The 54,645-nt window shown below is 74.5% G+C and carries 56 protein-coding genes, 1 tRNA gene and 1 pseudogene (2 of these 58 running past the window's edge); 31 read left to right on the forward strand and 27 right to left on the reverse strand.

Translation table 11 applies throughout. From position 1 onward, the window contains the following. From IEY75_RS14745 to IEY75_RS14755, 3 genes are all read left to right on the forward strand, one after another. Window positions 1-951, forward strand: partial view of a hemolysin family protein gene (locus IEY75_RS14745; protein WP_189114921.1) — the 3' portion only. It extends 81 nt beyond the left edge of the window; the window shows 951 of its 1,032 coding nt (coding positions 82-1,032); the start codon falls outside the window, past its left edge; the stop codon is at window positions 949-951. Then, window positions 948-1,745 (forward strand): LamG-like jellyroll fold domain-containing protein, encoded by a 798-nt coding sequence (locus tag IEY75_RS14750; protein ID WP_189114922.1) that lies wholly within the window; start codon window positions 948-950, stop codon window positions 1,743-1,745. The genes IEY75_RS14745 and IEY75_RS14750 overlap by 4 nt, the downstream gene beginning before the upstream one ends. A gap of 269 nt (window positions 1,746-2,014) precedes the next feature. Then, complete coding sequence (locus IEY75_RS14755) at window positions 2,015-3,031, forward strand: C40 family peptidase (protein WP_229789723.1); 1,017 nt, start codon at window positions 2,015-2,017, stop codon at window positions 3,029-3,031. A 28-nt stretch (window positions 3,032-3,059) separates the two neighbouring features. Here IEY75_RS14755 and dcd read toward each other — a convergent pair whose 3' ends face one another. After that, window positions 3,060-3,671: a dCTP deaminase gene (dcd, locus tag IEY75_RS14760; RefSeq protein WP_189114923.1), complete on the reverse strand. Its 612-nt coding sequence runs from the start codon at window positions 3,669-3,671 to the stop codon at window positions 3,060-3,062. 32 nt (window positions 3,672-3,703) lie between these two features. Beyond that, window positions 3,704-4,696: a zinc metalloprotease gene (locus IEY75_RS14765; RefSeq protein WP_189114924.1), complete on the reverse strand. Its 993-nt coding sequence runs from the start codon at window positions 4,694-4,696 to the stop codon at window positions 3,704-3,706. Between the two features lie 256 nt (window positions 4,697-4,952). On the opposite strand from IEY75_RS14765, the gene IEY75_RS14770 reads away from it, so the two are divergent. Continuing rightward, window positions 4,953-5,023: transfer RNA gene (locus tag IEY75_RS14770), tRNA-Gly, on the forward strand. Window positions 5,024-5,164: 141 nt separating this feature from the next. Here the strand turns inward: IEY75_RS14770 and IEY75_RS14775 are convergent. From IEY75_RS14775 to IEY75_RS14785, 3 genes are all read right to left on the reverse strand, one after another. Continuing rightward, window positions 5,165-5,947 (reverse strand): tyrosinase family protein, encoded by a 783-nt coding sequence (locus IEY75_RS14775; RefSeq protein ID WP_189114925.1) that lies wholly within the window; start codon window positions 5,945-5,947, stop codon window positions 5,165-5,167. A 40-nt stretch (window positions 5,948-5,987) separates the two neighbouring features. Beyond that, window positions 5,988-6,446: a hypothetical protein gene (locus IEY75_RS14780; RefSeq protein ID WP_189114926.1), complete on the reverse strand. Its 459-nt coding sequence runs from the start codon at window positions 6,444-6,446 to the stop codon at window positions 5,988-5,990. Window positions 6,447-6,923: 477 nt separating this feature from the next. Next, window positions 6,924-7,265, reverse strand: coding sequence for a VOC family protein (locus IEY75_RS14785; RefSeq protein ID WP_189114927.1), 342 nt, complete (start codon window positions 7,263-7,265; stop codon window positions 6,924-6,926). Window positions 7,266-7,380: 115 nt separating this feature from the next. Between IEY75_RS14785 and IEY75_RS14790 the strand changes: the two genes are divergently transcribed. From IEY75_RS14790 to IEY75_RS14810, 5 genes are all read left to right on the forward strand, one after another. Beyond that, complete coding sequence (locus tag IEY75_RS14790) at window positions 7,381-7,776, forward strand: DUF2752 domain-containing protein (RefSeq protein WP_189114928.1); 396 nt, start codon at window positions 7,381-7,383, stop codon at window positions 7,774-7,776. A 22-nt stretch (window positions 7,777-7,798) separates the two neighbouring features. Continuing rightward, complete coding sequence (locus IEY75_RS14795) at window positions 7,799-8,215, forward strand: RDD family protein (RefSeq protein ID WP_189114929.1); 417 nt, start codon at window positions 7,799-7,801, stop codon at window positions 8,213-8,215. A 201-nt stretch (window positions 8,216-8,416) separates the two neighbouring features. Then, window positions 8,417-8,890, forward strand: coding sequence for a DUF1842 domain-containing protein (locus IEY75_RS14800; protein ID WP_189114930.1), 474 nt, complete (start codon window positions 8,417-8,419; stop codon window positions 8,888-8,890). A gap of 11 nt (window positions 8,891-8,901) precedes the next feature. Next, a complete protein-coding gene (locus IEY75_RS14805) occupies window positions 8,902-9,198 on the forward strand; it encodes a hypothetical protein (protein WP_189114931.1) in 297 nt (98 codons plus the stop codon). A gap of 78 nt (window positions 9,199-9,276) precedes the next feature. After that, a complete protein-coding gene (locus IEY75_RS14810; RefSeq protein WP_189114932.1) occupies window positions 9,277-9,621 on the forward strand; it encodes an MmcQ/YjbR family DNA-binding protein in 345 nt (114 codons plus the stop codon). A gap of 52 nt (window positions 9,622-9,673) precedes the next feature. On the opposite strand, the gene IEY75_RS14815 is transcribed toward IEY75_RS14810, so the two are convergent. After that, a complete protein-coding gene (locus tag IEY75_RS14815) occupies window positions 9,674-10,801 on the reverse strand; it encodes a right-handed parallel beta-helix repeat-containing protein (RefSeq protein ID WP_229789724.1) in 1,128 nt (375 codons plus the stop codon). A 334-nt stretch (window positions 10,802-11,135) separates the two neighbouring features. On the opposite strand from IEY75_RS14815, the gene IEY75_RS14820 reads away from it, so the two are divergent. The 3 genes from IEY75_RS14820 to IEY75_RS14830 all read left to right on the forward strand — a co-directional run bounded on the left by IEY75_RS14820 (window position 11,136) and on the right by IEY75_RS14830 (window position 14,820). Then, a complete protein-coding gene (locus IEY75_RS14820; protein WP_189114934.1) occupies window positions 11,136-12,269 on the forward strand; it encodes a PP2C family protein-serine/threonine phosphatase in 1,134 nt (377 codons plus the stop codon). 271 nt (window positions 12,270-12,540) lie between these two features. Further along, on the forward strand, window positions 12,541-14,394 hold the full coding sequence (locus IEY75_RS14825) for an acyl-CoA dehydrogenase (protein ID WP_189114935.1): 1,854 nt from the start codon (window positions 12,541-12,543) through the stop codon (window positions 14,392-14,394). 141 nt (window positions 14,395-14,535) lie between these two features. After that, window positions 14,536-14,820, forward strand: a complete 285-nt coding sequence (locus IEY75_RS14830) for a DUF6458 family protein (protein ID WP_189114936.1) — start codon at window positions 14,536-14,538, stop codon at window positions 14,818-14,820. A 45-nt stretch (window positions 14,821-14,865) separates the two neighbouring features. On the opposite strand, the gene IEY75_RS14835 is transcribed toward IEY75_RS14830, so the two are convergent. Further along, the gene (locus IEY75_RS14835) at window positions 14,866-15,360 is read right to left on the reverse strand and encodes a SixA phosphatase family protein (protein ID WP_189114937.1); all 495 of its coding nucleotides are present in this window, start codon (window positions 15,358-15,360) and stop codon (window positions 14,866-14,868) included. Window positions 15,361-15,483: 123 nt separating this feature from the next. On the opposite strand from IEY75_RS14835, the gene IEY75_RS14840 reads away from it, so the two are divergent. Next, complete coding sequence (locus tag IEY75_RS14840) at window positions 15,484-15,717, forward strand: DUF6458 family protein (RefSeq protein ID WP_189114938.1); 234 nt, start codon at window positions 15,484-15,486, stop codon at window positions 15,715-15,717. Window positions 15,718-15,740: 23 nt separating this feature from the next. On the opposite strand, the gene IEY75_RS14845 is transcribed toward IEY75_RS14840, so the two are convergent. The 6 genes from IEY75_RS14845 to pdhA form a co-directional block, all read right to left on the reverse strand. Then, window positions 15,741-17,585 (reverse strand): NHL domain-containing thioredoxin family protein, encoded by a 1,845-nt coding sequence (locus IEY75_RS14845; protein ID WP_189114939.1) that lies wholly within the window; start codon window positions 17,583-17,585, stop codon window positions 15,741-15,743. A 2-nt stretch (window positions 17,586-17,587) separates the two neighbouring features. Next, window positions 17,588-19,645, reverse strand: a complete 2,058-nt coding sequence (locus IEY75_RS14850; protein ID WP_189114940.1) for a hypothetical protein — start codon at window positions 19,643-19,645, stop codon at window positions 17,588-17,590. A 333-nt stretch (window positions 19,646-19,978) separates the two neighbouring features. Beyond that, window positions 19,979-20,116 carry a hypothetical protein gene (locus IEY75_RS14855; RefSeq protein WP_189114941.1) on the reverse strand — a complete coding sequence of 46 codons (138 nt, stop codon included), beginning with the start codon at window positions 20,114-20,116 and terminating at the stop codon, window positions 19,979-19,981. A gap of 322 nt (window positions 20,117-20,438) precedes the next feature. Next, window positions 20,439-21,938, reverse strand: coding sequence for a dihydrolipoamide acetyltransferase family protein (locus IEY75_RS14860; RefSeq protein ID WP_189114942.1), 1,500 nt, complete (start codon window positions 21,936-21,938; stop codon window positions 20,439-20,441). Between the two features lie 4 nt (window positions 21,939-21,942). After that, complete coding sequence (locus IEY75_RS14865; protein WP_189114943.1) at window positions 21,943-22,932, reverse strand: alpha-ketoacid dehydrogenase subunit beta; 990 nt, start codon at window positions 22,930-22,932, stop codon at window positions 21,943-21,945. After that, window positions 22,932-24,101: a pyruvate dehydrogenase (acetyl-transferring) E1 component subunit alpha gene (pdhA, locus tag IEY75_RS14870; RefSeq protein ID WP_189114944.1), complete on the reverse strand. Its 1,170-nt coding sequence runs from the start codon at window positions 24,099-24,101 to the stop codon at window positions 22,932-22,934. The genes IEY75_RS14865 and pdhA overlap by 1 nt, the downstream gene beginning before the upstream one ends. Before the next feature lie 478 nt (window positions 24,102-24,579). Here pdhA and IEY75_RS14875 point away from each other — a divergent pair, with 478 nt between their 5' ends. Beyond that, a complete protein-coding gene (locus IEY75_RS14875) occupies window positions 24,580-24,909 on the forward strand; it encodes a hypothetical protein (RefSeq protein WP_189114945.1) in 330 nt (109 codons plus the stop codon). A gap of 31 nt (window positions 24,910-24,940) precedes the next feature. On the opposite strand, the gene IEY75_RS14880 is transcribed toward IEY75_RS14875, so the two are convergent. The 3 genes from IEY75_RS14880 to IEY75_RS14890 form a co-directional block, all read right to left on the reverse strand. Next, window positions 24,941-26,191 (reverse strand): hypothetical protein, encoded by a 1,251-nt coding sequence (locus tag IEY75_RS14880; protein ID WP_189114946.1) that lies wholly within the window; start codon window positions 26,189-26,191, stop codon window positions 24,941-24,943. Window positions 26,192-26,299: 108 nt separating this feature from the next. Next, window positions 26,300-27,952: a GTPase gene (locus tag IEY75_RS14885; protein WP_189114947.1), complete on the reverse strand. Its 1,653-nt coding sequence runs from the start codon at window positions 27,950-27,952 to the stop codon at window positions 26,300-26,302. Continuing rightward, window positions 27,949-29,973, reverse strand: a complete 2,025-nt coding sequence (locus tag IEY75_RS14890; protein WP_229789725.1) for a GTPase domain-containing protein — start codon at window positions 29,971-29,973, stop codon at window positions 27,949-27,951. The genes IEY75_RS14885 and IEY75_RS14890 overlap by 4 nt, the downstream gene beginning before the upstream one ends. A 218-nt stretch (window positions 29,974-30,191) precedes the next feature. On the opposite strand from IEY75_RS14890, the gene dnaK reads away from it, so the two are divergent. The 4 genes from dnaK (at window position 30,192) to IEY75_RS14910 (ending at window position 34,389) form a co-directional block, all read left to right on the forward strand. After that, the gene (gene dnaK / locus IEY75_RS14895; RefSeq protein ID WP_189114948.1) at window positions 30,192-32,063 is read left to right on the forward strand and encodes a molecular chaperone DnaK; all 1,872 of its coding nucleotides are present in this window, start codon (window positions 30,192-30,194) and stop codon (window positions 32,061-32,063) included. 31 nt (window positions 32,064-32,094) lie between these two features. Next, entirely contained in the window at window positions 32,095-32,682 is a 588-nt protein-coding gene (gene grpE, locus IEY75_RS14900; RefSeq protein ID WP_229789726.1) for a nucleotide exchange factor GrpE, read from the forward strand. A gap of 92 nt (window positions 32,683-32,774) precedes the next feature. Beyond that, a complete protein-coding gene (gene dnaJ, locus IEY75_RS14905; RefSeq protein WP_189114950.1) occupies window positions 32,775-33,962 on the forward strand; it encodes a molecular chaperone DnaJ in 1,188 nt (395 codons plus the stop codon). After that, window positions 33,955-34,389, forward strand: a complete 435-nt coding sequence (locus IEY75_RS14910) for a heat shock protein transcriptional repressor HspR (protein ID WP_189114951.1) — start codon at window positions 33,955-33,957, stop codon at window positions 34,387-34,389. The genes dnaJ and IEY75_RS14910 overlap by 8 nt, the downstream gene beginning before the upstream one ends. Window positions 34,390-34,410: 21 nt before the next feature. Here IEY75_RS14910 and IEY75_RS14915 read toward each other — a convergent pair whose 3' ends face one another. The 4 genes from IEY75_RS14915 to IEY75_RS14930 all read right to left on the reverse strand — a co-directional run bounded on the left by IEY75_RS14915 (window position 34,411) and on the right by IEY75_RS14930 (window position 37,189). Continuing rightward, entirely contained in the window at window positions 34,411-34,839 is a 429-nt protein-coding gene (locus IEY75_RS14915; RefSeq protein ID WP_189114952.1) for a hypothetical protein, read from the reverse strand. Between the two features lie 121 nt (window positions 34,840-34,960). Further along, on the reverse strand, window positions 34,961-36,157 hold the full coding sequence (locus IEY75_RS14920) for a cation:proton antiporter (protein WP_189114953.1): 1,197 nt from the start codon (window positions 36,155-36,157) through the stop codon (window positions 34,961-34,963). 2 nt (window positions 36,158-36,159) lie between these two features. Then, window positions 36,160-36,660, reverse strand: a complete 501-nt coding sequence (locus IEY75_RS14925; RefSeq protein WP_189114954.1) for a cation:proton antiporter regulatory subunit — start codon at window positions 36,658-36,660, stop codon at window positions 36,160-36,162. Window positions 36,661-36,751: 91 nt separating this feature from the next. Beyond that, complete coding sequence (locus IEY75_RS14930) at window positions 36,752-37,189, reverse strand: hypothetical protein (RefSeq protein ID WP_189114955.1); 438 nt, start codon at window positions 37,187-37,189, stop codon at window positions 36,752-36,754. Window positions 37,190-37,490: 301 nt separating this feature from the next. On the opposite strand from IEY75_RS14930, the gene clpB reads away from it, so the two are divergent. The 7 genes and pseudogenes from clpB (at window position 37,491) to IEY75_RS14965 (ending at window position 43,736) form a co-directional block, all read left to right on the forward strand. After that, the gene (clpB, locus tag IEY75_RS14935) at window positions 37,491-40,076 is read left to right on the forward strand and encodes an ATP-dependent chaperone ClpB (protein ID WP_189114956.1); all 2,586 of its coding nucleotides are present in this window, start codon (window positions 37,491-37,493) and stop codon (window positions 40,074-40,076) included. 97 nt (window positions 40,077-40,173) lie between these two features. Next, on the forward strand, window positions 40,174-40,506 hold the full coding sequence (locus IEY75_RS14940; protein WP_189114957.1) for a hypothetical protein: 333 nt from the start codon (window positions 40,174-40,176) through the stop codon (window positions 40,504-40,506). Beyond that, window positions 40,503-40,892, forward strand: coding sequence for a hypothetical protein (locus tag IEY75_RS14945; RefSeq protein WP_189114958.1), 390 nt, complete (start codon window positions 40,503-40,505; stop codon window positions 40,890-40,892). Before IEY75_RS14940 ends, IEY75_RS14945 begins: the two co-directional genes overlap by 4 nt. Window positions 40,893-40,922: 30 nt before the next feature. Beyond that, the gene (locus IEY75_RS21300) at window positions 40,923-41,867 is read left to right on the forward strand and encodes a hypothetical protein (protein ID WP_189114959.1); all 945 of its coding nucleotides are present in this window, start codon (window positions 40,923-40,925) and stop codon (window positions 41,865-41,867) included. Window positions 41,868-41,884: 17 nt separating this feature from the next. Further along, window positions 41,885-42,658, forward strand: a pseudogene (locus IEY75_RS14955) (SDR family NAD(P)-dependent oxidoreductase); the annotation flags it as partial. Between the two features lie 100 nt (window positions 42,659-42,758). Beyond that, window positions 42,759-43,301 carry an orotate phosphoribosyltransferase gene (gene pyrE / locus IEY75_RS14960; protein ID WP_189114960.1) on the forward strand — a complete coding sequence of 181 codons (543 nt, stop codon included), beginning with the start codon at window positions 42,759-42,761 and terminating at the stop codon, window positions 43,299-43,301. Between the two features lie 57 nt (window positions 43,302-43,358). Next, window positions 43,359-43,736: an ArsR/SmtB family transcription factor gene (locus IEY75_RS14965; RefSeq protein WP_189114961.1), complete on the forward strand. Its 378-nt coding sequence runs from the start codon at window positions 43,359-43,361 to the stop codon at window positions 43,734-43,736. A 134-nt stretch (window positions 43,737-43,870) separates the two neighbouring features. On the opposite strand, the gene IEY75_RS14970 is transcribed toward IEY75_RS14965, so the two are convergent. Beyond that, window positions 43,871-44,575: a DedA family protein gene (locus tag IEY75_RS14970; protein ID WP_229789727.1), complete on the reverse strand. Its 705-nt coding sequence runs from the start codon at window positions 44,573-44,575 to the stop codon at window positions 43,871-43,873. 129 nt (window positions 44,576-44,704) lie between these two features. Here IEY75_RS14970 and IEY75_RS14975 point away from each other — a divergent pair, with 129 nt between their 5' ends. Next, the gene (locus IEY75_RS14975) at window positions 44,705-45,475 is read left to right on the forward strand and encodes a CoA transferase subunit A (protein ID WP_189114962.1); all 771 of its coding nucleotides are present in this window, start codon (window positions 44,705-44,707) and stop codon (window positions 45,473-45,475) included. Between the two features lie 29 nt (window positions 45,476-45,504). Continuing rightward, entirely contained in the window at window positions 45,505-46,164 is a 660-nt protein-coding gene (locus tag IEY75_RS14980) for a CoA transferase subunit B (RefSeq protein ID WP_189114963.1), read from the forward strand. Window positions 46,165-46,206: 42 nt separating this feature from the next. Here IEY75_RS14980 and IEY75_RS14985 read toward each other — a convergent pair whose 3' ends face one another. Beyond that, window positions 46,207-46,422 (reverse strand): hypothetical protein, encoded by a 216-nt coding sequence (locus tag IEY75_RS14985; protein WP_189114964.1) that lies wholly within the window; start codon window positions 46,420-46,422, stop codon window positions 46,207-46,209. A 191-nt stretch (window positions 46,423-46,613) separates the two neighbouring features. Here IEY75_RS14985 and fbaA point away from each other — a divergent pair, with 191 nt between their 5' ends. From fbaA to IEY75_RS15005, 4 genes are all read left to right on the forward strand, one after another. Beyond that, window positions 46,614-47,639, forward strand: a complete 1,026-nt coding sequence (fbaA, locus tag IEY75_RS14990) for a class II fructose-bisphosphate aldolase (RefSeq protein WP_189114965.1) — start codon at window positions 46,614-46,616, stop codon at window positions 47,637-47,639. A 115-nt stretch (window positions 47,640-47,754) separates the two neighbouring features. After that, the gene (locus IEY75_RS14995) at window positions 47,755-48,624 is read left to right on the forward strand and encodes a hypothetical protein (RefSeq protein ID WP_189114966.1); all 870 of its coding nucleotides are present in this window, start codon (window positions 47,755-47,757) and stop codon (window positions 48,622-48,624) included. Between the two features lie 11 nt (window positions 48,625-48,635). After that, entirely contained in the window at window positions 48,636-49,376 is a 741-nt protein-coding gene (locus IEY75_RS15000; protein ID WP_189114967.1) for a hypothetical protein, read from the forward strand. Window positions 49,377-49,508: 132 nt separating this feature from the next. Then, window positions 49,509-50,192, forward strand: coding sequence for a lipoprotein (locus tag IEY75_RS15005; protein WP_189114968.1), 684 nt, complete (start codon window positions 49,509-49,511; stop codon window positions 50,190-50,192). A gap of 12 nt (window positions 50,193-50,204) precedes the next feature. Here the strand turns inward: IEY75_RS15005 and IEY75_RS15010 are convergent, their stop codons facing one another. The 5 genes from IEY75_RS15010 to IEY75_RS15030 all read right to left on the reverse strand — a co-directional run. Further along, a complete protein-coding gene (locus tag IEY75_RS15010) occupies window positions 50,205-50,960 on the reverse strand; it encodes an ABC transporter permease (RefSeq protein WP_189114969.1) in 756 nt (251 codons plus the stop codon). An 11-nt stretch (window positions 50,961-50,971) separates the two neighbouring features. Beyond that, the gene (locus IEY75_RS15015) at window positions 50,972-51,940 is read right to left on the reverse strand and encodes an ATP-binding cassette domain-containing protein (protein ID WP_189114970.1); all 969 of its coding nucleotides are present in this window, start codon (window positions 51,938-51,940) and stop codon (window positions 50,972-50,974) included. A gap of 151 nt (window positions 51,941-52,091) precedes the next feature. After that, window positions 52,092-52,733: a PadR family transcriptional regulator gene (locus tag IEY75_RS15020; protein ID WP_189114971.1), complete on the reverse strand. Its 642-nt coding sequence runs from the start codon at window positions 52,731-52,733 to the stop codon at window positions 52,092-52,094. Window positions 52,734-52,833: 100 nt separating this feature from the next. Continuing rightward, window positions 52,834-53,760: a sulfotransferase domain-containing protein gene (locus IEY75_RS15025; RefSeq protein WP_189114972.1), complete on the reverse strand. Its 927-nt coding sequence runs from the start codon at window positions 53,758-53,760 to the stop codon at window positions 52,834-52,836. A gap of 9 nt (window positions 53,761-53,769) precedes the next feature. Then, on the reverse strand, window positions 53,770-54,645 hold the 3' portion of the coding sequence (locus IEY75_RS15030) for an LOG family protein (RefSeq protein ID WP_189114973.1). It continues 336 nt past the right edge of the window; the window shows 876 of its 1,212 coding nt (coding positions 337-1,212); its start codon lies off the right edge, out of view; the stop codon is at window positions 53,770-53,772.

The raw sequence follows: 54,645 nt of genomic DNA on the forward strand, positions 1-54,645 counted from the left end.
CGGCACAGCGCCATCGAGCCGCTGGCCGCCACCTCGCGCAGCGCCCGGTGGGCACTGCGCGCGATGAACGACATCCCGCTGATGATCGCCGGTGCGCAGCTCGGCATCACCATCTGCTCGCTCGGCCTCGGCGCCATCGCGGAGCCGGCCTTCGCGCACCTGCTGGAGTCGCCGTTCCAGGCGCTGGGGGTACCGGAGCGGGCCGTCCACCCGGTCGCGTTCGTCATCGCCCTGGGCGTCATCGTCTTCCTGCACACCGTCGTCGGCGAGATGGTCCCCAAGAACATCTCGCTCGCGGGGCCCGAGCGCGCCGTCCGGTACCTCGGCCCGCCGATGCTTGCGTTCTGCCTGCTCACCAAGCCCCTGCTCGCCGCCATGCGGTGGGCGGCCCGCCAGGTGCTGCGGGTCTGGAGCATCGAGGTCAGCGACGCCGTCAAGACCGTCTTCACCGCCGAGGAGCTGGCCGGCCTGGTGACCCAGGCGCGGACCGAGGGCCTGCTCGACCCGCGGGAGCACGCGCGGCTCGCCGGGGCCCTGGCGCTGCGCCAGCGGACCGCCGGGGACGTCGGCCGGCCGTGGCCGGACGTCACCACCGTCGCCGACGACGTGTCCCCGGCCTCGCTGGAGGACCTGGTCAGCCGCACCGGCCGCTCGCGCTTCCCGGTCGTCCACCGCGACACCCGGCGGGTGCTCGGCTTCGTGCACGTCAAGGACATCCTCGGCTACGCCGGCCCCGCCCGCACCGCACCGATCCCGGCGGACGTGGTCCGCCCGCTGCCCGTCGTACCGCCGGACCGCACGCTCGCCGACGTCCTGCTCGGTATGCGCCGCGACCGCCGGCACATGGTCCTGATCAGCGATGGGCGCAGCCCGTTGGGGGTGGTCACGTTGGACGACGTTCTGACCGCGGTCGTCGGGGTCGGCCACGGCGCGCGGGAGGTGCCGGCGTGAACCGCGCCGTACCGGCCGGCCTGGCGGTGCTGCTGTGCGCGGCGCTCGCGGCCTGCCACGCCGACCCGCCCGCGCCGGTACCGCTGGAGGAGCGGGTCGCCGCGCTGACCGACGCCGAGCGCGCGCTGCTGCCGGCCGGGCAGCCGACCACCGCCCGGTTCGGGCTGGACGACCCGGTGTCGCTCACGCCCGAGTCCGCGGGCGCGGCGGCGGACGCGGTGCGCCGGCTCGTCCTGCGGCCGAAGGCGGAGGCCGGCGGCGAGGTGCGCTTCGTGGAGTCCCCGCGCGGGCGGGCGGCGCGGTTCCCGGCCCGGTGCCCGGGCGACGGCCCCGCGTGTCCGCGGGCGATCCTGGAGGCCGACGACGCCTCGCAGCTCAACCCGGACGCCCGGCCGGTCCGGTACGGCGCGCGGCTGCGGATGGCGCCGACCGACGTCGCGGACGGCGCGAACGTCCTGCAGAAGGGCTTCTCGACCGGGCCGGGCGCGCAGTACAAGGTGCAGGTCGACGGCGCGCAGGGCCGGCCGAGCTGCGTCGTCGCCGTGGACGGGAAGATCCACAAGCTGGAGTCGCCGGTCGCGGTCGTCGACGCCAACTGGCACACCGTCGCCTGTACCGCCGCCGACGGCCACCTGCTCATCAACGTCGACGGCCTGGTCACCGAGAAGACCGTCCCGCGCGACCTGCTCCTGCGCAGCGACCAGCCGCTGCGGGTCGGCGGCAAGCACGCGGCGGCGGGCAACGACCAGTTCGCCGGGGAGATCGACGAGGTGTTCGTCAGTATCTACGGATAGTGATGCGTCCATCACGGTCGCGGTGGAATCGGCCGTTCCGACCACATTGCTCGGCGTGCTCCGGTATCGGTATGTGACCGTTGGCGGCACGAGGCTTGCGACCGTGCGGCGCGCTCCCTAACCTGGACCCACGTCGGACCGGACGTCGGTGCCCGCCCCTCGGGTGCGCCGGTCCGCCACCGCCAGCCGCGGCGGCCTCGACCCCTCACGCCGAGCCGCCGCCTCCCCCGGCGGCGGTGCCCGGGTCCCCCGAAGGAGTGCTGCCCTCCGTGGCCAGCGATCACCAGCGGCTCACCGCGCGTTCTGCACCCCGCACGCTGCTCGCCGCCGCCGTCGGCGCGGGCCTCGCCGCCGCCCTCGGCCTACCGGCCGGTCCGGCCGCGGCCGACCCGACAGTCGGCGAGATCGAGAAGCAGATCGACACCGCGTGGAACAAGCTCGAACCGGTCATCGAACAGCACAACGCCGTCCGCACCCAGCTCGCCGACAAGCGCAGGGCCGCGGGCGCGTTCGAGGAGAAGATCAAGCCACTGGCCGGCAAGGTCGACGCGGCGATGGCGCGGGTCGGCCAGTTCGCCAGCGTCCGGTACCGCGGCGGCAACGTCAACGCCATGAACGCGGTCCTGACCAGCGGCTCCCCGACCAGCCTGGTCCGCCAGCTCGGCATCATCGACCAGTTCGCGCGGCGCCAGTCCGCCCAGGTCGCCGACGCGGCCCGGCTGCGCGCGCAGTACCAGGAGAAGAAGGCGCCGCTGGACGCGCTGATCGCCGACCTGGCCAAGTCCGAGGCGGCGCTCAAGCTCAGGGAAGACCAGATCAACGCCGAGGTCAAGAACCTGGAGAAGATGCGCCTGAAGGCGTACGGCAACAGCGGCGGCACCGGCAGCCTGCGCCCCGCCCCCTGCCCGGCCACCTACCCCGGCGGCCCGGTCGGCAAGGTGATCCGCTTCGCCTGCTCCCAGATCGGCAAGCCGTACGTGTGGGCGGCCGAGGGCCCCGGCTCGTACGACTGCTCGGGCCTCACCCTGGCCGCCTGGCGGCAGGCGGGCGTCGGCCTGCCGCACAACGCCGCCGCCCAGCGCCGCGCGATGCGTTCGGTCAGCAAGTCGGAGCTGCGCGCCGGCGACCTGGTCTTCTACTACGGCGACCTGCACCACGTGGCGATCTACGCCGGCAAGTCCGGCGGCGTCCACTGGATGGTCCACGCCCCGTCCTCGGGCGACGTGGTCCGCATGGCGCACATCGACGAGCAGCCGATCCACAGCTTCGGCCGCCCCAAGTTCTGACCGCCGCCCGACGGCGCCCGGGGTTCAGCTACCGGGCGTCGTCGGTGGTGAGCTGCTCGCCGTCGGTCGTCGGCCAGACCCGCCAGTTGCGGTGCGACCGGCTCGGCGTCGGGCCGCGCTGGCCCTGGTAGCGGGACCCGTAGACCGCCGAGCCGTACGGGTGATCGGCGGGCGAGGACAGCCGGAAGATGCAGAGCTGCCCGATCTTCATGCCCGGCCACAGCTTGATCGGCAGGTTGGCGACGTTCGACAGTTCGAGCGTCACGTGCCCGGAGAAGCCCGGGTCGATGAACCCGGCCGTCGAGTGCGTCAGCAGCCCGAGCCGGCCGAGGCTCGACTTGCCCTCCAGCCGCCCGGCGAGCTGGTCGCCCAGCGTGATCACCTCAAGCGTGGAGGCCAGCACGAACTCGCCCGGGTGCAGCACGAACGGCTGCCCGCCGGGCACCTCCACCTCGCTCGTGAGGTCGTCCTGCTGCACCGACGGGTCGATGTGCGTGTACAGGTGGTTGTGGAAGACCCGGAACAGCCGGTCCAGCCGCACGTCGATGCTGGAGGGCTGGATGAGTGCCGGCTCGAACGGCGCGAGGCCGAGCGCGCCGGCCTTCAGCTCCGACACCAGGTCGCGGTCCGAGAGCAGCATGACGTGCACGATAGCCGGACCGCCGGGGCGGGTCAGCCGCGGTACACCGCCCACGCCTGCCGCATCCGCCGGACCTGGCCGGGGGTGAACTCCACCATGCAGCCGTCGTGCCCGTAGTCGAGGTAGTTGCGCACCGGGTCGCGCCCGGCGGCCGCGCAGGTGTCCCGCCCGACGGGGCAGCCGGCCGCCGGCTCCGCCTCGGCCGGGGTGTCCGCCACGTGGTCGCCCTCGCCCGCGCACCCCTGTTCGAAGGTGTGGTACAGGTTCAGCCAGTGCCCGACCTCGTGCACCGCGGTGTCGCCCTCGTTGTACCCGCGCACCTCGCCGCCGGGCAGCGTCTCGGCGTGCAGCACCACCCCGTCGCCCGGGTCCACCGACCGGCTCGGGAACGTGGCCCAGCCGGCCGCCGGGGTGCCGAGCCGGCTGACGTACAGGTTCAGGGTCCGCGCGTCACCCCGGCGCAGCGCGTACTTCATCTGCCGCTCGGCGCGCGAACCGTAGGTGATGTACGCCCACTCCGGCCGCACCACGCGGTTGACGTCGCGCAGCACGAACCGGAACGGCGACGCGGCGCTGCCGGACCCGCCCCGGTACGCGCGGTTCAGCACGTCCATCTGCTTGTCGATCATCTCGTCGGAGACGGCGCCGGTCGCGCGGCGGCCGTCCGCCGAGACGACGTGCACCACGACGGGGACGGTCACCGCCCGGGGCAGCAGGTCGTCGGTGAGGCCCCGGACCAGGCGGGCGAACTCGCGCTCCCGCAGGATCCGCTGGACGCGGGTCAGGCCGGCGCGCAGCGGGTGCCGGATCTGCGGGATGAGGCCGCCGACCAGGTCGAGTTCCCCGGGGTACGGGCGGGCGTCGGCGGCGGACGGGACGCAGTCCGGCGGCGGTGCCGCCGCGGTGGCGGGCGGTACCGCCGACGGCGCGGACGGGGGGGCTGACGTGGGTGCTGACGCGGGAGGGGCGGCGGCGAGGAGGGCGGCGGCGCAGGTGGCGGCGAACAGAGCTGGCAGCGCGGGCACGGGGGTCCCTTCGATGACGGCGCGCGGCGGGCGGGACCGCGGGGACCAAGGGGTCCGTAGCCGTCAACGATTCAAGGCGGCTCGGGGCGCTTCCGTCTGTGCGTCTGGCCGGGCGCGCGGGGATGGAGGGGCGGCTGGCCCGGGCCGGCGGGTGCCGGCGGGGGCGTCCGAAGGGGAGCGTCGCGGTGTGGCGGTCACCCAGCCGGGGAGGGTGGCTCGGCGGGGGTTCACAGCGTCGGGTAGAGTGCATTCACCTGCGGGTGTAGTTCAATGGTAGAACATCAGCTTCCCAAGCTGACAGCGCGGGTTCGATTCCCGTCACCCGCTCAGCGACGAAGGCCCTGAGTCAGAAGCGACTTCTGACTCAGGGCCTTCGATCTTTCAGCTACCCAGAATGGTCGGCGGCCACCCACGGGCCATTAGCGGGTCATGGGCACTGCATGTAGCAGCCCGTGCGCCCTGCGAGTGCTACAGCTTGGCGGCGTACGCGACGGAGGCGTCGTCGGGTTGGGACAGCGTCAGGTGCCTGATGTCGAAGACCGAAGACACCTCCACGTCGAACGGCTTCATGATGTCGCCGGGGCCGAGGTTGTCGCCATCCCGTTCGGGGTAGTTGTCGATGCCGTTCATGACCTGCCACTCCGCCCACAGTTTGTCGAGTTGCGCGTGGTGCAGCCAGAACGTCGGGTCGTTGGGCGATGCGGCGGTCATCATCTGGCCTTTGAAGGCCATATGAATCTCGTCGTGGGGGTTGATCTCCAACGCTTCCCGGTAGCGGGTGTAGTTCGCACCAGAGCGCTTCATGAGTTCGGGCATCTTGTTCAGGCGGCGAGTAAGTCTCCTGCCTGAGACGACGCCCACATTGATCGGCCAGACGTTCTCGTCGAAGAAGCCCTTCCCGTTCTCCTCGGGCTCGACGGCAGGGCCGAACGAATCCACTGTGAAAAGCTCGGCGCCCATCGGATCCACGTACCAGTCCCAGTAGGGGATACTCACCTCTACCGACTTGTCCGGGTTGTGCGTACGTAGATCGGCCTCGAACTCCATCAGAAACCGACGGTGCCACGGCAGGAACGAGTTGGCGCCGTGCGCGTGTGTGTTCCACGCGAAATAGGAATGCCGCTGAACATACCAGTCATAGAGGTTGCCGACGTCTCCGGGACCGGGCGCGGTCTTCAGGGCAAACAGGGCTTTGATGAAAGAGGGGAAATTAGCCCGAGGATCGTCGTACCGGTAACGGGTGATAGCCATGGCAGGGGACCTTCCAGGAAGTCAGGGGATTTCAAGCTGGCTAGTGATGCCGTTGGCCGTACGTTGACCAGTCCGAGTACCGATCGGGAAGGAGTTGACGCCCGATCTCGCGCAGCCGGTCAGCGGCGAGGGTGGTGGCCGCCTCGACAGTCGGCTTCGGTTCGTAGTGGGCGACGGTGCTCCGGTAGCCATTCGAATGGTTCATCATGAACAGGTAGACGCCGTAGATGAGCCCGTACTCGCGGCGCACGCCCGACCGGTCCTCGTACGTCTCGATCAGGACGCGGTCCTTCAGGCCGCCCTGCGGAAGCCCACCCGGCTCCTCCGGGGCACGGACGCTGACCAGCCTGAGGCCCGCGGGGAGTCCGGGTGGGCCCGCCGAACCCGCAGACCTGGCCGCGGTGGCTACGTCGGGCAGAAAGCGATCACCGACGAGGCCCGCCGTACCAGCTACCACGACGCCGGCGAGACCGAGACGCAGTACACGGCGTCGATCCATAGCTCCCATGACGGGCTCCAATCAGGTGTGGCGCGTGCCCCGCCTTTGTGGGTGAGGCGATCGGGTGTCCGGCGGCACCGCTGCGCTGCGTGGTGTCAGACACAGAGACGCTCCACCGTGAGCCGCCAAGCCTCAAGGCCGGCGATGTCCCCCGGACGCCTGGGACGGAACAAGATGCTCTGACCTGCATGAATGGAGTTCGATAGGAACGCCGCCCAAACGCGGGGCCGCAAGTAAACCTCCAGGTGTGCTCAGCCGGGCGCTGGCGGTGCTGGTGGTTGAGGACGTGTACATCGCCGTCGATCGGTTCGTCGGGGCGACGCGGTGGGCGAGGGCAGCCATAGCCGGAGCCGGGTGCGGGGTCATGCCGACGGGTGCGTGATCTGTGTCCAGGAGTTCGGGCCGTTGAATCTGCAACTCCGCCCCGACCGCCGCTGGCGCATGTCCACGCCGGCGGCTCCGGTACTGGGACGAAAGTCAGGCGGGGGCGCCGCCGATGCCGATCTCGTTGCCGTCGGGATCCCGGAACACCGCCTTGCGGACGCCGTTCTCGTAGGTCTCCCGCGTGTCCGGCAGTACGCCCCGGGCCGCCAGCGCGGCGAGCCGCTCGTCGAAGTCGCCGACGAAGACGGTGTGCATCGCGTGCCCTGCCCGGGCCGGCCGCACCTCGATGTACAGGTACCGGTGGGTGTCCAGCTCCCATACCGCTTCGGTGTCGTTGGGCAGGAACGACGGCGGCCCGCCGAGGAGCCGGGCGTACCAGTCGACCGCCGCGGCGTAGTCCCGGACGGGGATGCCCGCGAACAGGTCCAGCGTCATGCGCCCATGCTACGGCCGGCGGCGGTGTGCGAAGTGAACAGCCGCCGTGGACTTCGTGCGCCTGGGCGCAACGGGCTTGCGCCGCGGCGGCGTCGCGCGGAGGATCCTCCGCGCGATGCGAGAGTTCTCGGTTCCTGAGCGCCTCGGGGCGGCCGGCGCCGCGGCGGCGCTGGCGGCGTTGCTCACCCCCCGCGTGCGCGCGGCGACGGGGTGGGGTGTGCCCTGCCCGCTGCGCACCGTGACAGGTGTGCCGTGTCCGGCGTGTGGCCTGACGACGGCGGCGGAGGCGCTGGTGGGCGGCGACGCGGCCGGCGCCGCGGCGGCCAACCCCGCGGTCTTCGGGCTCGCGGCGCTGACGGTCGTCGGGCTGGCGGCGCTGGCCCGCCGGGGCCTGCGGGGCGGGGCGCCGGTGCCGTGGTCCGCGGCGGCGCGGCGCCGGGTGGGCTGGGTGGTCGCGGTCGTCGCGGTGGGCAGTTGGGCGTTCCAACTGCGTCGTTTCGGAGTCATGTAGACAGTCGGGAGCAGGGAGAGTCATGAACTATGCCAGTTGGGTCCGGCGCGTCGGGGCGAGCCTCGTGGACGGGGCCGCGGTGTCGGTGCCCGTCATCGCGGGGGCCTCGGTCCAGGGCGCGACGATGCAGGGGGCGTCCCCGTCCGGGGCGGGGGCGGTGGCGTACTGGATCGGGCTGCTGATCTCGCTGGGGCTGTGGGTGTTCAACCGGCTGATCCGGCAGGGCGGCACCGGGCAGAGCTGGGGCAAGAGCGTGCTCGGGCTGCGGCTCGTGGGCGAGGAGACGGGGCGGCCGGTGGGGGCGGGGATGGCGTTCGTCCGCGAACTGGCGCACGTCATCGACCAGGTCCTGTGCATGGTCGGCTACCTGTTCCCGCTGTGGGACACCAGGCGCCAGACGATCGCCGACAAGCTGCTGAAGACCGTCGTCGTGCGCTGACGCGGGCGTCCCGACCGGCCCGGTGGGTCCGTCCCGGCGCCGGGAACCGGCGGCGGACCCCTGAGGTCGGTGGTGCCCTTGGGGCGCAGTCGCCTGCCGGGTCAAGGGTTCTGGAGCGATTCTCGCGTTCGGGTGACACGGTTCCGGGCCGGTCTGAGACTGGGTGTCGTCCCACACCCATACCGAACGGGAGCGAATCGTATGAGCGCACCGACCGCCAAAGCCGCGAAGGGGGCCGCCGCCACACAGGGCGGCCTGTTCATCGGCAGTTGGCAGATCGGCACCCGGCAGGCCGGCGCCCCGACGCTGTCGATCCACTGTACGTTCGACGCCGCGAGCGGCTCGGTCCACGGACTCGGCCAGCTCCAGCAGAGCACCGACCCGCCGCTGGACATGTCCTGCCGGCTGGACGGCGACTACGCGTACCTGACGGTCATGCCGGACGCGAGCCACATCATGCTGACGCTGACCGGGCACCCCGCGCTGCACTGGCCGACGCCCGGCGGTCCGGGTCCGATGGTTCAGCCGGTCCTCAACCTGCGGATGGTGCTCGCCGCCGACTGGCAGACGGGTACCGCGACCTTCCAGTACCGCCGGCCGGACGGCCGCTGGGAGCGGGTCGAGTCCGCGCCCTGCCAGACGATCACCGACGCCCCGCTCGCTGGCATGCCGTGAGGAGAGAGCACATGCAGACCGTGATCCTGACCCCCGAGGACGTCAGCGCCACCTACCGGGCCGGAACGCTGACCATCGAGGCTTCCGGCCACGAGGACGGGGTGACCGACATCGCGATCGTCAGCGCCGACGCCGAGCCGGTGACCCCGCCGCCGTTCCGGGTGCAGGGCCAGCAGTCCCCGGCCGTCGGCCACTTCCCGTACCAGGTCGAGGCCACCTTCCCGGTGGACGGCGACCCGCAGGAGATCGCGATCGAGAGCCCGAACGGCACCCTGATGGTGTCGGTGCGCTCGCTGACGTCGCGCTGAACCGGACGCACACCCCCGCCGCCGCCCCCGGACCCGCCAGCCGGGGGCGGCGGCATCCCCTTTCGCCGAGGAGGACCCGTGGACGCCGCCGCGCTGCTGCGGTACTGCCTGGCCAAGCCGGGCGCCTGGCAGGACGAGCCCTGGGAGGGCGACCTGGTCGCCAAGGTCGGTGACAGGATCTTCGCTTTCCTGGGGTCCGGGGCGCCGACGGTCGGGGTCAAGTGCGGGCCGGACCGCGCGGTCGCCGACGAGTGGCTGCTGCGGTACCCGGAGGCGGCGCGGCCGATGCCGTACCTGGCCCGGTACGGCTGGAACAGCCTCCAGCTCGACGGGCCGATCCCGGCGGCCGAGCTGCGCGAGGCGGTCGACGCCTCGTACGAGGCGGTGGTGGCCAGGTTGCCCCGCGCCCGTCGCCCCGCCTGACCCGTCGCCCCGCCTGACCCGCCGGCCGCGCCGCGGCGGCCGGCGCCGGTGGTCAGGCCGGCTGACAGGTGACGTTGGACAGGCCCTTGCGCGCGCCGGTCGAGGCGTTGTCGCACAGCACGTGGTTGTCCAGGCCGGGCGCCACGTGGAAGCCCCACCCCGGCCCGTCGACCTGGGCGGTGTTGCCGGCGAACACGTTGCCCCGCCCCCAGCCCCCGACGACCTGGCCAGCCCGGAAGCCGTCGCCGTGGGAGAGCTGCCCGCGGTTGCCGCGGACCTCCCAGCCGTTGCCGCGGACCGTCACCCACGCGTCGGCGTACGCGCCGGTGAGCCGCGAGCCGTCGAAGGTGTTGCCGGCGATCCGGCCGCCCGACGTACCCTCGCGGGCCACGACCGCCTCGGTGGTGGTGGCCGAGATCCGGTTGTCCCGGATCACGTTGCGGTCGCAGGCGTCGGGCAGGCAGGCCGACACGGCGCACCAGTGGCCGGCGGCCGAGCCGACGGTGACGCCCGCGCCGCCGGCCGGCCGGCGCAGGCCGGTGGCCCGCAGGGTGTTGCCCGCGACCAGGTTGTCGGTGGCGCCGTGGCGCAGGTGGACGGCGGTCTCGCCGACCTGCTCGACGGTCAGCCCCTGGACGACGACGCGGCGGCCGCGGTCCACCAGCAGGCCGGTCCCGCCGTTGCGGACGGTGAAGCCGACCAGCCGGACGAAGGAGGCGCCGGCCAGGTGCAGGACCCGGCCGTGCGGGCGCCCGCCGCCGTCGAGGACGGCCCCGGGGCCGCCGCAGACGAACAGCGGCGCCGCGGGCGTACCCGAGGCGCGCAGCAGGAACCGGCCGCGGTACACGCCGTCGGCCAGCCGGATCGCGGTGCCGGGCCCGGCCGCGGCGAGCGCGGCGGCGAGCTGGCCGGGGCCGGCGACGCGCACGGTGGCCGCCGGGCAGGCCGCCGCCCGGCGGGGCGCGGGCGAATCGGCGGCCGGGGCGGCGGCGGGCGCGGCCAGGAACGGCGCCGGGGCCGGCGCGGGGGGCCGGACCACCGCCAGCAGCGCGACGGCGACGGCGGCCGCGGCGATGACGCTGATGGCGGCGACCGCGGGCAGGGGCATGCGGGTGGCGAGTACCCGCTCGGTGCGCGCGGGCGGGGGCGTTGCGGACACACCGGTCCAACGACCGGCCATGGACGTCGGTCACCACTGTGGAGGTGGCCGTATGCTGTCCGGCCGGTTGCCGGCACAGTGACGGCAGCCGATGGCGCGGCCGCGCGGCGGCCGGTCGGGGCGACTCCCGGCGCGCGCGGGAGGCCGGCGGGAGGGGGCGGGGCGGGGTGCGCTGGGGGGTGGGCCGCGCAGCGGCCGGAGCTGGCCGGTCGGCCGACGGCAGACGGCCGCGCGGTGGACGGCCGGCGACCGACAGGCCGTACCCGCTCATCCTTGCCACGACCCGGCGAAACCGGGCAGGCAAATCGCGGCGGTCGGGGAGCCAACCTCATTCTGTGCGGAGCGTCGATCAGGCATGCTGAACGCGATAACCATGCGAATCCCACGCCCGGGCCGTCGCCCGCTCAGTTCTGGTTCCCGCGCCGGCCTCGGCGCGGCCTTCGTGCTGGTCGCGCTGGTCTGCGTGGTCGAGCTGGCCGACGGCACGGACGCCAACTACGTCGGGTTGCTGGCCGCGGCGCCGTTCCTCGCGGCGGCGTTCGCGGCCTGGCCGGTGGTGCTGTCGGTGGGCGTGCTGGCCAGCGTCCTGGGCATCGTGTTCGCGATGGGGACCGGCGTGTTCGCGTCGCAGACCGCGGTGATCAACGTACTGGGGATCATCGCGTCGACGGGCGTCGCGGCGGGGGTGGCCACGATCCGCGAGCGGCAGACGGTCCGCATCGCGGAGCTGACCCGGCTCGCGTCGGTCGCGCAGCAGGCGGTCCTGCGCCCGCTGGGCCCGCAGATCGGGATGCTGCCGGTGGCCGGGCGGTACATCTCGGCGACGGCGGCGGCCGACATCGGCGGCGACCTGTACGAGGCGCTGGACACGCCGTACGGGGCGCGGATCATCATCGGCGACGTGCGCGGCAAGGGCCTGGACGCGGTCCGGCTGGCGAGCATCGTGCTGGGCTCGTACCGGCACGTCGCCTACGAGCGGGCCGACCTGCGCGCGATCGTCTCGGACCTGGACCGCGCGGTGGCCCGCTCGGTGGGCGACGAGGACTTCGTGACCGCGGCGCTGGTCGAGGAGCGCGGCGGCACCCTGACGATCGTGAACTGCGGGCACCCGCCGCCGCTGCTCCTGCGCCGCGGTCAGGTGATCACCCTGGATCCGCCGTCGCCCGCGCCGCCGCTGGGCTTCATGCCGGTGGTGAAGCCGCGGGTGGAGCGGCTGGAGCCGGGTGACCGGCTGCTGCTGTTCACCGACGGGCTCGGCGAGGCCCGCCGCGACGGCGAGTTCTTCCCCACCGCCGAACGGGCGTGGCGGCTGCTCGGCCACGGGACGGTCGGCGACGGGCTGGCGTCGCTGGAGTCGGCGCTGGTGGAGTGGGTCCGCGGACAGCTCGACGACGACATCGCCCTGGTGCTCCTGGAGTACGTCGGGCCGCAGTCGACGACGCCGGTGCCGCAGGTGCCGAGCTGGGAGGTCGAGGCCCCCGCCCTCTGACCGCACCGCGGCCGCGGTGCGGCGCCCGGGGCTCGGCGGCCGGGGCTCGGCGGCGACGGTCGAGTGCGACCGCGGTGGGCCTTTTCGGCCGACGACTGCCCTTGTCGCGCCCGGCAACAGGTGTGACCTTTACCGGAGGCATGGCGTCGCCGTCCGGCTGGCCGATATGACGAGGCGCGGTCCGCCGACAGACCGTTGTGGGAGTTACCGGACAGTAGGTACAGTGTAGTTACTGGCCAGTAACCGCGCGCGCCCGACCGGAGGTGTCAAGGTGAGTCACTACCGCAGCAACCTGCGTGACCTTCAGTTCAACCTGTTCGAGGTCCTGGGTGACGCCGCCTACGGCACCGGGCCCTACGCCGACATCGACGCCGGTACCGCCCGCGACGTGCTCGCCGAGGTCGACCGGCTGGCCCGGGAGGACCTGGCCCCCAGCTTCGCCGAGGCCGACCGGCACCCGCCGGTCTTCGACCCGGCCACGCACACCGCCCCCCTCCCCGCGGCGTTCAAGTCCGCGTACCACGCCTACATGGACGCCGAGTTCTGGCGCCTGCACCTGTCCCCGGAGCTGGGCGGCACCCTGGCCCCCCGCACGCTCCAGTGGGCCGTCGCCGAACTGGTGCTCGGCGCCAACCCGGCGGTGTGGATGTACGCGTCCGGCCCGTCGTTCGCCCAGGTCCTGCACGAGGAGGGCACGGACGAGCAGCGGCGCTGGGCCCGCCTGTTCCTCGACCGCGGGTGGGGCTCCACCATGGTGCTGACCGAGCCCGACGCCGGCTCCGACGTCGGCGCCGGCCGCACCCGGGCCGTCCCGCAGGCCGACGGGTCGTGGCACCTGGAGGGCGTGAAGCGCTTCATCACCTCCGGCGAGCACGACCTCACCGACAACATCGTCCACTATGTCCTGGCCCGGCCGGTCGGCGTCGAGGGCGCGGGCGGGCCCGGTACCAAGGGGCTATCGCTGTTCGTGGTGCCGAAGTACCACTTCGACCCGGAGACCGGCGCGCTCGGCGCGCGCAACGGGGTGTACGCCACCAACGTCGAGCACAAGATGGGGATCAAGGTCTCCAACACCTGCGAGCTGACGTTCGGCGAGCAGGGGGTCCCGGCGGTCGGCTGGCTGCTCGGCGACGTGCACGACGGCATCCGGCAGATGTTCCGCATCATCGAGAACGCGCGAATGCTGGTCGGTACGAAGGCCATGGCGACGCTGTCCACCGGCTACCTCAACGCCCTCGACTACGCCCGCGCGCGGGTCCAGGGCGCCGACCTCACCCGGGCCGCCGACAAGACCGCGCCGCGGGTGCCGATCATCCGGCACCCGGACGTCCGGCGCTCGCTGCTGCTCCAGAAGTCGTACGCCGAGGGCCTGCGCGCGCTCGTGCTCTACACGGCGCAGTGGCAGGACGCCGTCGCGCTGGCCGAGGCGGCCGGCGACGCCCGCGCCGCCCGCCGCGCGGCGCGGGTGAACGACCTGCTGCTGCCGCTGGTCAAGGGCTGCGGCTCGGAGCGGGCGTACGAGCTGCTCGGGCACGAGTCGCTCCAGACGTTCGGCGGGTCGGGCTTCCTCCAGGACTACCCGATCGAGCAGTACGTGCGGGACGCGAAGATCGACACGCTGTACGAGGGCACCACGGCCATCCAGAGCCTCGACTTCCTGTTCCGCAAGATCGTCAAGGACGGCGGCAGGGCGCTGCTCACCGTGGCCGGGGAGATCCAGGCGTTCCTGGCCGCCGAGGCCGGCAACGGCCGCCTCAAGGACGTCCGGCTGCGCCTCGGCGACGCGCTCGCCGCCCTCCAGGGCATGGCCGAGACGCTGACCGGCTGGCTCGGCGAGGCCGAGGAGGGGGACGCCGCCGCTCTCTACCTTGTCGGTCTGCACAGCCGGCGGTTCCTGCTGGCCGCGGGCGACGTGGTGGTCGGCTGGCTGCTCGCGCGGCAGGCTGAGGTGGCGCTGGCCGCGCTGTCGGCCGGGTGCGCGCCCGCGGACGTGGCGTTCTACGAGGGGAAGGTGGCCGCCGCCCGGTTCTTCGCCGGGGAGGTGCTGCCCCGCCTGGCGGCCGACTCCCGGGTCATGGAGCTGGCCGTGGCCGACCCCATGGAGCTGTCCGACGACGCCTTCTGACGGTGGGGGAATCGGTGTCCGAGGGCGGCCTTGGGCGCCGATTCTCCGTTTGCGTGTGGCGCACGCCGCACATTCTCGCTTTGCCCGACGCCCGGTAGGCCAGGCCGAGTTATCCTGGTTTATCAGGTGAAGGAGTGCGATATGGGAATCGGTGGAGGTATTTTCCTCATCGCGGTGGGCGCGATTCTCGCGTACGCCATCAAGGTCGACGTGGACTTCATCGACCTGCGGGTCACCGGCTGGGTGTTCATCCTGACCGGCCTCACCACGGTGCTGCTGACCGTCTGGTACCTCATGTCGCGGCGGCGCCGGCCGGCCACCGGAGCCGACAAGTCCGTGCTCCAGGAGACCCGGATCGCCCACGGCCACGCCGTGGTCGACCCGGAGCCGATCGCCAGCCACCTGCGCCCGCCCCTGGAGCCGTAGCCGGCGGCGCGCTGGTGGCGTACCGGGCGCAGGTCGCCGGGCCGGTCAGCCGCGGGCGGTGTACAGCTCCGCCAGGGCGGCGTCGCCCGGGCCGAGCCGGGACCACGGGACGCGCGGCCGGTGGACCGCGATCCCGGCCGTCCGCAGGGCCGGCGTCGCCGACGACGGCGCCAGCAGGGCCGACAGGCCGGTGACGGTCGGGTTGTGGCCGATCAGCAGTACCGTGCCCGCGTCGTCCGGCAGCTCCTGGAGCAGGGACAGCAGCGTGCCCGGCGTCGAGTCGTAGATCTCCGCGCGGTAGGCCGCCGCCGGCTGGGCCGCCTCGGCGAGCGCCACCGCGACCGCGTGCCAGGTCTGCCGCGTCCGCCGGGCCGGCGAGCACAGCACGTGGGCGGGGACCAGCCCCCGGCGCAGCAGCCAGGCACCGGCCGCGGCGGCGTCGCCGTGGCCCCGGGTCGTCAGCGGGCGGTCGATATCTTCGCCTTCGTCCGTCTGTGCGGCCTTGGCGTGGCGGAGCAGTACGAGCGTCGTCTCGGTCACCCGCACAGCTTGCCTGATTGGGCCGCGCGCCGTCGGGTAAGAGATCGGTGGACCTGGCCGCGGACCGGCGGCAGGTCGCGCCCGCCACCCTCGCGGGCGCCGCACCCCGGAGGTAGAGGAATCATGGGCATCGGCGGAAGTATCTTTCTGATCGCGGTCGGCGCGATCCTCAGTTTCGCGGTCGACTTCCGGCTCGGCTGGGTCGACATCAACACCGTCGGGTGGGTCCTCATGCTCGCCGGCATCGCCGGCCTCGTGCTCACCCTGGTCTACAGCCGGCGCAGCCGCACCACCGTCGCCACCGGCGGCCGGGGTCGGGTCGTGCAGCAGACCGAGGTCCAGGAGCCGCCGCTCTAGTCGGTCGGTCGCCGCTTTGGTCGTCAGCCGCCGCCCGGGTCGTCGATGCCGCGCAGGATCAGCGCGACCTCGCGCTCGCCGTCGCCGTCGACGCGCACCGGGACCCCCCAGTCCTGGCGGACCAGGTGGCAGGCCGCGTGCGCGGCGTCGGCGTCGCAGGTGGCCGCTTGCGCGACGACCTGGAGCACGCCGCCCGGCACGTCGGGGTTGAGCGTGAGCTGGCGGTGCAGGTCGGTGCCGACGCCGGCACCGTCCAGCAGCAGCGCGGCCGGGGAGGCGGTGATCTCCAGGCGGGTCGGCGGGCCGTACGCGTCGTCGAGCTTCTGGCCGGGCGCCGGGGTGAACACCACGCGCAGCGTGACGGTACCGGCGGCGACCGGCGTGGCCGGCCGCTCCGTGCGGTGCCGGGTGTCGTGGGCCGCCCCGGGCGCCGGGGTCGCGGCGAGGCGGGTCAGCCGGTGGGCGGCGGACTCCACCACGACGACCGCGCCGTCGGCGGCGACGAGCACGTCGCTGGGCTCGGCGAGTCCGGTGTCGACGGTGTCGACCGTGTCGGTCGCCGGATCGTACCGGCGGACCGCGCCGTTGTAGGTGTCGGCGACCAGGACCGTCCCGTCCGGCATCGGGCACAGCCCGAGCGGGTGCTGCAGCAGCGCCTGGCCGGCCGGGCCGTCGGCGTGCCCGAAGTCGAACAGCCCCTGGCCGACGACCGTGTGCAGCGCGCCGTCGGCGACGTACCGCAGCGCGCTCGTCTCGCTGTCCACCAGCCACAGCCGCGTCCCGTCGGGCGACGGGGCGAGCCCGGAGGGCTGGGCCAGCCACACGTCCGGCAGCGGTCCGTCGCGCAGCGCCTCGACCGTGGTGCCGGCGTACACCCCCGCGCGCCCCGAGTCGGGGTCGTACCACCAGAGCTGGTGGATGCCGGCCATCGCGACGATGATCCGGTCCTGGTACCAGGCGACGTCCCACGGGGACGAGAGGTCCAGCGTGGACGCCTCCGCGCCGGCGTCGGGCGGGGCGGCCGTGCCGGCCCGCCACTGCCGGCCCGTACCGGCGAGCGTCCACACCGCGCCGTCGGCGAGGCGCACCGCGCGCAGGCGGTGGTTCACCGTGTCGGCGACCACCAGGTCGTAGCCGAGGGCCGCCGCGCGGTCGGCGGGCAGCGCGCACAGGCCCTGCGGCTCCCGGAACCGGGCAGCGTCCGCGGGGCCGTCCGCGTGGCCGGCGGTGCCGTCGCCGATCACCCGGGTGACCGTCTCGCCGTCGGCGGCCAGCCCGACGATCCGGTGCCGGGCGGTGTCGCTGACCAGGAACCCGCCGTCGGGCGTGGCCACCGCCTTGCCGGGGAAGCGCAGTGTCGTCGCGGCCGGCGGGGGCGGGACGTACGGGCCGTCGCCGCGGCGCAGGGTGCCCTGCGCCCCGTGTACCGCCACCAGCTCGTCGACCAGCCGCGCCAGCCCCTCGGCGTGCCCCTCGCCGGCCATGGTCGCCACGAGGCGGCCGGCCGGGTCCACCACGGCCAGCGTCGGCCACGCCTTCGCCGCGTACCGCCCCCAGGTGATCAGGTCCGGGTCGTCGAGCACGGGGTGCGTCACGCCGTACCGCTCCACCGCCGCGGCCACCGCCGCCGGGTCGCGCTCGTGGGCGAACTTGGGCGAGTGCACCCCGACGACCACGAGGACGTCGGCGTAGCGCTCCTCCAGCGGACGCAGTTCGTCGAGGACGTGCAGGCAGTTCACGCAGCAGAACGTCCAGAAGTCGAGGACGACGATCCTGCCGCGCAGCGCGGCCAGGCTCAGGTCGCGGCCGCCGGTGTTCAGCCAGGCGCGGCCGCGCAGTTCGGGGGCCCGGACGGACGGCGCGCCCACGGCTACGCCGCCGGGGACCTGAGGCAGAGGACCAGCGCCGGCCGCCGCTTCTCCAGGACCGCGGCCGGCTGCGCCTTGTCGACGCACTGGGCCCGCTCGTTGACCCGCTGGCTGATCTGGAACGCGCCGGGCTCGGTGCACAGGACGGGCGAGGCCAGCTCACCGGACTGCTTGACGCAGCGCCCGACGGCGTACTCGTCCTCGGGGGTCAGGGCCCAGATCGCGACGAACGGCACCACGAGCAGCAGGACCGCGGCCCCGAGCACGGCGAGCAGGACCCGGCCGTTGCGTACCTGGGGCGCGGGTGCCTCGTCGGCCGGCGCGTGGTCCGCGGGGTCCTCGACCGGCGCCGGTACGCCGACCGGGCCGGTCGGGGCGGAGGCGGGCGCCTGGGCGGGCGCGGCCGGGTGCGCCGGTACCGTCGGCGTGACCGCCTGGCCCGGCATCGCCCTCGTGGTGGCCCTGGCCGTCGGGGCCGGCATCGTCGCGGTGGTGGCCGCGGCCGCGGAACGCCCGCCGTCGGACTCCGCCGGACCGGCCAGGCCCGCGTAGGCGGTGGCCCCGCCGTACGCCGACATGGCCTGCGGCGCGGCGTCGGCGTGGGCGGCCGCCTCCGGGGTGGTGGCGTGCGGGGCGGCGGCGTGCGGGGTCGCCGGGTGCGGGGGGCCCGGGTGCGGGGCGGCCGCGGGTGGCTGGTGGGAGGCGCCGCCGTACGTGGTGGTCGTACCCACGGTGCGCTGCCCCTGCGGGTGGCGCGCGCCCATCGGCGGCACGGTCGGGTACGCCTGGGTGTCGAGGCGCGCGTGCGCGGCGAAGTCGTCGGGGTCGTCGGTGGCCGCGCGGGCGGGGGTGGCCGGGGCCGGTCCGGGCTGCGTGCGCCAAGCGGCACCGGTGTCCCCGCGCCGGGCGGGCACCGGTGCGCCGGGGTCGGCCGCGGGTCGGCCTGGACCGGCGGCTGCGCCCGGGTGCCCGGCTTCACCCTGGTGCGCCGCCGTGCCCTGGTGCGCCGCCGTGCCCTGGTGCGCCGCCGTGCCCTGGGGCGCTGCCGTGCCCGGGTGGGCGGGTGCGTCGGGGCGGGCCGGTGTACCGGGGTGGGCCGGGGCGTCGCGCCAGCCGTCCAGCCCGCCGGGCCAGCCCGCCGGGGAAGTGGTCTCGCCGGCCGCGGCCGGCGCGCCGGCACCGTACAGCCGGCTCTGCCCCTGCGGGACGGGCGAGCCGTGCGGATGCGGGGTGCCCTGCGGCCGGCCCGGGTCCTGCGGCGGGGTGGCCGGGGCGTGGGGCTGGCGCGTGGGTGCCGGCGGTGCCGCGGCGGTCCGCGCGGGCGGCGCCCACGGGTTCGCCGGGGCGTTCTCGGCTGAAGCGGTCTCGCCTGGGGCGCGGTCGGCTCTGGCGCGGTCGGCCGGGACGCGGTCGGCCAACGCGTGGTCGGCCGGGGTGTGGGTGGCCGGGGTGTGGTCGGGCACGGGGGCGGGGGTGCGGCCGTAGACCCGGCCCGGCGTCTCCCGTCGGGCCGGCGGCTCGGGCTCGTCGCCGTGGAACCACCCGGTCCCGGCGTGGCGCTGGGCGGGGACGGGCGCCGGCAGGTCCCGCTGGGCGGTCACCGGGGTGAAGCCGGAGAAGCTGCCGGTGATCTCGCCGTCGGGCCGGGTACCGGCAGCGCGGGCCGGCGCGTACGGGTCGGTCGGGGCACCGTAGGCGGGCTGCCGGGTGGGCAGGGGGTCGCCGCCGGCCGGGTACGGGCCGGCGGGCGCGCGGAACTCGGGGGCGGACGGCGCGGCAGGCGCCGGGCGGTCGTCGGGCGCCGCCGCGGCGCGGTCCGCGGGACCGGCGTGGTGCGACAGTGGCGGGAGGACGCCGGTGTCCTCGGCCGGGAAGGGCACCGTGGTCGGCGGCGGGCCGATCGGCTCGAAGCTGGACGTACGCGTCACGGAGGGTGACGGGGAGGTGAACGCGGCGAAGGCGGCCGGCTCCCCCGGCCGCGCGTCGGCCTCCGCGACGGCGCCGCCGTGCTCGACCCGGGTCCGACCCGTGGTCGGATCGTGCGGACTCTCGGACGCCATCGGACCTCCTCCATCGCTGACGGCCGCGATCCACTGGCGGGGATGCCGGGGATTCGAGGGCGACGGTACCCCCGAATCGTGCGGAATGGGGGTTCGCCGATAGGCCCATTTCGGCCGTCCGCGCCGCGTCGGGCGGACGGGTTCCGCACCGCGCCGCGCCGTAGGGCGGTACATCACACCGTACCGGGCGTCACCGGTTCGGGGAATTCAGGTGTCACCGGGTCGGGAAACGAGACGACCCGGCCGGGGAATCCCCGACCGGGTCTGGTCGTGCTGTGTACTGCGGAGAATCGGCCGCCGCGGGCGGCGCGGGATCCGACGGTCCCACGGGTGTCACCGCAGGTGACGGGCGACCAGCGTCTGGATCTCGTGCTTCAGGGCGGGGGTCTTGGCGTTCTCCAGCGCCCGCTCGATGGCGCGGCCGCGCCGGTGCGCCTGCCGACGGTCCCGGAGTCGAGTGATCATGCTCATGGCGGTGGATTCCCTTCCGTGGCGGTGTGGGGCTCGGTGCTGCCCCTGTATTCAACCGCAAACAGTCGGCCCGCCGCCATCGATTCTTAGGTGAGCCCCGCCACTGGCCTACATATCGAAGGTGAACGACGGGGTTCACCAATGTTTCCTGAGTCACAGCCAATCCGCGGACCCCGTCTTTCTCGGACCGTTTTGTTCTGTTTGGTCCGATCGGCCGCGCTGGCGGACAGGGAGGTGCCCGGCGTACGGGGAGCCGGTCCTGACGCGCGTGGGGGCGGGGTGACCTCAGTCACCCCGCCCCCACGCTCCGTGCGGTGTCGGCTCAGCCCCAGGCCAGGAGCGCGGCCTCCGGGTCGGCCAGGAACTCGCCGATGTCCCGCAGGAACATCGAGCCCAGCTCGCCGTCGATGATCCGGTGGTCGAACGAGAGGCCGAGCGTCGTGACCTTGCGGATCGCGATCTCGCCCTCGTGCACCCACGGCATGTCCCGGATCGCGCCCAGGCACAGGATCGCCGACTCGCCCGGGGGCAGGATCGGGGTACCGGTGTCGACGCCGAACACCCCGACGTTGGTGATCGTCATGGTGCCGCCGGACATGTCGGCCGGGGCAGTCTTGCCGTCCTTGGCAGTCCTGACCAGGTCGTTGAGGGCGTCCGCCAGCTCCCGCAGGGAGAGCCGGCCGGCGTCCTTGACGTTGGGCACCATCAGGCCCCGCGGCGTCGCCGCCGCGATGCCGAGGTTCACGTACTCCTTGACGATGATCTCGGAGTCGGTGAACGTGGCGTTGACCATCGGGTTGCGCGCCGCCGCCATGAGCATGGCCTTCGCCACCAGCAGCAGCGGCGAGACCCGGACGTCCCGCCAGTCGCGGCGGGCCTTGAGCCGGTCCAGCGCGGCCATCGCGCGGGTCACGTCGACCGTGAGGAACTCGGTGACGTGCGGCGCGGTGAACGCCGAGGAGACCATGTTCTCCGCGGTCAGCTTCCGCACGCCCTTGACCGGGATCCGCTGCTCGCGGTCCGGCCCGAAGGACGGCGCCGTCGCGGCGGCCGCCGGCAGGCTCGCCGGCGCGGCGCTCACCCCGGCCAGGGCGGCCTGCACGTCGTCCCGGGTGATCGAGCCCCGGGGGCCCGAGCCGGTCAGCCCGCGCAGGTCCACGCCGAGGTCCTTGGCGAGCTTGCGCACCGGCGGCTTGGCCAGCACGCCCGTGCCGTTGGCGGCCGGACCGGCCGGCGGCGCGGCCGGCCGGGTGGGCGCCGCGACGGGCGGTGCCGCGACCGGCGCCGCCGCCGGGACCGGCGCCGCGGCGACCGCCGGGGTGCCGCCCTTGCGCGCCCGGCGCTTGGTCGAGCCGATCTTGGGACCGGTGCCGACCAGCATCGGCCCGCCGGTGTCCGGCTCCTGGGCCGTGAGGCCCGGCTCGCTGAACCCGGTGCCGGCGTACCCGGCGCTGCGGCCCCCGGCACTGGCGGCCGGCGTGGTCGTACCGGGCTCCTGGAAGCCCTGGCCGGCCGGCGCGGGCGCGGCGTCCAGCGGCGCGTCGGCCGTGGCCGGCGCCTCCAGCGGGGCGCCGTCGGGCTCGGTGTCGATCGCGATGATCGACGTACCGACCTCGACCGTGGTGCCCTCCGGGAAGTGGATGGCGTGCACGCGGCCCGCCCACTTCGCCGGGATCTCCACCGCCGCCTTGGCGGTCTCGACCTCGACCATGGGCTGGTTCAGGGCGATCGCGTCGCCCACCTTGACGTACCAGGTCAGGATCTCACCCTCGGTGAGGCCCTCGGCCAGGTCGGGGAGCGGGAACTCCTTGATGCGGGACATCAGCTCACCATCCGAAGGCGCGGTCGACACCGTCGAGCACGCGGTCCAGGTCGGGCAGGTACTCCTCCTCCACCCGGGCGGCCGGGTAGGGGGTGTCGTAGCCGGTCACGCGCAGGACCGGGGCCTCCAGGGAGTAGAAGCACTCCTCGGTGATCCGGGCGGCCAGCTCGGAGGAGACGCTGACCTCGCTCGGCGCCTCGTGCACGACGACCGCGCGGCCGGTCTTGCGGACCGACGCGGTGACCGTGGCGATGTCGATCGGCGAGATCGAGCGCAGGTCGATGACCTCGATGCTGCGGCCGTCCTCGGCCGCCGCGTTGGCGGCGTCCAGGGCGGTGCGGACCATCGGGCCGTACGCGATCAGCGTGGCGTCGGTGCCTTCGCGCAGGACCCGCGCGCGGTGCATCGCGGGGGCGGTGGCGACGGTCAGCGAGGTGTCGACCTCGCCCTTCTCGTAGTACCGGCGCTTGGGCTCGAAGAAGACGATCGGGTCGTCGCTGGCGACCGCCTGCTGGATGCCCCAGTACGCGTCGCTCGGCGTCGCCACCGAGATCACCTTCAGGCCGGCGGTGTGCGCGAAGTAGCCCTCGGGCGACTCCGAGTGGTGCTCCACCGCGCCGATGCCGCCGCCGAACGGGATGCGGATGACCATCGGGATCTTCACGTTGCCGCGCGAGCGGTAGTGCATCTTGGCCACCTGGCAGACGATCTGGTCGTACGCCGGGTACACGAAGCCGTCGAACTGGATCTCGACGACCGGCCGGAAGCCCCGGATCGCCAGGCCCACGCAGGTGCCGACGATGCCGGCCTCGGCCAGCGGCGAGTCGATGACCCGGTTCTCGCCGAAGTCCTTCTGGAGGCCGTCGGTGATGCGGAAGACGCCGCCGAGCTTGCCGATGTCCTCGCCCATGAGAAGGACCCGGGGGTCGTTCTCCAGCGCCTTGCGCAGGCCGGCGGTGATCGCCTTGCCGATGGTCATGGTCTCGATCGCCATCAGTGGGCGCTCCCCTCGAACGAGGCGTGGTACGTCGTGAACTCCGCCCGCTGGGCGTCGACCAGCGGCGAGCCGTGCGGATAGACGTTGTCGAACAGGCTGACCGGCTGCGGGTTGGGCATGGCGAGCACCCGGTCGCGCAGGTCGGTGGCGATCTCCTGGGCGTCGGCGTCGACCGAGGCGAAGAACGCGTCGTCGGCGACCTTCTGCTTCTCCAGGAAGCTGCGCATCCGCAGGATCGGGTCCTTGGCCTTCCACTCCTCCAGCTCCGCCGACTCGCGGTAGCGCGTCGGGTCGTCGGTGGTGGTGTGCGGGCCCATCCGGTAGGTGTAGGCCTCGACCAGCATGGGGCCGTTGCCGGTGCGGGCGTGGTCCATGGCGTGCTTGGCGACCGCGTACGAGGCCAGCACGTCGTTGCCGTCCACCCGGACGCCGGGGAAGCCGTACCCGCTGCTGCGCTGGTACAGCGGCACCCGGGTCTGCCGCTCCAGCGGCTCGGAGATGGCGAACTGGTTGTTCTGCACGAAGAAGACGATCGGGGCGTTGAAGACGCCCGCGTAGACCATCGACTCGTGCACGTCGCCCTGGCTGGTGGCGCCGTCGCCCATGAACGCCATGACGGCCTCGCCGTCGGAGGTGCCGACCTTGCCGTCGAAGTTGATCCCCATGGCGTAGCCGGTGCCGTGCAGGCTCTGGGCGCCGATGACGATCGTGTACATGTTGAACTTGTACTTGTCCGAGTCCCAGCCGCCCTGGTCCACGCCGCGGAACAGGCTCAGCGGCATGATCGGGTCGATGCCCCGGCAGTAGAGGACGCCGTGCTCCCGGTACGTCGGGAACGCCATGTCCTGCGGCCGCATCGCCCGGCCGGCGCCCACCTGCGCGGCCTCCTGGCCGGCCAGGCTGGCCCAGATGCTCAGCTCCCCCTGGCGGCAGAGCGCGTTGGCCTCGATGTCCAGCTTGCGGACGATCGCCAGGTCGCGGTAGAGCCCGCGGTACTCCTCGTCGGAGAAGTCGACCGAGTACTCCACGCCGTTGGCGCCCGTGGACCTCTCGATGCGCTCGCCCTCGGGGGTGAGCAGCTGCACCATGTCCGGGCCCGCCGGGGTGCCCGCCCCGGCCTTGCGCCGGGACGTGCGCTGCGGTCGGGCAGCCTCGCCCTTCGCCATGCGTCTCTCCTGTCTGCGTTGCGGCAGCGGGGTTGTCCCGACCGCGTACGGTCCGCGTGGCGGCGGATCGCCGCGCACAACTCCCCGGCCCCGCGCGCGTACGCGCGCGTATCTGTGTCGCCGGGCGCCCCGCGGGGCGGTCCGGCCGTGCCGGTGGCGGCCACGCGCGCCCGCGTCGCCGTCGCCCGGCTGCGGGAGCCGGGCGTGGGGAGCCTAAAGCAGCGCCGTGAACAGGCAAAATGACGCTCGTCACGGGCTGGCCGGCGGCCGGGTCGACCGGCCGCGCCCACGCGGGGACGGCCAGCGCCGGCGGCCTGGTGGCCCCATCCTCGCATTAGGCCGGCCGCGCGCACACCAGGCCTGCGCTCTCGGGTTGACTGACTGTACGATTTGTGGTTAGTCAGCCCTAATGTCTAGTTGGTTTTGCCCGGATCGACCCGCATCCGCGCGGCGAACCGGCTCCCGGAGGAGGCCAGGCGTGACCCCAGCGGCGGGGATCCCCCACCACCGCGGTGCCGGACTCGCCGGCCCGGCGCCCCGGTACGCGCTCCTCGTGGCGCTGCTGGTGGCGCTCGCCTGCGTCCCGACGCTCATCGCGGCGACGGTGGGCATGGCCGCGCTCGACCCGCCGCGCGCGGCGGCGCCGGTACCGTTCATCAGCCGCCCGGCGGCCCCGTCGGTGATCATCCTGCCGGGCCAGCCGGCCGCCCCGCCGCCGGCCGCCGGTACGGCCGACCGGCCGCCGGCCGCCGCCGACGCCGGCTGTCCGCCGCAGACCCTCGACTGGCGCCCGCTCACGCCCTGCTGAGACTCCCGGCCCGCCCCCCGACGCCGCCGCCCTACAGCGGGGAGACCGGCGGCTGGGCGTCGACGGCGGTGAGCGTCGCGTATAGCGCGGCGGCCGGCAGGCTGCGCAGGCGCGCGCAGTAGGTCGCCCAGGTGGTCAGGACGCGCGGCAGCATCGCGGCGTCCACGGCGTCGAGCACGGCGGCCTGCGGAATCCACGTGGTCAGGAACCGGCGGACCTTGGTGGGGCTCCACCGGCGCACGTCGTCCGGCACCGCCTCCTGGTACCGCCACAGCAGGCCGAGGCAGTAGTCGCGGGCGGCGGCGTCGGCGGGGTCCAGGTCGCGCAGGCCCGCGGCCGCCGCCTCCGGGGACCGCAGGAACGCGGCCTGCTCGGCGGGAGCGTCGGCCGGCGGCGGAAACGCCCACGGGGGTACCCCGCCGCCTTCGGGCGGGCCCTCCCCGGCCGCGCCGTCCTCGGGCGCGCCGCCGGCCGCGGTCCCCGGTGCGGGCGTCGGCGGCGGCGTGAGGGGGATGGCCGCCAGGCGGGCGGCGATCAGCAGGCGGTCGGCGCCGGCCGCCTCGTCGTCGGGCCGCTCGGGCGCGGTGTCCGCCGCGGCGAAAGCGCGCCGGACCAGCGCCGCCAGGCCGGCCGGGGCGGGCTCGGCGTACCAGCTCAGCGCGTCCTCGGCCAGCGGCGCCACGCCCGCCCGGAACGCCTCGGCGGACCGGATCACGAACGCCTCGCGGACCCGGCCGAGCTGGTGGTCCACGAGGACCGCGACCGTGTGCTCCGGCCCGCCGGCCGGTTCGTCGTAGGCGAAGGTGGCGGCGAACCCGGACACGTCGCCGTGGATGTCGCCGTAGCCGAGCGTCCCGGTCAGCCGGACACGGCCGAGCTGGCCCACCCACGGCGCGCCGCCGCCTCCGACGTCGCCGTCAGGTCCGTCGGTGCGGGGGCTGTCGTCGCGGGGTCCGTCGCCGGCAGGCCGGTCGTCGTGCCGGCCGGCGGGCGGTGGGAGGTCCCGGCGGCGGGCGGCGGGCGCGCCGGTCAGCGCGGCGAAGACCGCGTGCGGCAGCCGGGCGGTCGGGTCGGGTGCGGTGGCGGCCGCGAAGTCGTCGACGAACCGGGTCACCGCCGCGGCGCGGTCCGGGGCGGAGACGGCGTAGACGCTGCCGAGCAGGGCGCTGCCCAGCAGTTCGGCGTCGAGGGCGGTCGGGGATCCGGGAAGGTCCCCGGCGGCCGCGAGGACGGCCTGGTACGGGGTCCGGGGGGCGGGACCGGGACGGCGCGCGGCAGACATCAACCGAGCGTACGCGGCCTGCTCGCCGTCCCCCTGCTCCCCTCACCCGCCCGGCCCGCGCGCCCGGGACGGGTCACCCGCGGACTCCGCGGGATCCGTGCGGCGTCGTCAGCGGCGGCGGCCGGCGGCCGCCAGTGCCTGGCGCAGCTCGGCGTACGCCTGCAGGACGTCCCGGATCGGCGCCACGACGAGGGTGCGGGCGACCTCGGTCACGGCCGCGTCCAGCGCCCGCCGCGCCCGCTGCCGGGCCCGCCGCGCGCCGACCCCGACCAGCGGCCGGGCCGCCGCGGCGCCGAGCAGGCCGACCAGCAGGCCGCCGCCGGCCAGGTGCGCCTGCAGCGGCAGGTCGCCGATGTGGGCGACCACGAAGGGCGGCAGGCCGAGCACCCGCAGCACGTAGTCGACGACCAGCCAGGCGACGCCGACGACGACCGCGACCGCGCCGGCCCACTGCACGAGCTGGCACGCCCGCCACCAGCCGGGGACCCGGCGCAGGCCGAGGTCGGTCCGGGAGATGGCCAGGTCGAGGGCGTCGGGCAGGTCGGCGAGCCGGGACCGGGCGGCCGCGAGGATCGCGCCGGGCCAGGGCGGCGGGAGGGGGCCGGCGGCGCGGGCGGCGACCTCCCGGACCGCGAGCGCCGCCGCGGCGCGCTGGGCCGCGCCGGCCGGCGGCAGGGAACTCGCGGCCTCGGTCGGGCCGCCGGCCAGGCGCAGGCGGCGCAGCGGGTCCGGGCGCAGCAGGGACAGCCACCGCAGCGGCGGCCACCCCGTGGCGGTGCGGCCGCGCCGGGCGTACGACGCGGCGGCGGCATCGGCGGCGACAGCCACCCCGGCGGCGTCGCCGAGGGCCGTGGCCAGGTCCCGGACGGCACCGCGGTCGACGCTGTCCTCGGCGGCCGCGGCGGCGACGTACGGCCGGAGCCCGTCCAGCACCACGTCCACCTCCGCGTGCCAGCGGCGGGCGGCGGCCTCGCGGCGGGCCACCGTGCGCTGGAGCGCCGTCCGCAGCCCGGTCAGGCCGCCGTCGGCGGTGGCGGACGTGGCGACGACCGGTACCTGGCCCAGGCCCTCCTCGGCCAGCAGCCGCTTCAGGTCCTGTAGGACGTGGGCGACGTCGTCGTAGCTGAGCCGGTCCGCCTGGTTGAGGACCACGACGGTGATGTCCTGCCGCGCCCCGTACTGGCGCAGGTAGCTGGCGTGCAGCGACGTGTCGGCGTACTTCTGCGGGTCGACCACCCAGACGACGAGGTCGACGAGGTCGAGCAGCCGGTCCACCTCGATCCGGTGCGCCGCGGCGACGGAGTCGAAGTCGGGCAGGTCCAGCAGGACCAGCCCGTGCAGGGCGGCCTCGTCGTCGCCGTCGAGCACGCTCTCCCGGACGAACCGGTGCCGCGGCGCCACGCCGATCCAGTCCAGCAGGCCGGCGGCGCCGGTCAGCGGCCCCCACACGCAGGCGTGCGCGACGCCGGTCGTCGGCCGGCGGACCCCGACCGGGGACAGCTCCAGCCGCGCCACGGCGTTGAACAGGCTGGACTTCCCGCTGCCCGTCGTACCGGCCAGCGCCACCACCGTGTGCGCCCCCGACAGCCGCAGCCGCGCCCCGGCCCGCTCGACGAGCCGCCCGGCGGCGTCGAGGCTGCCGGCGGGCAGGACCGGTGCGGCCAGCGCCGCGAACCGGGCGACCGCCCCGACCCGGGCGGCGAGGTCGTCCGCCCCGGCCGCCAGCGGGGTGGGCGCGGCGCCCTGCGCCACCTGACTCATTCGGCTCCCTCCACGGGCGGCAGGGGCGTCGGGTGCGCGCCGACGAGGTCGAGTCCCGCCCGCGCCTGCGCGACTCCGGCGGCGGCGGCGCGCAGGGCGGGGCCGCTGTCGGTGACCGGGTACGCGTCCAGCCTGGCCGTGAACCCGGCCAGGGCCGTGGCGAGCAGGGCGTCGGCCCGGGTGAGGAGGTCGGCGCGGGCCCGGGCGGCCAGCCCGCGGATGGCCTGGTCGCCGAAGATCGCCTCCAGCAGCTTCTGCCCGGCGACGGCGCTGCCGGCGCCGGCGGCCACCTCGGCGCCGGTCGGGATGAAGGCGGTGGACGCGAAGACCGCGACCATGACGACGAGGCTGGTGGCGTTGACGGCGTACGCGGCGCCGCGGGCGCGGGCCCGCTTGTCGGCGCCCTCGACGCGGACCAGGTCCAGGACTCCCCGCTGCCAGTCGCGGATCAGGCGGGCGACCTGCTCGGACAGCGCGTCGCCCGGCTTCTCCAGCTCCGGTCCGACCAGGGCCGTCCCGGCCGGGTGGGACCGCCAGCCGGCGGCGGCCTGCTCGACGGCGTCGGCGGCGGCGCCGCGCAGCAGGTCGGCCAGGCCGGCCTCCAGCGCGCCGCGCAGGTCCTTCTCGGGGACGGGCCGACCGGTCAGCGCGGCCGTCAGGCGGTCGCGGAGCCGGCTGACCCCGGCCTCCAGCGAGCGCATGAGGTCGCCGGTGCCGACGAACTCCTGCCACCGGGCCAGCACCTCGCCGCGCAGCAGCGTCCCGTCGCGCAGGCCGCGGGCGATCCCGTCGCGCCCGGCGGCGCGGGCCTCGTCGACCCGGGCGGCCAGGTCGCCGACCGCGGCGGTCTGCGCGTCGGCCTCGCCCGCCAGGCCGGCCAGCGGCGCCGCCAGCGCGGCCACCGCGCCGTCGAGGGTCTGCCGGACGACCGCGCCGCGGGTGACCGGGTCGAGCGCCAGGGCGTGCAGCCACGCCCGGACCGGCTCCACCTCCCGGGCCGCCAGCAGGCCGTGCGCGTCCACCCGCGTCTCCGGCAGGACGAACAGCGGCGCGTGCGCCAGGTCCCGGGCGTCCAGCATCTCGCGCAGGTGGGTCGTCACCTCGCTGGCGGCCTCCGGCGGGACCCGGTCCAGGACTAGGGCCGTGGCCGTACCGCGGGCGACGGCGGTGCGCAGCAGCCCCCAGGGCACGGCGTCGGCGTACCGGGCGGCGGTCGTCACGAACAGCCACAGGTCGGCGGCGGCCAGCAACTGCCCGGCGAGCAGTCGGTTGTCGTCGACGACCGAGTCCACGTCCGGGGCGTCGAGCAGGGCCAGCCCGGCCGGTACCGACGCGTGCGGGACCAGGTGCAGGGTGGCCGGCGTGCTCGTCGCGGTCGGCGTCCGGGTGAGCCCGGGCAGCAGGTCGCCGCCGCGGAACCACGCCTCGTCCGCGGGGTGGCACAGCAGGACCGGGGCGCGGGTGGTCGGCCGCAGCACGCCGGCCGCGGTGACGGGCGTACCGACGAGGCTGTTGACGAGCGTGGACTTGCCGGCGCCGGTGGACCCGCCGACGACGACGAGTAGCGGGGCGTCGAGCCGGCGCAGCCGGGGCAGCAGGTAGTCGTCGAGCTGGTCGAGGAGGCCGGCGGTGACGGTGCGGGCCTGCCCGGTACCGGGGAGTTCCAGCGGGTAGGCGGTGCCGGCGAGCACGGTCCGCAGGCGGTGCAGGGCGAGGTCGAGCGGGTAGGTGTCGCCGACCTCGGGAGAGTCGCCGTCCGACTCCGCGTCGCCGTCGACCTCGGCAGGTTCGCCGTCGGCGTCGGCGTCGGCGTCGGCGTTGGCGTTGGACGGGTCGGCGTCCGGCTCCGCGGGCGGACCGGACGCCGGAGGGGCGTCGGCGTCCGGGGCGGCCGGGGGCACTGCGGCCGGGGGCACTGCGGGGGGCGGATCGACGGCGGTGTCCGGGGGGACCGCATCCGCGTCGACGGCGGTGGATCGGATCGTCCCCGCGGCCGCGTCGTCACCGGACGGCGTGGTCACGCCCCCACCCTGCCCGATTCGCCCATCCGGTACAACCTCGCGGCCGCGCCGGCCCGCGGGTTGCGTGTGACGGACTCAACTTCGGCTTGACGGCCGGCGGCGCCGTGGCAGTATTGAGTCCGGCCCACTCAACTTCGGGTGAGCCCCGGCCCGGGGAGCCCCATCCGCGCCCCGCGCCGACTCGACCCGCACCCACTCGACCCGGAGGACTGGGAATCATGGCACGAGCGGTCGGCATCGACCTGGGGACGACGAACTCCTGCGTCAGCGTTCTTGAGGGCGGCGAGCCCACCGTCATCGCCAACGCGGAGGGCTCCCGCACCACGCCCTCGATCGTCGCCTTCGCCAAGAACGGCGAGGTGCTCGTCGGCGAGGTCGCCAAGCGCCAGGCGGTGACGAACCCGGACCGGACCATCCGTTCGGTCAAGCGGGAGATCGGCACCACCTGGTCGATCGACATCGACGACAAGAAGTACACCTCCCAGGAGATCTCGGCCCGCGTGCTGATGAAGCTCAAGCGGGACGCCGAGGCCTACCTCGGCGAGACGATCACCGACGCCGTGATCACGGTCCCGGCGTACTTCAACGACGCCCAGCGCCAGGCCACCATGGAGGCCGGCGGGATCGCGGGCTTCAACGTCCTGCGCGTGGTGAACGAGCCCACCGCGGCGGCGCTCGCCTACGGCCTGGACAAGGGCTCCAAGGAGCAGACCGTCCTCGTCTTCGACCTCGGCGGCGGCACGTTCGACGTCTCGCTGCTGGAGCTGGGCGAGGGCGTCATCGAGGTCAAGTCGACCTCGGGCGACAACCACCTCGGCGGCGACGACTGGGACGAGCGGATCATCGACCACCTGGTCAAGACGTTCCGCGGCCAGCACGGCATCGACCTGGCGAAGGACAAGATGGCCCTGCAGCGGCTGCGCGAGGCCGCCGAGAAGGCCAAGATCGAGCTGTCCGCGTCGACCACCACCAGCATCAACCTGCCCTACATCACGGCCGGCGCCGACGGCCCGCTGCACCTGGACGTCACGCTCTCCCGGGCCGAGTTCCAGAAGCTCACCCAGGACCTGCTGGACCGCTGCAGGCACCCGTTCGAGCAGGCGATCAAGGACGCGGGCGTGAAGCTCGCCGACGTCGACCACGTCATCCTCGTCGGCGGCTCCACCCGGATGCCGGCCGTCGCCGAGCTGGTCAAGCAGCTCACCGGCAAGGAGGCCAACAAGGGCGTCAACCCCGACGAGGTCGTCGCCGTCGGCGCCGCGCTCCAGGCCGGCGTCCTCAAGGGCGAGGTCAAGGACGTACTCCTGCTCGACGTCACCCCGCTGAGCCTGGGCATCGAGACCAAGGGCGGCATCTTCACCAAGCTGATCGAGCGCAACACCACGATCCCCACGAAGCGCTCGGAGATCTTCACGACGGCGGACGACAACCAGCCCTCGGTGCTCATCCAGGTCTTCCAGGGCGAGCGCGAGATCGCCGCGTACAACAAGAAGCTCGGCACCTTCGAGCTGACCGGCCTGCCGCCGGCCCCGCGCGGCGTGCCGCAGATCGAGGTCACCTTCGACATCGACGCCAACGGCATCGTCCACGTCAACGCCAAGGACCTGGGCACCGGCAAGGAGCAGTCGATGACGATCACCGGCGGCTCGGCGCTGCCGAAGGACGACATCGAGCGGATGATGCGCGACGCGCAGGAGCACGCCGACGACGACAAGCGCCGCCGCGAGGAGGCCGAGGTCCGCAACGGCGCCGAGCAGCTCCAGTGGCGGACCGAGCAGTTCCTCGCCGAGAACGGCGAGAAGGTGCCCGACGAGTCGAAGAACTCGATCAACGACGCGCTGAGCGAGCTGCGGTCCGCGCTGGGCGGCACGGACATTGAGAAGATCAAGACGTCCAGCGAGAAGCTGAACGAGGTCTTCAGCAAGGCCGGCGCCCAGATGTACGAGCAGGCCGCGGCCACCAACGCCGACGCGCCGGGCGCGCCGACCGCCGGTGCCCCGGGCGCCGACGCCGGCCCGGCGGGCGCCGCGGCCGGCCAGGCCGACGACGTCGTCGACGCCGAGATCATCGACGAGGACCACAAGAAGTGATCCCGCACAACCCAGGGACGGAGGTGGGCGGGTGAGTGAGCGCGAGGAGAGCGGCGCCGACCGCCTGGTCATCCGGGACAAGCGCAAGATCGGTCCGACGGCCGGCCGGCACGCCGCCGAGGGCGAGACGGCCGAGCCCGACGGCCCGCCGGGTACCGCGGAGGACACCCCCGCGGCCCCGCCGGCCGCCGAGCTGGGCGCCCTGCGCGCCGAGCTGGACGAGCGCACGCGCGACCTCCAGCGGGTGACCGCCGAGTACGCCAACTACCGCAAGCGGGTCGACCGGGACCGGAGCCTGGCGGCGGAGCAGACGACCGGCGCCGTCCTGGCGTCGCTGCTGCCGATCCTCGACGATCTTGACCGGGCCCGTACCCACGGCGACCTGGTGGGGCCGTTCGCGGCGGTGGCCGACCAGCTCACGGCCACGCTCCAGAAGTTCGGCCTGGCGGCGTTCGGGGACTCCGGCGACGCGTTCGACCCGACGGTCCACGAGGCCGTCACCCACCTCACGTCGGCGGAGGTCCAGGCACCGACGTGCGTCGAGGTCATGCGCCGGGGGTACGCCCTCGGCGACCGCCTGCTCCGCCCGGCGCTCGTCGCCGTCGCGGAGCCGGCGTAGGGCCATGGCGACCAGGGGATTTCCGCGGATCCACACCGATTCCTGCGGGAAGTCCCCTGGTCACCGATCAGTGACGGGTGGAGGTGTGACGGGTGAGTAGCAAGGACTGGCTGGAGAAGGACTTCTACGCCGTGCTCGGCGTGCGGAAGACCGCGACCGGCGACGAGATCAAGAAGGCGTACCGCAAGCTCGCCCGCGAGCTGCACCCCGACCGCAACCCGGGCAACCCCGAGGCCGAGGAGCGTTTCAAGGCCGTGTCCGAGGCGTACGGCGTCCTCAACGACGACCGGCAGCGCCGCGAGTACGACGAGATGCGCACCCTGTTCAGCTCGGGCGCGTACCGGCGCGGTGCCGGTGGCGGCGGCGCCCGGCCGGGCTTCGACCCCAACGACCTGTTCCAGGGCGCCTCGGGCGGCGGCCGCTTCGGCGGCTCGGCGTTCACCGACCTGTTCAGCACCATCTTCACCGGCGGCGCCGCCGCCGGGGCCGGCCCCGGACAGCGGGACCGGCGCAGCGGGCCGGCGCGCGGCCGCGACGTCGAGACCGAGGTCGCCCTCGACTTCGACGACGCCGTCCGCGGCATCACTCTGCCGCTGACGCTGCGCTCGCCGGGCGTCTGCGACACCTGCCGCGGCAGCGGCGCCAAGGCGGGCACCACCCCGCGGCGCTGCCCTGCCTGCCAGGGCACCGGCATGGTGACCCGCAACCAGGGCGCGTTCAGCTTCTCCGAGCCGTGTCGCGACTGCCAGGGCGCGGGCACGGTCGTGGACGAGAAGTGCCCGCAGTGCAAGGGCACCGGCGGGGTGACCAAGTCCCGGACCCTCACCGTCCGGTTCCCGCCGGGCGTCAGCGACGGCCAGCGCATCCGGCTGGCCGGCCGCGGCGAGCCCGGCGCCCGCGGCGGCCCCGCCGGCAACCTGTACGTCACGGTCCGGGTGGAGGCCGACGGCCTGTTCGGCCGCAGCGGCGACGACCTCACGCTGACGGTGCCGATCACCTTCGCCGAGGCGGTGCTCGGCACCGACCTGAGAGTGCCCACGCTGGACGGCGCGGTCACGCTGCGCGTACCGGCGGGCACGCCCAGCGGCCGCACCCTGCGCGCCCGCGGCAAGGGCGTCCCGCGCCGCGACGGCCAGGCCGGCGACCTGCTCGTCACCCTGGAGGTGGCCGTCCCCGACCGGCTGTCCGACGACGCGCGCAAGGCGCTGGAGGAGTTCGCCGCGCACACCCCGGGCGCCGCCCGCGACCACCTGCTGGCCCGGGCGCAGCGCCATGGCTGAGGACGCGGGTGCGCCGGTCTCGGACGAGAAGGTCCTGCTGATCTCGGCAGCCGCCAAGCTCGCCGGGATGCACCCGCAGACGCTGCGCCAGTACGACCGGATGGGCCTGGTTCAGCCGGGCCGCGCGCCGGGCGGCGGCCGCCGGTACAGCGTCCGCGACGTGGCGCTGCTGCGCGAGATCCAGCGGCTCAGCCAGGAGGACGGCGTCAACCTGGCCGGCATCAAGCGGATCATCGCGCTGGAGCAGACGGTGGGGGACCTGCGGGACCGGATCGCGCAGGCGCGGGCGGACCTGGTCGAGGCGTACGAGCGGGTGGCCGAGATGGAGGCGTTCACCGCCTTCCCCCGGCAGGAACTGCTCCCGGTCCACCGCCCGGGCAACGCGCTGGTGGTCTGGCGGCCCAGCCCGCCCCGCCGCCCGGCCTGACCGCCCCGGCCGGCTCCGCCGTCAGCCGAGGCTGCGGGGGCGGCGCACCAGGCCGCCCTCGCACCAGTCCGCGTAGCTGAACAGCTCCGGCCGCGCCAGCAGTACCCGGCAGTTGTGCGCCCAGCGCACCAGCACCTCGTCCCCGCGCCCCTCCGCCTGCTCCACCAGGCGCCGCAGCCGCCGCCGCGGGTGGTGGCGGAACGCGGTGCGGATGGCGTCGCCGGCGTAGATGTGCAGGCAGTGCAGCGCGAACCGGCGGGCCGGGCAGGTGTCGTCCAGGGCGAGCGCGAACAGGGTCCCGATCAGGCGGTCGCCGGTGACCAGGAGGTCGAAGTCGGGCGGCAGGGCGGTCACCGGTACCGAGTCCGGCGCGTAGGCCCACGCGCGCAGCTCGGCCGGGGTGGGGTCGACCACGCTGGTGAATCCCCGGACCGGCGCCAGTCGGCGCACCGCGGTGTGTCCCCGCGCGCGACGATGGCCCACGCCGCCTCCCGCCCGTGACCGATATCGAAGACGATCACGCTAACCTGGCGCTGACCAGGGCGGATATGCGCTGACCGGGCGCCTGCGGCTACCCGGTCGGCCCACCCGCGCCGACCGCGGGGGCGGGCGCGGGCGCGATGAGCCGGCGGAACCAGCGGGCGTCGGGGAGGCGGGCGAGCAGCGGTGCGGTGACCACCGTGACGAGGACGTACGCGGTCGCCAGGGGGGCGAGCTGCGGGTGTACGCCGGCCGCGAGTCCGGCGATGACGATAGAGAACTCGCCGCGGGGCATCAGGGCGAGCCCGGTCCGCCACTGGCCGGGCCGGCCGATGCCGGCGCGCCGGGCGGCGCGGATGCCGGTGACGACCTTCGTCGCCATGGTCACCACGGCCAGACCGATCGCCGGGAGCAGGACGGGCGGGATGTCGTCGGGGTTGGTGGAGAGCCCGAAGAAGACGAAGAAGACGACGGCGAACAGGTCCCGTAGCGGCGCGAGGATCTCGGTGGCGCTGTGCGCGACCTTCCCGGACAGGGCGATGCCGACGAGGAACGCGCCCACCGCGGCGGAGACGTGCAGCTTCGCGGCCGCCCCGGCGACCAGCAGGGACAGCCCGAGAACGCCGAGTAGGAGCACTTCGGGGTCGTCGGGGTTCATCATCCTGGAGATGGCGTTGCCGTACCGGACGGCGACCACCAGCACGACCACGACCGTGGCGACCGCGACGCCGAGGGAGACCGCCCCGGCGACGACGCCCGCGCCGAGCAGCAGGGCGCTGAGCAGCGGCAGGTAGAAGGCCATCGCCAGGTCCTCGATGACGAGGATCGACAGGATCACCGGGGTCTCCCGGTTGCCGACGCGGTTGAGGTCGCCGAGCATCTTGGCGATGACGCCGGAGGAGCTGACCCAGGTGACGCCGGCCAGCGCGACCATCGCCACCGGCCCCCAGCCGAGCAGCAGGGCGAACAGCGCACCCGGTACGGCGTTGAGCAGCGCGTCGAGGATGCCGGCGGGCAGCGCCCGGCGCAGGTTGCCGACCAGCTCGTCGGCCGAGTACTCCAGGCCCAGCATGACCAGCAGCAGGATGACGCCCATCTCGGCGCCGACCTCGATGAACTTCTCGCTCGCGTCGAGCGGCAGCAGGCCGCCCTTGCCGAAGGCGAGGCCGGCCAGCAGGTAGAGCGTGATGGGCGAGATGCCGACGCGGCGGGCGAGGCGGCCGAGGATGCCGAGCCCGAACAGGAGTGCGCCGACTTCGATGAGCAGGAGCGGGATGTGCTCGTGCACGCTCAGTCGTCCGGGTCGGCGTCGGTGAGCAGCCGCGTGGCGGAGTCGAGACCGGGCCGGGTGCCGACGAGGACGACGACGTCGCCGGCCGCGAAGATGAACGCCGGCCCCGGCGAGGGGATGGTGTCGCTGCCGCGCAGGACGGCGACGATGGAGGCGCTGGTCCGGGTGCGGATCTTCGCGTCGCCGAGGGCGCGGTCGACGTAGGGGGTGCCGAGGGTCAGCGGCACCTGCTCGGTGAGCAGGCCGGCGGCCTGCTCGCGGAGGCTGGCGAGCTGTTCGAGGATCAGCGAGGCGCCGAGCAGGCTGGCCAGGGCGTCGGCCTCCTCGTTGGTCAGCGGGATGGTGGCCGCGGAGGCGTCCGGGTCGTCCTGGCTGTAGACCACCAGGTCCCGCCGGCCGTTGCGGCGGGTGACCACGCCGACGCGCCGGTGGGAGGCCGTGAGGAGATCGTGGCGTACCCCGATCCCCGGGAGCTCGCTCTGCTCTATCCGTACCTGCACCCCGTCAACCTAACCCGTCCGCGGCGCGCGCCGCCCCCCGTGGGGCGGCGCGCGCGGCTGGCGGTTCGGGCTGGTAGTTCGGGCTGGCGGTTCAGGCCGGCGGGGTCAGCCGGTCGACGCTGCCGCAGTTGCGGCGGGGACTGACGCCGCTGATGCCGTCGCGGGCCCAGCAGACCTTGATGCCGGGCGTGTGGCGGGGCTTCTTGGCGACGGCGATGGTCCGGGTGTACTCGGCGCCGGTGATGCCGCAGCCGGCGGTGAGCGGGTGCCAGGCGGGGTCGGCGTCCTCGACGCGGGCGGTGTAGTAGGCGGCGTGGCAGTCCGGGCCGAAGTCGGCGGTCAGCCGGCCGGTGACGAACACCGGGAAGGTCGGCTGGATGGCGGTGCTGGCGCCGTACTCGTAGGTGCCGCTGGCGACGCCGGTGCGGGCGTCCTCGGCGTGGAACGTCAGGCCTGCGGCGGCCGCGCCGTCGGCGATCGTCAGGGCGGCGAGGGCACCGGCCGCGGCAGCGGCGATGACGGTCTTCATGGCAGTTCTCCCCAGAGTGACGTGCGGGCCGTCCCCGCGTCAGGGCAGATCCAACGCGTCCCGGCCGAATCCGGTCAATGGATGATCGGCGGCGCGAAGCGGCCGTTCAGCGGAGAGACGTGATTGGAATTCATCTATCTGGACAGCGTGCGGGGCGTCCCCGGCGCAGGGTCGGAGGGGCCCGTGAGGTTCGTCACCGGGGGTCCCCCGGGAGATATGGGCGCCGGGCGGACTTGAGCGGAATAGACTCAACTCTGCGCGTGTCGTACCTCGCAGCACCGGCCCCACGGAGAGGTCCCTGATGAACGCCGAACGCTTCACCACCCGCAGCCGCGAAGCCATCACCGCCGCCGCGAGCGGCGCCAAGAGCGACGGCCACGCCACGGTCGAGCCGTGGCACCTCCTGCGGTCGCTCCTGGACACCGGCGGGTCGACCGCCGGCCCGCTGCTGCGCGCCGCCGGCGCCAACCCCGCCGACGTGCGCCGGGCGGCCGTCCGGGCGCTGGAGTCCCTGCCGTCCGCGGCCGGCGCCAGCCTGGCCGAGCCGACCCTGTCCCGCGAGTTCGTCAACGCGCTGTCCGCCGCCGAGGAGATCGCCCGACCGCTCGGCGACGAGTACGTCTCCACCGAGCACCTGCTCGCCGGCCTCGCCCGCGGCGCGGGCGCCACCGGCGAGGCGCTGCGCCGGGCCGGCGCGACCGAGGAGCAGCTCGTCGCCGCCTTCCCGCACGTGCGCGGCGGCGACCGCAAGGTCACCTCGCCGGACCCCGAGCAGACGTACAAGGCGCTGGAGAAGTACGGCGTCGACCTCACCGCCGCCGCCCGCGACGGCAAGATCGACCCGGTGATCGGGCGGGACGCCGAGATCCGCCGCGTCATCCAGGTGCTCTCCCGCCGGACCAAGAACAACCCCGTCCTCATCGGCGAGCCCGGCGTCGGCAAGACGGCCATCGTGGAGGGCCTCGCCCAGCGGATCGTCGCCGGGGACGTGCCGGACAGCCTGCGCGACAAGCGGCTGGTCTCCCTCGACCTCGGGGCGATGGTGGCCGGCGCCCAGTACCGCGGGCAGTTCGAGGAGCGGCTCAAGAGCGTCCTGGAGGAGATCAAGGGCTCCGAGGGCCAGGTGATCACCTTCCTGGACGAGCTGCACACCGTCGTCGGCGCGGGCAAGGGCGAGGGCTCGATGGACGCCGGCAACATGCTCAAGCCCATGCTCGCCCGCGGCGAGCTGCGGATGGTCGGCGCGACGACGCTGGACGAGTACCGCGAGCACATCGAGAAGGACCCCGCGCTGGAGCGCCGCTTCCAGCCCGTCGTCGTCGGCGAGCCGTCCGTCGAGGACACGATCGGGATCCTGCGCGGGCTCAAGGAGCGGTACGAGGCCCACCACGGGATCCGCATCACCGACGCCGCGCTGGTGTCGGCGGCGGTGCTCTCCGACCGGTACATCGCGGACCGGTTCCTGCCGGACAAGGCCATCGACCTCGTCGACGAGGCGGGCTCGCGGCTGCGGATGGAGATCGACTCGCGGCCGGTGGAGATCGACGCGATCCAGCGCGCGGTGGACCGGCTGCGGATGGAGGAGCTGGCCCTGGCCAAGGAGTCCGACCCGGCCAGCGTCGACCGGCTCGGCCGGCTGCGCAAGGACCTCGCCGGCCGGGCCGGGGAGCTGGCGGCGCTGACGGCCCGGTGGGAGTCCGAGCGCGCGGGCCTCAACCGGGTCGGCGAGCTGAAGAAGTCCCTGGACGACCTGCGCGGCCAGGCCGACCGCGCCCGCCTGACCGGCGACCTCGCGTCGGCCTCCGAGCTGCTGTACGGCACGATCCCGGCGCTGGAGAAGGAGCTGGCCGACGCCGCCGCCAGCGCCGACCAGGCCGAGCCCATGGTCAAGGAGGAGGTCGGCGCCGACGAGATCGCCGGGGTCGTCGCCGCCTGGACCGGCATCCCCGCCGGCCGCCTGCTGGAGGCCGAGACCGCCAAGCTGCTGCGGATGGAGGAGCTGCTGACCTCCCGGGTGATCGGCCAGGGCCCGGCCGTGCACGCCGTCGCCGACGCCGTCCGCCGCGCCCGGGCGGGCGTCGCCGACCCCGACCGGCCGACCGGCTCGTTCCTGTTCCTCGGCCCCACCGGCGTCGGCAAGACGGAGCTGGCCAAGGCGCTGGCCGGGTTCCTGTTCGACGACGAGCGGGCGATGGTGCGCATCGACATGACCGAGTACGGCGAGAAGCACTCCGTCGCCCGGCTCGTCGGCGCCCCGCCCGGCTACGTGGGGTACGACGAGGGCGGCCAGCTCACCGAGGCCGTCCGGCGCCGCCCGTACTCGGTGATCCTGCTGGACGAGGTCGAGAAGGCGCACCCGGACGTCTTCGACGTCCTGCTGCAGGTCCTCGACGACGGCCGCCTCACCGACGGGCAGGGCCGCACCGTCGACTTCCGCAACAGCATCCTGATCCTGACCTCCAACCTGGGCTCGCAGGTGATCGCCGACCCGACGATGACCGAGGAGCAGCGCCGGGACGCGGTCCTGGCGGTGGTCCGGTCGCACTTCAAGCCGGAGCTGCTCAACCGGCTCGACGACATCATCGTGTTCGCCGCGCTCACCGGCCCGGACCTGCGGGCCATCGTGGACATCCAGCTCGACGTCCTGCGCCGCCGGCTGTCCGGCCGGCGGCTCACGCTGGAGGTCGGCGACGGGGCGCGGGCGTGGCTGGCCGAGCGCGGGTACGACCCGATCTACGGCGCCCGGCCGCTGCGCCGGCTTGTGCAGACCGCGATCGGCGACCGGCTCGCCAAGGGCCTGCTCGGCGGCGAGATCCGCGACGGCGACACCGTGGTGGTCGAACTGGGCGAGGCCAAGGACGCGCTCGCGGTGCGCGCCGCCCGCTGAGCCCTGGCGCCCGACCCCTGGCGCTCGGCCCCGCGTCCGGCTCCCACGTCCGCGGGATCGGGCGCGCGGGCGGCGCCCGGTCCGTAACGTCGGTGCCGTGACCGAGGCGCCGGCGCCACCGGGCGACGCCGACCGCGCGGCGGCCGGGAGCGGCCGCCCGCGGCCGGTGCGGACGGCGGTGCTCCTGCAGGCCGCCGCCGTCCTGCTGCTGCTGGTGGCCGCGGCGGCCACGGTGTCGGCGGCGGTCCTGCAGCGCGGCGCGATCGCGGCGGCCGGGCTCAGCGCCGAGGACGCTGCGGACATCCGGGCGACGTTCTGGCGGCCGGTGCTGGCCGTGGTCGTGCTGCTGCTGGGGTACGCGGCCATCCTCGCGGTGCTGCTGCGCCCGCTGTGGCACGGCTGGCCCGGCGGTGGCAGGCGGTCGGCGTGACCCTGCCCTGGCTGCTGCTGGTCGGCCTCGCGCCGACGTACTCGGCCGTGCGCGCCGCCGCGGCGTGGGTGCGCCACCTCGTCTCCCGGGGGGACTCCGGCCCGCGGCCGGCCGGCGCCGCGGCGGAGCCGGCCGACTGGTGGACGCGGACCTGGCACGCCGCGGCCACCGGCGACGGCGCGTGGCAGGCGCAGGCGCCGACGCTCGCGCTGCTGGCGCTGGCGGTGCTCGCGGTCGCCGTCGCCCTGCCGCACCACCGGTCGGCCCGGACCTGGTTCACCCGCCCGGCGCCGGCCGCCCGCGCGACCCCGCCCGACCACCCGCCGCCGGGTGAGCGGGCCGGCGTGCCGCCCGCAGCCGGGGACCGGCGGGCGTCCGCCGGCTAACGTGTGCACGAGCGGAGAGAGAGGACATCCATGTCGTACGGTCCGGCGCCCGCGGGCGCCCCGCCATCGCGCCGCCCCGGCACGGTCAGCGCGGCCACCGCGCTGATCTTCCTGTACGTGCTGCTTCTCCTGGTCGGCGCCGCCCTGCTGGCGGTCGTCTTCCCCGACCTCGAACGCGCGTTCGCCGACGCCGCGCCCGGCGGCTCCGGCGACGCCAGCGGCGCCGTGGCCGGCGTCGTCGTCGGACTCGGCGGGTGCGTCGTGCTCGTCCTGGGGATCGCCTTCGTCGTACTGGCGGTGTTCGCGGGCAAGGGGCGCAACGGCGCCCGGGTGACCCTGTGGGTCCTGGGCGGGCTCATGGCCTGCTGCGGCGGCGCCTCCGCGACCGGTGACGTGCTGGGGCTCAGCGGCCTCCAGTCCGCCGGCGCCGGGGCCGACCTCCAGGCGAACCTGCCCGAGTGGTACCGCTGGACCAGCGCCGGTGTGCAGTTCACCGGCACCCTGGTGCTCCTGTGCGCGCTGGTCCTGCTCGCGCTGCCGGCGTCGAACGCCTACTTCCGGCCCGCGCCCGAGGGGTGGTCGCCGGCCGCGTACCCGGCCTATCCGGGACCGGGCGCCCCGCAGCACCCCGGCCAGGCCGCGCCGTACCACCCGGGCCACGTCCCGCCGGGCGCCCCGCCGCAGCCGGGCCACGTCCCGCCGGGGGCGCCGTACCCGGGTCACGCCGAGCCGGGCGCGCTGTACCCGGGTCACGCCCCGCTGGGCGCGCCGCACCCGGGCCACGCCGCGCCGGGCGCGCCGCCGCACCCCGGCTACGGGCCGCACCCGGGCGGACCCGCCCCGGACGCGCCGCCGCCCGCCGGGGCCGTGCCCCCGCCCAGCGCGCCGCCAGCGCCGCCGAGCGCCCCGCCGCCTCCGCCCGCGGCCCCGCCAGCGCCGCCCAGCGCCCCGTCGGCGGACCGGGAGGAGCCGTAGCGGGTCCGGCCGGGGTCGCCCTCGTCACGGGCGCCACGGCCGGTCTGGGGGCCGCGTTCGCGCGGCGGCTGGCGGCGGCCGGGTACGACCTGGTGCTCGTGGCGCGCGACGCCGACCGGCTCGCCGCCACCGCCGCCAGCCTGGCGGCGGCGCACGGCCGGGCGGTCACGCCGCTGCCCGCCGACCTGGCGACCGAGGCCGGCTGCGCGGCCGTCGCCGGCCGGCTCGCCGCCGACCCGCCGGTGGACCTGCTCGTCAACAACGCCGGCATCGGGCTGGCCGGCTCGCTGCTGCGCAACGACGTCGCCGACGAGTGCCGGATGCTGCGCCTCAACGTCGAGGCCGTCCTGCGGCTGACGCTGGCGGCCCTGCCGCCGATGGTGGCCCGCGGGTCGGGCGCGGTCGTCAACGTCGCGTCGGTCGCGGGATTCGGCCCGATGCCGGGCACGGCGTACCCGGCGGGCAAGGCGTGGGTGATCAACTTCAGCGAGTCCGCCCACCTCCAGGTCCGCGCGCACGGCGTGCGGGTGATGGCGCTGTGCCCCGGGTTCGTCCGCACCGAGTTCCACGCCCGGGCCGGCCTGGGCACCACCGGCGTACCGGACCGGATGTGGCTGGCCGCCGACGACGTCGTGGCCGCCGGGCTGGCGGATCTCGCCCGGGGCCGGGTGGTCAGCGTGCCGGACCGGCGGTACCGGCTCGTGACCTCCGTCATGCGACATGCACCACGTTCGTTGCTCTACCGGTGGGTCAGCGCCGTGGGCAGCCGACGCCCAAAGCGGGACACTTAACAGATTCCGGGTCAAGTTCTGGACAACGAGTGTTCGCTTCGTCACTCTAATGGTGGGGGTATCACCCGCGGAGATGCGGCGGGTGAGTACCCTTTCCGCCATGGACCCCCGCGATGAACTGCGCAAATACATCAACGAGCTGGCCATCGTCCGTGGTCGGGTCGTGCTGTCGTCCGGCAAGGAGGCTGACTGGTACGCGGACCTGCGTCGCGTGACCCTGCACCATGCCGCCGCGCCGGTGGTGGGCGATGTCCTGCGCCAGCTCACCGGCGACTGGGAGTACGACGCCGTGGGGGGCCTCACGCTGGGGGCCGATCCGATCGCGATGTCGATGCTGCACTCGGCCGCGCGGGCGGGGGCCGCGCCCCTGGACGCCTTCGTCGTCCGCAAGGCGGAGAAGGCGCACGGCATGCAGCGTCGGGTGGAGGGTCCCGACGTGGCCGGACGGCGGGTTTTGGCGGTCGAGGACACATCCACGACGGGCGGCAGTGTCCTTACCGCCGTCGAAGCGTTACGAGAGGCTGGGGCCGAAGTGGTCGGCGTTGCGGTTATTGTCGATCGGGGGGCGGGACGGGTGATCCAGGACAAGGGAATCCCCTACCGCGCGGCATATACGTTGGCGGACCTCGGCCTTACGGACTAGAAAACTGCCGGTTCGGACCTGCTGATATGCAGGCGGGTCGATGCTGTTGGTGGAAGGATGGGCTCTGTGGGAACTGCGTTGGCCGAAATGACTATGCCTCAGATCTCGCCGCTTGCTGGCGAGCCGATCGAGCGAGCTGATGCTGAGCGGCTCGCCGGTGTGTTGAAGGCGCTCGCCGATCCGGCGCGCCTTCGTCTGCTCAGCCTGATCCAGGCTGCGCCGGACGGTGAAGCGTGCGTGGCGGACCTGACGTCTCCGCTGGGACTCTCCCAGCCGACCGTCAGCCACCACCTGCGCATCCTCACCGAATCCGGGCTGCTGGAGCGGGAGAAGCGCGGCGTGTGGGCGTACTACCGCCTGGTGCCGGCGTCGATCGCCACGATCGCCGACCTGCTGACCCCTCCGCGCAAGCGCGCCACCAAGCGCGCCCGCTGAGCCTGGCCGGTACACCGGCGTCACGCATCGACTCCACCGACCGTCTTCGCGCGGTCCCGCCGGACGCCATGGGGGAGGCGCCCAGCGGGCCGCGGGAGATGGCGTCGAATTGACGGGTGTCTCCGGGACTTTCGTCAGTTCCCGGGTGTACCCGCGCGGCGCAGCCGACGTTCCCGCAGTACCTCGACGGCGATCGGCAAGATCGAAATCAGGATGATCAATGCCACCGCCGGCAGGATGAAGCGATCGATTTTCTCGGCGGGGATCACTTTGGTGATCTGGTCGGCGAGCAGGTAGCCGGCGAGAATGAGGCCGTCGGTCCAGAGGATCGCCCCGATGACGTTCCACAGCAGGAAGGTCCGCGCCGGCATCCCGAGCATCCCGGCGACCGGGTTCAGGAACGTGCGCACGATGGGGATGAACCGCGCCAGCACCACCGCCTTGCCCGGACCGTACTTGCGGAAGTAGAACTCCGCCTTCTCCACGTACTCCTGCCGGAACAGCCGCGAGTCGGGCCGGGCGAACAGCCGCCGCCCGTACCGCGCCCCCAGGTGGTGGCCGAGCTGCGCGCCGACGATCGCCGCCAGCGGCGCCCCGATCAGCAGCCCCGGCAGCGACAGCCGGGTCCCCACCGCCGCGTCGGCGATCGGCGTGGCGGCCAGCCCGGCGAGGAACAGCAGCGAGTCCCCCGGCAGGAAGAAGCCGACCAGCAGTCCGGTCTCGGCGAACAGGATGACCCAGATCCCCAGCAGTCCGAAGGTCTTGATCAGTTCTTTCGGGTCCAGTGGGTTGACCGCCAACTGGTCGGCGAGGGCCTGGGTCTTCTCCGCGGTGTTCACGGCGCCCCAGCGTACCGACGCCGCGCCAGCCTGCCGAGCCGCCGTCGCTTTCCCGCCCGTCGCGGGGTGCCTCCGGCACCGGACGACCGATAGAGTCGTGGCGGTTCGTACCTAAGGAGGGGCACCCGAATGGACAAGGTCGTCCACAGCGCCGCCGACGCGGTCGCCGACATCGGAGACGGCGCCACCCTCGCGGTCGGCGGCTTCGGGCTCTGCGGCATCCCCAGCGTGCTGATCCGGGCGCTGCTCGCCCGCGGTACCACCGACCTGTCGGTCGTCTCCAACAACTGCGGCGTCGACGACTGGGGCCTCGGCCTGCTCCTGCGCGAGAAGCGCATCCGCCGGATGACCAGCTCGTACGTCGGGGAGAACAAGGAGTTCGAGCGGCAGTACCTCGCCGGCGAGCTGGAGGTCGAGCTGACCCCCCAGGGCACGCTGGCCGAGCGGCTGCGCGCCGGCGGCGCGGGGATCGCGGGCTTCTTCACCCGCACGGGGGTCGGCACCCAGGTCGCCGAGGGCGGGCTGCCGTGGCGGTACGCCGCCGACGGCGGCGTCGCCGTGGCCTCCCCCGCCAAGGAGGTGCGGACGTTCGGCGACCACGAGTACGTCCTGGAGGAGGCGATCACCTGTGACTTCGCCCTGATCCGCGCCTGGAAGGGCGACCGCCAGGGCAACCTGGTCTTCCGCGACTCGGCGCGCAACTTCAACCCGCTGTGCGCGATGTCCGGCCGGATCACGGTCGCCGAGGTCGAGGAGCTGGTCGAGGTCGGCGACCTGCCGCCCAACGACGTGCACGTGCCCGGCATCTTCGTCCAGCGCGTGGTCGTGCTGACGCCGGAGCAGGCCGCCGAGAAGCGGATCGAGCGCCGCACCGTCCGCCCCCGCCCCGACGCGGCCTAGTCCACGGCCCGGCAGAGAGAGAGTCGACCATGGCACTGACCCGTGAGCAGATGGCGGCGCGCGCCGCGGCCGAGCTGACCGACGGCTCGTACGTCAACCTGGGCATCGGCCTGCCGACCCTGGTGCCCAACTACGTCCCGGACGACGTCGAGATCGTGCTCCAGTCGGAGAACGGCATCCTCGGCGTGGGCCCGTACCCGTACGACGGCGAGGAGGACGCGGACCTCATCAACGCCGGCAAGGAGACCGTCACGGTGCGCCGGGGCGCGGCGTACTTCGACTCGGCGCTGTCCTTCGGGATGATCCGCGGCGGCAAGGTCGACGCGGCGATCCTCGGCGCGATGCAGGTCTCGGCCGGCGGCGACATCGCCAACTGGATGATCCCCGGCAAGATGGTCAAGGGCATGGGCGGGGCGATGGACCTGGTCCACGGCGCGAAGCACGTCGTCGTCCTGATGGAGCACGTGGCCCGCAACGGCGACTACAAGATCGTCAACGAGTGCTCGCTGCCGTACACCGGCCTCGGGGTCGTCCAGCGGATCATCACCGACCTCGCGGTGCTCGACGTCACCGCCGACGGCCTGGTCCTGCGCGAGGTCGCGCCGGGCGTCACGGTCGACGAGGTGCGGGAGAAGACCGAGCCGGCGCTGACCGTCCCCGACGACATCCCGGAGATGGCGACCCGCTGACCGCGCCGGAGCTGACCGCCCCGACGCTGACCGCGGCCGGCGTCAGCGGCCGTACTCGTCGTCCAGGTGGACGATCTCTGCCTGCTCGGCGGCGTCCCACTCGCTGACCTCCAGGGCCGGCGAGGGCCGGGCGCTGTCGTCGGCCGGGTCCGCGGTCAGGGCCTGCTCGGCGGCGTCCGCGGCCGGGGCCTCCGGGTCGCGCTCGTCGGGGTCGAGGTGGTCGGGCAGGGGCAGGTCCTCGTACTGCTGCTGCGTCATGGCGCTCTCCTCCCACCGGTGATCCCCGGCGGGGCGCGTCGCGCGCCGGTCTCCGCCGGGCAGTCGCTTCCACGGTACGGGTGGTTTCCGTCCCCCCGGCGCCGTACGGGCAAACCAACGGCGGCCCAGGTCAGGCCGGCGGGCGGGTGGCATACTGCGGCGGACGGTCCACCGACGAAAGGAGTGCGTCAATGCCCATCGCTTCCCCCGAGGTGTACGCCGAGATGCTCGACCGCGCCAAGAGCGGCGCGTTCGCGTACCCCGCGATCAACGTGACCTCGTCGCAGACGCTCAACGCGGCACTGCGCGGCTTCGCCGAGGCGGAGAGCGACGGCATCATCCAGGTCTCCACGGGCGGTGCCGAGTACCTGTCGGGGCCGACCGTCAAGGACATGGTGACCGGCTCGGTGGCCTTCGCGGCCTTCGCGGTCGAGGTGGCGAAGAAGTACCCCGTCAACATCGCGCTCCACACCGACCACTGCCCGAAGGACAAGCTGGACGGCTTCGTCCGCCCCCTGCTGGCGATCTCCCAGGAGCGCGTGGCGCGCGGCGAGGCCCCGCTGTTCCAGTCGCACATGTGGGACGGCTCGGCGGTGCCGCTGAAGGAGAACCTGGCCATCGCCCGGGAGCTGCTGGACGCGGCCGCGGCGGCGAAGGTCGTCCTGGAGGTCGAGGTCGGCGTCGTCGGCGGCGAGGAGGACGGCGTCGAGAACGCGATCAACGAGAAGCTCTACACGACCGTCGAGGACGGGCTGGCCATGGTCGACGCCCTCGGGCTGGGCGAGCGCGGCCGGTACATGGCGGCGCTGACGTTCGGCAACGTGCACGGCGTGTACAAGCCGGGCAACGTCAAGCTGCGGCCGGAGATCCTCCAGGAGGTCCAGGACGCGGTGGGCGCCCGGCACGGCGCGGAGAAGCCGCTGGCGCTGGTGTTCCACGGCGGTTCGGGGTCGCTGCTGTCGGAGATCCGGTCGGCGGTGGACTACGGAGTCGTGAAGATGAACATCGACACCGACACGCAGTACGCGTTCACCCGGCCGGTCGCCGCGCACATGTTCGCGCACTACGACGGCGTGCTGAAGATCGACGGCGAGGTCGGGAACAAGAAGCAGTACGACCCCCGGGCCTGGGGCAAGGCGGCCGAGCAGGCGATGGCCGCGCGGGTGGCGCAGGGCTGCGAGGACCTGCGCTCCACGGGTACCACGCTGGCGAAGTAGTCCGGGGCCGGGTGACAACCACCGGATCGGGTGGGTGTCACCCGGCCGCCCGGGTGGCAGGCGTCACCGGTTCCCCTAGGCTGCCGGTGTGTCTGTTTCGCCCCTGATGGGGCGCGTGTGTCGGGTTCTGGGTGCGGTCGTCCTCGCGGCGGCGGCGCCCGGCGCGGCCCTGCCCGCGGCGGCCGCCCCCGCGGGCGCGCCCGGGGCGTCCGCCGGGCCGGACGGGGGCGACGCCCCCGAGGAGCGGGAGCCGGGGGTACCGCCCGCGGGCAGCCACGGCCCGCCCGTCGGCGCCCAGCGCGACGCGACCGTCGGCATCGCCGGCCGGATCTGGGACGACCGCGACCGCGACGGCCGGCAGGACCCCGGCGAGCCCGGCATCTCCGGCGTCCGCGTCTGGACCTTCAACTACGCCCTCGCCGACCCGATGTCGGGGGCGCAGATGCGCGCCGCCGCCGTGGCGAGCCTGCACGAGTGGGAGCGCGGGCGGATGCCGGTGCTGGAGCCGGCGGAGACCGACTCCACGGCCAGCGGGCCCGACGGCCGGTACGACTTCGGGCTGCTGGCGCCCGGCCCCACCGTGGTCGCCGTCGTCACCGCGACCTACGAGCCGGAGACCGACGCGCTCACCCCGTCGACCTCGCTGACCCGGCCGCACCAGGGGCCCGACGGCACCGACTCGGACTTCACCGCCACCGACGCCGGGACGTTCGGGCTCGCGGCGGTCACCACCGTGGACGGCGACCGCCGCGACCTCGACGCCGGGCTGCTCGGCGCCGCCTCGGCCGCGCTGCCGGTCACCGGGCGCGGCGTGGCCGACGGGATCGTGCTGGGCGCCGGGCTCTGCGCCGCCGGGGTCCTGCTCCTGCGGCTGGCCTCGCTCCGCCGCCGCCCGGCGGGACCGCCCGCCGGGCGCCGCCTGTCCGGCGGTCCGTCCACCGGCCGGCGTCCGCCGGCGCGTCGGCGTCCGACCGGAAACCGCTGACAGGAGGCGCCATGCGTCGCACCACCCTCCGCCGCACCACTGCCGTCCGCCGCGCGATCCTCCACCGCACCGCCCTCCGCCGCGCCGCCGCTCTGGGCGGCGTCGCCACCCTGCTGCTGACCGCGGCGCCGGCCGCGGCCGCCCGGCGCGGGCCGACCGTCACCGTCAGCGGGCACATCTGGCTGGACCGGGACCGCGACGGGCACCGCGACGCCCGGGAGCCGGGGGTCGCCGGGATCCCGGTGGGCGTGGTCAGCTTCGCCGACGTCTCGGCGGGCGGGCTGGTGGACCTGCCGCAGCGGGCGGCGTCGACCTTCGTCATGCGCCAGTACGCGGCGATGGACCCGGGCGAGGCCGAGCTGCGGGTGTACCTGACCAGAACTGACGCCACGGGCGCATACCAGTTCGACGGCGTCGCCGCCGGCCCGCTGTTCGTCGAGGTGTTCACCGGCCAGCCCGCCGATGGCCACTTCGCCCCGAAGTGGCGGCTGACCCGCCCCGACCGCGGGGGCGAGGACGGGGACTCGGACTTCGTCCGGTACGGGCAGGACGGGCTCGTGGGGCAGGTGTACCACGACGCCGCCGACGGCGCGGTCATCCGGGCTGACGGCGGCTTCCTGCCCAGTCCGCTCCCCGCCACCGGTTCACTGCCGGTGACCGGGGCGTCGCTCGGCGCGGTGCTCGCGGCCGGTACCGGCGCGGTGCTCGCCGGGCTCGCCGTCCTGCTGGTCGGGCGCCGCCGCCGCGCCTGAACGGCCGCCCGCCGTACCGGTTGGCGCGATGCGCTTGAACTGCCCCGCCCTGTCGGATTGCTGACTGAGCGTGACCGGGGTCCGCGCTACCTTGCCCGCCGATGTGCACGGCTAGGCGGAGGCGGTAGGACCATGGCACAGGTGCGAAGCGTCGCGGCGGCGGCGGTACTGGCGACGGCGGCGGCGGTGCTGGCCGGCTGTACGGGCGGCGAGAGGGCGACGATGTCGCCCGCGGCGTCGGCGGGCGCCGCCGCGTCGGCCACCTCCGCGGCTGCGCCCAGCCCCGGCCGGCCGTGGTTCGACGAGGTGAAGGCCGCCGCCGCGGGGACGAAGGTCGGGGGTGCCGGCGGCGGCTGCCCGATGCCGGTGGCCTTCACCGGGCCGAAGGGGTGGAAGGTGAAGCCGTTCCGGCCCGGGGGCGTCCTGGACGAGCTGGCCAAGCAGGGCGGTTTCACGCTCGTCTGCGAGCTGGACGCCAAGCCCGCGCAGGTCCTGGGCCTGATGAAGGTGATGCTGGCCGACCAGGCCGGCGGGGACCTGCGGGCGGCGGTGGACGCCTACCTGAAGCCCGGGCCGGACACCAAGGTCCGGTCCCGGGTCGACCGGGAGGTCACCGTCGCGGGCGTGCCGGCCCTGGAGGTGGCCTACGAGAACTACTCGGCGCTGCTGGAGACGACGACCCGGGCCCGGCTGCTCGCCGTCGGCAACCGGGGGCGGATGAGTCTGCTGTGGATCGGCGGGCTGGACGAGCAGGAGCACAAGGGGCTCCTCGGCGGCCTCGTCCTGGCCCGCACGACCATGGTCGTCAGTCCCTGACCCCGCCGCGGGTCAGGCGTTCTCCTTGCGGAAGGTCCGCGTGCCCCACCACACGGCGAGCACGAACAACGCGACCGTCCACAGCGACCCCCAGAGCACCTTGTCGACCGTGAAGTCGCCGAGGAACGAGTTGCGGACCGCGTTGACCATGTGCTTGACCGGCATGTAGTCGCTGGCCGTCTGGAGCCACGACGGCCCCAGCGACATCGGCAGCAGGATGCCCGACAGCAGCAGGACCGGCATCATGACGACGTTGATGACCGGCGCCATGACGTCCTCGCTCTTGGTGGTGAGCGCGAGGGCGTTGGACGCGGCCGCGCACGCGCCGCCGGCGAGCAGGGTGAGGACGATGCCCAGCACGATGCCGCGCAGCGGGGCGCGCATACCGAGCAGGTACCCCAGCCCGACCAGGATCAGCGCCTGGACGAAGAGCTGGAGCAGGTCCCGCCACAGCCGGCCCATGAGCAGCGCGGTCCGGCTGGCGGGGGTGACCCGCTCGGCCTCCACCACGCCGTCGCGCCACTCGGCGATCAGCCCGAAGCCGGCGAAGAACGCGCCGAACAGGCCGAGCTGCACGAGCATCCCGGGCACGAAGAACGTGTACTCGTTCTCCACTCCTAGTGCGCCAATCAGCGGCTTGAGCAGGGGGCCGAACAGGAGCAGGTACAGCACCGGCTGGAACGCGCCGATGAGCACCCACGCCGGGTTGCGGAGGTTCATCCGCAACTGCCGGCGGAAGACGATGTAGCTCTCCCGGAGGAATCGCATCGGTATGCCTCTCATTCGCCCTCGCGCAGGGACCGGCCGGTCAGCGCGAGGAAGACGTCGTCGAGCGTGGGGCGGCGGACCTCGATGCTGTTCAGCTCGACGTCCGCCTGGGTCAGGTCGCGCAGCAGGCCGGGTACGGCGGTGCCCGCGCGACGGATCCGGCCGCGGACGTGGCGGCCGTCGACGACCACCCTGTCGCCGTCCTCGGTCAGGGCGTCGAGCGCCTTCGCCACGACCGGCGCCTGCGCGATGTCGGCCACCTCCAGGTCGACCGAGTCGCCGGCCACCTGGGACTTCAGGTTCTCCGGGGTGTCCGCGGCGACGATCTTGCCGTGGTCGATGACGATGATCCGGTCGCTGAGGGCGTCCGCCTCGTCGAGGTAGTGGGTCGTGATGAACACCGTGGTACCGCGCTGGTCGCGCAGGTTGCTGATGTGCGTCCACAGGTTGGCCCGCGCCTGCGGGTCCAGGCCGGTGGTCGGCTCGTCGAGGAAGACGAGCCGCGGAACGTGGATCAGCCCCATGACGATGTCGAGCCGGCGGCGCTGGCCGCCGGAGAGCGTCTTGGGCTGGCGGGTCCACATGCCGTCCAGCTCGAACTGCGAGAACAGCTCCTGGCCGCGCTGGCGGGCCTCGGCCTGGCTCATGCCGTAGAGCATCCCGTGGTCGATCACCTCGTCGCCGGCCCGCGCCACGCTCCCGGTCGCGCCGCTCTGCGACACGTAGCCGATGGCCCGGCGGACGTCCTTGGACTGGGTGGCGACGTCGTAGCCGGCGACCGTGGCCTCGCCCGCGGTCGGACGCAGCAGCGTCGTCAGCATACGCAGGGTAGTCGTCTTGCCGGCGCCGTTGGGGCCGAGGAAACCGACGATCTCGCCCTCGGCGACATCCAGGTCCACGCCGTCCACGGCGCGTACCTCGGTCTTCTCCCGACCCTGTCGGCTCTTGAAGGTCTGGACGAGACCTCTGGCGCGGATCACTCGCGGATACCTCCTTCGGAGATCGTGACAGTGCGTGAGTCAGTGTTCAAGTTTGAATAGTCAGTGTCAAGGCAATAAGCGGCGACGGACGCGCAGCATTCCCGGGGGGTGTGACAAAGCCGGCCCCCGCCGAGGCGGGCACGCGGCGCGGTCAGGGGAGGTTCAGGACCCGCAGGTAGTGGGCGCGGTCGCGGTGCATCTGCCAGCCGGGGTCGTCGGCGTCCGGGCGCCAGTCCATCCGTTCGCCCGCGAAGTGCAGCTCGCCGGCCGCCACGCGCGCGCGCAGCGCCCGACACCAGCTCTCGTCGACCGCGTCGGTCCGTTCCCAGAGGCCGGCCAGTTCCGCCACGTGCCCCGGTACCGCCCCGGCGTTCGCGTACCGGGCGGCCGCACCGGCCCGGCGCGCGGCGATCGTGTCGATCCGGGCGGTCAGCCAGGTGAGGAAGTCCGCCCGGGGTACCAGCGGCAGCAGCGCCACCGCGGTGTGGAAGGCCGTGGGCGAGGAGCGGTCGGCGGCGGTCACGGCCGCGGCGAACAGTCGGCGGAACTCGCCGTCACCGGCCGGGGTCAGCGTGTAGACCGCCACGTGCCGGCTGCCCTCGGGCACCTCGTGCCGGGCGAGCATCCCCTGCCGCGCCAGCGTGCCGAGCACCGAGTAGATCGACCCGGGTCGCAGGTGCGCCCAGTCCTCGACCTCCCAGGAGATCAGCTCGCGGCGGATCTGGTACCCGTTGACCGGCGCGAACAGCTTGACGGCGCCGAGCATGAGCAGCCGCGTCTCGTTCGCCGCCACGCGCACCGCCCTCCCTCGCCCGCTCGCCCGCCAGTCAAGATCACTTCATCGCCTCCGCGAGCGTCCCACGCGCCGGGTGCGTCCCACCACCCGGCCGTCGCTACCCGGCGGCGGCCGGCCCGTCGGGAGCGGCGCCCGGGCCGCCGGACCCGTGGTGCAGCCACTCCCGCAGGCCCGGCCCGGCGTCGGCCGTGAGCGCCGCGAGCCGCGCGTCGTACCGGGCCAGGTCGGCCGCCGTGAACACGTCCCGCCACTGGCCGCACGTCCCCCGGCGGAAGAACCGGCCGGCGTCGGTGAACATACCCAGCCGCTCGTCCGGCACCATCTCGGCCGCCCGGTCGCGCATGGCCGCCAGGGAGGCCGCGGCGACCAGCTCGGGCCAGCGCTCCGGCGGTACGGCGATGTCCAGCCGGCGGGCCAGCGCCCGCATCGCCCCGCCCAGGTCGCGCGAGAGGTCGGCGTAGTGGAGCAGGACCACGTGCGGCGCGTCCCGGCGCGCCCACGCGTCGGCGAGGTGGTCGACGACCCCGGGCAGCCCCTGCGGCGCCTCCCCGTCGGCGTGGGGCGCGCCGTCGATCCAGAGGGCGACGCGGGCGTCCGGGGCGGGCGGGGCCGGCGGCGCGAAGCCGAACACCCGCTCCACCGCCGCCGGGTCGAGGTTCGCCAGGTGGTGCTCCAGGGAGACCATCACGTCGCGGGGGTCGCGGCCGACCACGATGTACGTGACGTCCGCGCGCAGCGGCAGGCCGCTCAGCGGGGTGTGCGTCTTGATGAACCGCCGGTGCCGCTGCGCCGCCAGCGCGGCGTGCACCTGCGCCGCGGGGAGCGCCGTCATGTCCAGCCACGGCGACAGCGCGGTCAGCGGCGCGGGCAGCCGCGGGCGCTGGAAGACCAGCAGCGCCACCAGCATCTGCGTCCAGGTGGTGCCGCACTTGGCCGGCGTGCTGATCACGATGTCGCCGGGGCGGTGCGCGAAGCCCGCCCAGCGGGCGCTGTCCGAGAAGGAGGTCACTCGACGCGGCGGCATCCCCCGACCCTAGTCGGCCGGGCCCTCCCGCCCCACCCCCGTGAGGACGGCCACCGCCTCGCGCACGTCGTCGGTGAGGTGCAGCGCGGTCGACAGGTCGCCGTCCGGGGACAGCCCCAGCAGCGGGCGCAGCAGCGCCTCGACCGGCAGCGTGTGGGTCCAGAAGTGCCGGTCGAGGAAGACGTACGCGCCGCTCACGCCGTCGGTGCCGTAGAACGTCTTCGTCGCCGCCTGGAACACCTCCTGCACCGTGCCCGCGCGCCCCGGCGCGAACACGATCCCGCCGCGCGCCAGCCGCAGGATCGTGTCCTCGCGGATGGCGTTGGAGAAGTACTTGGCGATCCGGCCGGCGAACAGGTTCGCCGGCTCGTGCCCGTACAGCCAGGTCGGGATCGACAGGCCGCCGGCCCGCGCCCAGTCGTCCCCGCCGCGGTCGGCGGCCGGGAAGCCGGCGCGGACCTCCAGGGCGGCCGCGGTGTACGGGTCGTGGTCGCCGAAGTCCGGCGCCCGGGCCAGCCGGTCGATCGCCGCGCCGAGCGCCTCGGCGGGCCGGCCGGACAGGTACGCGCCCAGGTTCGCCGCCTCCATCACCCCGGGGCCGCCGCCGGTCAGCACGAGCTTGCCGGCGCGGGCCAGCTCCCAGCCGAGGACGGCCGCCATCCGGTACGGCGCGCTGCCCCGGGGCTCGGCGTGCCCGCCCATCACGCCGACGATCGAGCCCGGGCCGTGCCGGGCCAGCCAGCCGCGGGTGGCGTCGGCCAGCGCGTTGTCGACGCCGTGGTCGTGCATCCGCTGGGCGAGCGCCTCGCGCACCGCCGGGGTCGCCCCGCCGGCCGCCCGGAAGTGCCGGTACACCACCGTGTCGTACATCCCCGCGAAGCCGTG

The organism is Pilimelia terevasa (assembly GCF_014647915.1).
GTDB classification, from domain to species: Bacteria; Actinomycetota; Actinomycetes; order Mycobacteriales; family Micromonosporaceae; genus Pilimelia; species Pilimelia terevasa.

Coding starts and splice junctions, on each gene's coding strand:
- IEY75_RS14865 (WP_189114943.1), bottom strand. CDS start 22,932: ATGGCGATCGAGACCATGACCATCGGCAAGGCGATCACCGCCGGCCTG.
- IEY75_RS14885 (WP_189114947.1), bottom strand. CDS start 27,952: ATGAGTCAGGTGGCGCAGGGCGCCGCGCCCACCCCGCTGGCGGCCGGG.
- clpB (WP_189114956.1), top strand. CDS start 37,491: ATGAACGCCGAACGCTTCACCACCCGCAGCCGCGAAGCCATCACCGCC.
- IEY75_RS14775 (WP_189114925.1), bottom strand. CDS start 5,947: ATGGCTATCACCCGTTACCGGTACGACGATCCTCGGGCTAATTTCCCC.
- IEY75_RS14785 (WP_189114927.1), bottom strand. CDS start 7,265: ATGACGCTGGACCTGTTCGCGGGCATCCCCGTCCGGGACTACGCCGCG.
- pyrE (WP_189114960.1), top strand. CDS start 42,759: ATGGACCCCCGCGATGAACTGCGCAAATACATCAACGAGCTGGCCATC.
- pdhA (WP_189114944.1), bottom strand. CDS start 24,101: ATGGCGAAGGGCGAGGCTGCCCGACCGCAGCGCACGTCCCGGCGCAAG.
- dnaK (WP_189114948.1), top strand. CDS start 30,192: ATGGCACGAGCGGTCGGCATCGACCTGGGGACGACGAACTCCTGCGTC.
- IEY75_RS14840 (WP_189114938.1), top strand. CDS start 15,484: ATGGGCATCGGCGGAAGTATCTTTCTGATCGCGGTCGGCGCGATCCTC.
- IEY75_RS14965 (WP_189114961.1), top strand. CDS start 43,359: ATGGGCTCTGTGGGAACTGCGTTGGCCGAAATGACTATGCCTCAGATC.
- IEY75_RS14805 (WP_189114931.1), top strand. CDS start 8,902: ATGCAGACCGTGATCCTGACCCCCGAGGACGTCAGCGCCACCTACCGG.
- IEY75_RS21300 (WP_189114959.1), top strand. CDS start 40,923: ATGTCGTACGGTCCGGCGCCCGCGGGCGCCCCGCCATCGCGCCGCCCC.
- IEY75_RS14820 (WP_189114934.1), top strand. CDS start 11,136: ATGCTGAACGCGATAACCATGCGAATCCCACGCCCGGGCCGTCGCCCG.
- IEY75_RS15025 (WP_189114972.1), bottom strand. CDS start 53,760: ATGCCGCCGCGTCGAGTGACCTCCTTCTCGGACAGCGCCCGCTGGGCG.
- IEY75_RS14795 (WP_189114929.1), top strand. CDS start 7,799: ATGAACTATGCCAGTTGGGTCCGGCGCGTCGGGGCGAGCCTCGTGGAC.
- IEY75_RS14815 (WP_229789724.1), bottom strand. CDS start 10,801: ATGGCCGGTCGTTGGACCGGTGTGTCCGCAACGCCCCCGCCCGCGCGC.
- IEY75_RS14855 (WP_189114941.1), bottom strand. CDS start 20,116: ATGAGCATGATCACTCGACTCCGGGACCGTCGGCAGGCGCACCGGCGC.
- IEY75_RS14780 (WP_189114926.1), bottom strand. CDS start 6,446: ATGGATCGACGCCGTGTACTGCGTCTCGGTCTCGCCGGCGTCGTGGTA.
- IEY75_RS15005 (WP_189114968.1), top strand. CDS start 49,509: ATGGCACAGGTGCGAAGCGTCGCGGCGGCGGCGGTACTGGCGACGGCG.
- IEY75_RS15010 (WP_189114969.1), bottom strand. CDS start 50,960: ATGCGATTCCTCCGGGAGAGCTACATCGTCTTCCGCCGGCAGTTGCGG.
- IEY75_RS14850 (WP_189114940.1), bottom strand. CDS start 19,645: ATGGCGTCCGAGAGTCCGCACGATCCGACCACGGGTCGGACCCGGGTC.
- IEY75_RS14880 (WP_189114946.1), bottom strand. CDS start 26,191: ATGTCTGCCGCGCGCCGTCCCGGTCCCGCCCCCCGGACCCCGTACCAG.
- IEY75_RS15000 (WP_189114967.1), top strand. CDS start 48,636: ATGCGTCGCACCACCCTCCGCCGCACCACTGCCGTCCGCCGCGCGATC.
- dcd (WP_189114923.1), bottom strand. CDS start 3,671: ATGCTGCTCTCGGACCGCGACCTGGTGTCGGAGCTGAAGGCCGGCGCG.
- IEY75_RS14790 (WP_189114928.1), top strand. CDS start 7,381: ATGCGAGAGTTCTCGGTTCCTGAGCGCCTCGGGGCGGCCGGCGCCGCG.
- IEY75_RS14980 (WP_189114963.1), top strand. CDS start 45,505: ATGGCACTGACCCGTGAGCAGATGGCGGCGCGCGCCGCGGCCGAGCTG.
- IEY75_RS14800 (WP_189114930.1), top strand. CDS start 8,417: ATGAGCGCACCGACCGCCAAAGCCGCGAAGGGGGCCGCCGCCACACAG.
- IEY75_RS14930 (WP_189114955.1), bottom strand. CDS start 37,189: ATGAAGACCGTCATCGCCGCTGCCGCGGCCGGTGCCCTCGCCGCCCTG.
- fbaA (WP_189114965.1), top strand. CDS start 46,614: ATGCCCATCGCTTCCCCCGAGGTGTACGCCGAGATGCTCGACCGCGCC.
- IEY75_RS14975 (WP_189114962.1), top strand. CDS start 44,705: ATGGACAAGGTCGTCCACAGCGCCGCCGACGCGGTCGCCGACATCGGA.
- IEY75_RS14910 (WP_189114951.1), top strand. CDS start 33,955: ATGGCTGAGGACGCGGGTGCGCCGGTCTCGGACGAGAAGGTCCTGCTG.
- IEY75_RS14830 (WP_189114936.1), top strand. CDS start 14,536: ATGGGAATCGGTGGAGGTATTTTCCTCATCGCGGTGGGCGCGATTCTC.
- IEY75_RS14985 (WP_189114964.1), bottom strand. CDS start 46,422: ATGACGCAGCAGCAGTACGAGGACCTGCCCCTGCCCGACCACCTCGAC.
- IEY75_RS14860 (WP_189114942.1), bottom strand. CDS start 21,938: ATGTCCCGCATCAAGGAGTTCCCGCTCCCCGACCTGGCCGAGGGCCTC.